52 protein-coding genes (2 of these 52 cut by a window edge) are annotated in these 57671 nt (G+C 74.4%); 17 read left to right on the top strand and 35 right to left on the bottom strand.

What is annotated here, in order from left to right:
• On the top strand, positions 1–1291 hold the 3' portion of the coding sequence (locus LPU61_RS00760; protein WP_043961936.1) for a hypothetical protein. Its footprint begins 533 nt before the window's first position; only the last 1291 of its 1824 coding nucleotides appear in the window; its start codon lies beyond the left edge, outside the window; its stop codon occupies positions 1289–1291.
• Positions 1292–1298: 7 nt separating this feature from the next.
• Here LPU61_RS00760 and LPU61_RS00755 read toward each other — a convergent pair whose 3' ends face one another.
• The 12 genes from LPU61_RS00755 to LPU61_RS00700 form a co-directional block, all read right to left on the bottom strand.
• Complete coding sequence (locus LPU61_RS00755) at positions 1299–2615, bottom strand: NAD(P)/FAD-dependent oxidoreductase (protein WP_229403768.1); 1317 nt, start codon at positions 2613–2615, stop codon at positions 1299–1301.
• Between the two features lie 102 nt (positions 2616–2717).
• Positions 2718–3287 carry a hypothetical protein gene (locus LPU61_RS00750; RefSeq protein WP_043963967.1) on the bottom strand — a complete coding sequence of 190 codons (570 nt, stop codon included), beginning with the start codon at positions 3285–3287 and terminating at the stop codon, positions 2718–2720.
• 61 nt (positions 3288–3348) lie between these two features.
• Positions 3349–4722: a DUF58 domain-containing protein gene (locus tag LPU61_RS00745; RefSeq protein WP_043963966.1), complete on the bottom strand. Its 1374-nt coding sequence runs from the start codon at positions 4720–4722 to the stop codon at positions 3349–3351.
• Positions 4719–5726, bottom strand: a complete 1008-nt coding sequence (locus tag LPU61_RS00740) for a MoxR family ATPase (protein WP_043961934.1) — start codon at positions 5724–5726, stop codon at positions 4719–4721. The genes LPU61_RS00745 and LPU61_RS00740 overlap by 4 nt, the downstream gene beginning before the upstream one ends.
• Complete coding sequence (locus tag LPU61_RS00735; protein WP_043961933.1) at positions 5726–6307, bottom strand: hypothetical protein; 582 nt, start codon at positions 6305–6307, stop codon at positions 5726–5728. The genes LPU61_RS00740 and LPU61_RS00735 overlap by 1 nt, the downstream gene beginning before the upstream one ends.
• Positions 6304–7101, bottom strand: coding sequence for a DUF4129 domain-containing protein (locus LPU61_RS00730; protein WP_043961932.1), 798 nt, complete (start codon positions 7099–7101; stop codon positions 6304–6306). The genes LPU61_RS00735 and LPU61_RS00730 overlap by 4 nt, the downstream gene beginning before the upstream one ends.
• 19 nt (positions 7102–7120) lie before the next feature.
• Positions 7121–7834, bottom strand: coding sequence for a uracil-DNA glycosylase (locus tag LPU61_RS00725; RefSeq protein ID WP_305071828.1), 714 nt, complete (start codon positions 7832–7834; stop codon positions 7121–7123).
• Between the two features lie 61 nt (positions 7835–7895).
• Entirely contained in the window at positions 7896–8582 is a 687-nt protein-coding gene (locus LPU61_RS00720) for a dienelactone hydrolase family protein (protein ID WP_043961930.1), read from the bottom strand.
• Between the two features lie 143 nt (positions 8583–8725).
• Entirely contained in the window at positions 8726–9400 is a 675-nt protein-coding gene (locus LPU61_RS00715) for a hypothetical protein (protein WP_229403767.1), read from the bottom strand.
• Positions 9401–9719: 319 nt separating this feature from the next.
• The gene (locus LPU61_RS31555; RefSeq protein WP_374199551.1) at positions 9720–10850 is read right to left on the bottom strand and encodes a hypothetical protein; all 1131 of its coding nucleotides are present in this window, start codon (positions 10848–10850) and stop codon (positions 9720–9722) included.
• On the bottom strand, positions 10847–11179 hold the full coding sequence (locus LPU61_RS00705) for a PadR family transcriptional regulator (protein ID WP_036374274.1): 333 nt from the start codon (positions 11177–11179) through the stop codon (positions 10847–10849). Before LPU61_RS00705 ends, LPU61_RS31555 begins: the two co-directional genes overlap by 4 nt.
• Before the next feature lie 33 nt (positions 11180–11212).
• The gene (locus tag LPU61_RS00700; protein ID WP_043961928.1) at positions 11213–11515 is read right to left on the bottom strand and encodes a hypothetical protein; all 303 of its coding nucleotides are present in this window, start codon (positions 11513–11515) and stop codon (positions 11213–11215) included.
• 67 nt (positions 11516–11582) lie between these two features.
• On the opposite strand from LPU61_RS00700, the gene LPU61_RS00695 reads away from it, so the two are divergent.
• Both LPU61_RS00695 and LPU61_RS00690 read left to right on the top strand, forming a co-directional pair.
• Positions 11583–11771, top strand: a complete 189-nt coding sequence (locus LPU61_RS00695) for a hypothetical protein (protein ID WP_043961927.1) — start codon at positions 11583–11585, stop codon at positions 11769–11771.
• A 231-nt stretch (positions 11772–12002) separates the two neighbouring features.
• Positions 12003–13814 (top strand): DUF1996 domain-containing protein, encoded by a 1812-nt coding sequence (locus tag LPU61_RS00690; RefSeq protein ID WP_229403766.1) that lies wholly within the window; start codon positions 12003–12005, stop codon positions 13812–13814.
• Between the two features lie 49 nt (positions 13815–13863).
• Here LPU61_RS00690 and LPU61_RS00685 read toward each other — a convergent pair whose 3' ends face one another.
• From LPU61_RS00685 to eno, 6 genes are all read right to left on the bottom strand, one after another.
• Positions 13864–14793, bottom strand: a complete 930-nt coding sequence (locus tag LPU61_RS00685; RefSeq protein ID WP_043961925.1) for a Ppx/GppA phosphatase family protein — start codon at positions 14791–14793, stop codon at positions 13864–13866.
• 22 nt (positions 14794–14815) lie between these two features.
• Positions 14816–16201, bottom strand: a complete 1386-nt coding sequence (locus tag LPU61_RS00680; RefSeq protein WP_229403765.1) for a hypothetical protein — start codon at positions 16199–16201, stop codon at positions 14816–14818.
• A gap of 75 nt (positions 16202–16276) precedes the next feature.
• A complete protein-coding gene (locus tag LPU61_RS00675) occupies positions 16277–16783 on the bottom strand; it encodes an amino-acid N-acetyltransferase (protein ID WP_043961923.1) in 507 nt (168 codons plus the stop codon).
• 1 nt (position 16784) lies between these two features.
• Positions 16785–17342, bottom strand: a complete 558-nt coding sequence (locus LPU61_RS00670; RefSeq protein WP_043963962.1) for a DUF501 domain-containing protein — start codon at positions 17340–17342, stop codon at positions 16785–16787.
• A gap of 54 nt (positions 17343–17396) precedes the next feature.
• Positions 17397–18029 (bottom strand): septum formation initiator family protein, encoded by a 633-nt coding sequence (locus tag LPU61_RS00665; RefSeq protein ID WP_043963959.1) that lies wholly within the window; start codon positions 18027–18029, stop codon positions 17397–17399.
• 34 nt (positions 18030–18063) lie between these two features.
• Positions 18064–19347 carry a phosphopyruvate hydratase gene (gene eno / locus LPU61_RS00660; protein ID WP_043961922.1) on the bottom strand — a complete coding sequence of 428 codons (1284 nt, stop codon included), beginning with the start codon at positions 19345–19347 and terminating at the stop codon, positions 18064–18066.
• Positions 19348–19561: 214 nt separating this feature from the next.
• Between eno and LPU61_RS00655 the strand changes: the two genes are divergently transcribed.
• The 3 genes from LPU61_RS00655 (at position 19562) to LPU61_RS00645 (ending at position 23944) form a co-directional block, all read left to right on the top strand.
• Positions 19562–20254, top strand: a complete 693-nt coding sequence (locus LPU61_RS00655; protein ID WP_229403764.1) for a hypothetical protein — start codon at positions 19562–19564, stop codon at positions 20252–20254.
• Positions 20251–21093 (top strand): NAD(+) diphosphatase, encoded by an 843-nt coding sequence (locus LPU61_RS00650; RefSeq protein WP_043961921.1) that lies wholly within the window; start codon positions 20251–20253, stop codon positions 21091–21093. The genes LPU61_RS00655 and LPU61_RS00650 overlap by 4 nt, the downstream gene beginning before the upstream one ends.
• 112 nt (positions 21094–21205) lie before the next feature.
• Positions 21206–23944: an HAD-IC family P-type ATPase gene (locus LPU61_RS00645; protein ID WP_229403763.1), complete on the top strand. Its 2739-nt coding sequence runs from the start codon at positions 21206–21208 to the stop codon at positions 23942–23944.
• Here the strand turns inward: LPU61_RS00645 and LPU61_RS00640 are convergent.
• From LPU61_RS00640 to mfd, 4 genes are all read right to left on the bottom strand, one after another.
• The gene (locus tag LPU61_RS00640) at positions 23931–25553 is read right to left on the bottom strand and encodes a DUF885 domain-containing protein (RefSeq protein ID WP_229403762.1); all 1623 of its coding nucleotides are present in this window, start codon (positions 25551–25553) and stop codon (positions 23931–23933) included. The genes LPU61_RS00645 and LPU61_RS00640 overlap by 14 nt on opposite strands.
• Positions 25554–25660: 107 nt before the next feature.
• Entirely contained in the window at positions 25661–26650 is a 990-nt protein-coding gene (locus LPU61_RS00635) for a nucleoside triphosphate pyrophosphohydrolase (protein WP_229403761.1), read from the bottom strand.
• Positions 26647–27450: a hypothetical protein gene (locus tag LPU61_RS00630; RefSeq protein ID WP_043961917.1), complete on the bottom strand. Its 804-nt coding sequence runs from the start codon at positions 27448–27450 to the stop codon at positions 26647–26649. Before LPU61_RS00630 ends, LPU61_RS00635 begins: the two co-directional genes overlap by 4 nt.
• 95 nt (positions 27451–27545) lie before the next feature.
• Complete coding sequence (gene mfd / locus LPU61_RS00625; RefSeq protein ID WP_229404544.1) at positions 27546–31226, bottom strand: transcription-repair coupling factor; 3681 nt, start codon at positions 31224–31226, stop codon at positions 27546–27548.
• 131 nt (positions 31227–31357) lie between these two features.
• On the opposite strand from mfd, the gene LPU61_RS00620 reads away from it, so the two are divergent.
• A complete protein-coding gene (locus LPU61_RS00620) occupies positions 31358–32038 on the top strand; it encodes a cyclase family protein (protein ID WP_229403760.1) in 681 nt (226 codons plus the stop codon).
• A 263-nt stretch (positions 32039–32301) separates the two neighbouring features.
• On the opposite strand, the gene LPU61_RS00615 is transcribed toward LPU61_RS00620, so the two are convergent.
• Positions 32302–32610 (bottom strand): hypothetical protein, encoded by a 309-nt coding sequence (locus tag LPU61_RS00615; RefSeq protein ID WP_144420171.1) that lies wholly within the window; start codon positions 32608–32610, stop codon positions 32302–32304.
• Between the two features lie 99 nt (positions 32611–32709).
• On the opposite strand from LPU61_RS00615, the gene LPU61_RS00610 reads away from it, so the two are divergent.
• A complete protein-coding gene (locus tag LPU61_RS00610; protein ID WP_043961914.1) occupies positions 32710–32937 on the top strand; it encodes a winged helix-turn-helix domain-containing protein in 228 nt (75 codons plus the stop codon).
• Here LPU61_RS00610 and LPU61_RS00605 read toward each other — a convergent pair.
• A complete protein-coding gene (locus LPU61_RS00605) occupies positions 32931–33971 on the bottom strand; it encodes a S66 peptidase family protein (RefSeq protein WP_043961913.1) in 1041 nt (346 codons plus the stop codon). The two genes, LPU61_RS00610 and LPU61_RS00605, sit on opposite strands and share 7 nt — an antisense overlap.
• 98 nt (positions 33972–34069) lie before the next feature.
• On the opposite strand from LPU61_RS00605, the gene LPU61_RS00600 reads away from it, so the two are divergent.
• Positions 34070–35131, top strand: coding sequence for a hypothetical protein (locus LPU61_RS00600; RefSeq protein ID WP_229403759.1), 1062 nt, complete (start codon positions 34070–34072; stop codon positions 35129–35131).
• A 123-nt stretch (positions 35132–35254) separates the two neighbouring features.
• The gene (ppc, locus tag LPU61_RS00595; protein ID WP_043961911.1) at positions 35255–38041 is read left to right on the top strand and encodes a phosphoenolpyruvate carboxylase; all 2787 of its coding nucleotides are present in this window, start codon (positions 35255–35257) and stop codon (positions 38039–38041) included.
• 109 nt (positions 38042–38150) lie between these two features.
• On the opposite strand, the gene LPU61_RS00590 is transcribed toward ppc, so the two are convergent.
• The gene (locus LPU61_RS00590) at positions 38151–38951 is read right to left on the bottom strand and encodes a hypothetical protein (protein ID WP_043961910.1); all 801 of its coding nucleotides are present in this window, start codon (positions 38949–38951) and stop codon (positions 38151–38153) included.
• A gap of 54 nt (positions 38952–39005) precedes the next feature.
• On the opposite strand from LPU61_RS00590, the gene LPU61_RS00585 reads away from it, so the two are divergent.
• Together LPU61_RS00585 and LPU61_RS00580 are read left to right on the top strand one after the other, a co-directional pair.
• Positions 39006–40202, top strand: a complete 1197-nt coding sequence (locus LPU61_RS00585; RefSeq protein WP_043961909.1) for a DNA recombination protein RmuC — start codon at positions 39006–39008, stop codon at positions 40200–40202.
• Positions 40203–40367: 165 nt separating this feature from the next.
• The gene (locus LPU61_RS00580; protein ID WP_043961908.1) at positions 40368–43670 is read left to right on the top strand and encodes a S8 family serine peptidase; all 3303 of its coding nucleotides are present in this window, start codon (positions 40368–40370) and stop codon (positions 43668–43670) included.
• Between the two features lie 101 nt (positions 43671–43771).
• On the opposite strand, the gene LPU61_RS00575 is transcribed toward LPU61_RS00580, so the two are convergent.
• The gene (locus LPU61_RS00575) at positions 43772–44209 is read right to left on the bottom strand and encodes a hypothetical protein (RefSeq protein WP_043961907.1); all 438 of its coding nucleotides are present in this window, start codon (positions 44207–44209) and stop codon (positions 43772–43774) included.
• 55 nt (positions 44210–44264) lie between these two features.
• On the bottom strand, positions 44265–45257 hold the full coding sequence (locus tag LPU61_RS00570) for a 4-hydroxy-3-methylbut-2-enyl diphosphate reductase (RefSeq protein WP_229403758.1): 993 nt from the start codon (positions 45255–45257) through the stop codon (positions 44265–44267).
• 76 nt (positions 45258–45333) lie between these two features.
• Between LPU61_RS00570 and xseA the strand changes: the two genes are divergently transcribed.
• Complete coding sequence (gene xseA, locus LPU61_RS00565; protein ID WP_043961905.1) at positions 45334–46554, top strand: exodeoxyribonuclease VII large subunit; 1221 nt, start codon at positions 45334–45336, stop codon at positions 46552–46554.
• Positions 46555–46596: 42 nt separating this feature from the next.
• Positions 46597–46818: an exodeoxyribonuclease VII small subunit gene (locus tag LPU61_RS00560; protein ID WP_043961904.1), complete on the top strand. Its 222-nt coding sequence runs from the start codon at positions 46597–46599 to the stop codon at positions 46816–46818.
• Between the two features lie 47 nt (positions 46819–46865).
• On the opposite strand, the gene LPU61_RS00555 is transcribed toward LPU61_RS00560, so the two are convergent.
• From LPU61_RS00555 to LPU61_RS00545, 3 genes are all read right to left on the bottom strand, one after another.
• Complete coding sequence (locus LPU61_RS00555) at positions 46866–47723, bottom strand: hypothetical protein (RefSeq protein ID WP_043961903.1); 858 nt, start codon at positions 47721–47723, stop codon at positions 46866–46868.
• Between the two features lie 158 nt (positions 47724–47881).
• Positions 47882–48703, bottom strand: coding sequence for a hypothetical protein (locus LPU61_RS00550; RefSeq protein WP_063838552.1), 822 nt, complete (start codon positions 48701–48703; stop codon positions 47882–47884).
• 542 nt (positions 48704–49245) lie between these two features.
• Positions 49246–49902 (bottom strand): DUF4245 domain-containing protein, encoded by a 657-nt coding sequence (locus tag LPU61_RS00545; RefSeq protein ID WP_043963951.1) that lies wholly within the window; start codon positions 49900–49902, stop codon positions 49246–49248.
• Between the two features lie 172 nt (positions 49903–50074).
• On the opposite strand from LPU61_RS00545, the gene glpX reads away from it, so the two are divergent.
• The gene (gene glpX, locus LPU61_RS00540; RefSeq protein ID WP_043961901.1) at positions 50075–51106 is read left to right on the top strand and encodes a class II fructose-bisphosphatase; all 1032 of its coding nucleotides are present in this window, start codon (positions 50075–50077) and stop codon (positions 51104–51106) included.
• A 14-nt stretch (positions 51107–51120) separates the two neighbouring features.
• Positions 51121–52074 carry a DMT family transporter gene (locus tag LPU61_RS00535; protein WP_229404543.1) on the top strand — a complete coding sequence of 318 codons (954 nt, stop codon included), beginning with the start codon at positions 51121–51123 and terminating at the stop codon, positions 52072–52074.
• 24 nt (positions 52075–52098) lie between these two features.
• On the opposite strand, the gene LPU61_RS00530 is transcribed toward LPU61_RS00535, so the two are convergent.
• The gene (locus tag LPU61_RS00530) at positions 52099–53043 is read right to left on the bottom strand and encodes an NAD-dependent epimerase/dehydratase family protein (RefSeq protein WP_043961900.1); all 945 of its coding nucleotides are present in this window, start codon (positions 53041–53043) and stop codon (positions 52099–52101) included.
• A 144-nt stretch (positions 53044–53187) separates the two neighbouring features.
• Here LPU61_RS00530 and LPU61_RS00525 point away from each other — a divergent pair, with 144 nt between their 5' ends.
• Positions 53188–53880, top strand: coding sequence for a TetR/AcrR family transcriptional regulator (locus tag LPU61_RS00525; RefSeq protein WP_043961899.1), 693 nt, complete (start codon positions 53188–53190; stop codon positions 53878–53880).
• A gap of 11 nt (positions 53881–53891) precedes the next feature.
• Here the strand turns inward: LPU61_RS00525 and LPU61_RS00520 are convergent, their stop codons facing one another.
• The 4 genes from LPU61_RS00520 to LPU61_RS00505 form a co-directional block, all read right to left on the bottom strand.
• A complete protein-coding gene (locus tag LPU61_RS00520) occupies positions 53892–54860 on the bottom strand; it encodes an NAD(P)/FAD-dependent oxidoreductase (RefSeq protein WP_229404542.1) in 969 nt (322 codons plus the stop codon).
• 168 nt (positions 54861–55028) lie between these two features.
• A complete protein-coding gene (locus LPU61_RS00515) occupies positions 55029–55685 on the bottom strand; it encodes a rhomboid family intramembrane serine protease (protein WP_043961897.1) in 657 nt (218 codons plus the stop codon).
• Positions 55686–55823: 138 nt separating this feature from the next.
• Positions 55824–56525: a lytic transglycosylase domain-containing protein gene (locus LPU61_RS00510; protein ID WP_077936149.1), complete on the bottom strand. Its 702-nt coding sequence runs from the start codon at positions 56523–56525 to the stop codon at positions 55824–55826.
• Between the two features lie 285 nt (positions 56526–56810).
• Positions 56811–57671 carry the 3' portion of a PhoH family protein gene (locus LPU61_RS00505; protein ID WP_043961895.1) on the bottom strand. The gene runs 549 nt beyond the window's last position, so only the last 861 of its 1410 coding nucleotides appear in the window; the start codon falls outside the window, past its right edge; its stop codon occupies positions 56811–56813.

The raw sequence follows: 57671 nt of genomic DNA, 5'->3' as shown, positions 1-57671 counted from the left end.
CGTCTCGCAGACCAACAGCCACCTGCACATGACCGCCCAGTGGCTGGTGCCGGTGATCGTCTGGCTGGTGGTCCGGCTGCTGCGCGCGGCCGACCCGCTGGGCGGGCCGGACCGCCGCCGCATGCTCACCTCCGCCGTCGGCCTCGCCGTCGTGGTCAGCGTCCAGGTGTTCGTCGGCGAGGAGGTGCTCTTCCTCTGCGCGCTGACGCTGCTGGTGATGGCCGTCGCGTACGCGCTGGCCGACCGGGCGCTGCTGCGCCGGGCGCTGCCCGGCTTCGCCGGTGGGATGCTGGTCGCCGCCGGGCTCGCCCTGCTCGTGCTGGGATACCCGCTGTGGTTCCAGTTCGCCGGCCCGCAGGGCGTCGCCGACGGCATGTTCAGCCCGCACTACTTCTCGGCCGACCTGGTCAGCTGGTGGACGCTCTCCCCGCTGTCGGCGGCCGGCAGCGACGAGGCGGCCCGGCTCACCACCGGCCCGGCCGAATACAACACCTTCCTCGGCTGGCCCCTGCTCGTGGTCACCCTCGGCTGCGCGGTCTGGCTGGGCCGCCGCCCACTGGTGCTCGCCTGCGCGGCCGGGGCGCTGGTCATGGGCGCCCTGTCGCTCGGCCCGGACGTGGTCGTCCGCGGCGACCGGACCAGCATCCCCGGCCCGTACGCCCTGCTGGCGGGCCTGCCCGTGGTGGACGGGGCGCTGCCGATGCGGTTCGCCCTGGCGGTGCTGCCGCTGGCCGGCACCCTGCTGGTGCTGGCCGTGGACCGGGCGCTACGCGGCACCGGCCGGGCCCGCCGGCTGGTCCCGGCGGCGGTCGGGCTCGCGCTGCTGCCGGTCCTGCCGGCCCCCCTGCCCACGGCCGAGCGGCCGGCGCTGCCGGAGTTCATCTCGGCCGGCCACTGGCGGGAGTGCGTCCGCCCCGGCGGGGTGCTGGTGCCGGTGCCGCTGCCCACGCCGAAGGAGCCGTGGCCGATGCGCTGGGCCACGGCCGCCGACGCCGCGTTCGGCATGCCCGAGGGCTTCTTCATCGCCCCGTACGGCAAGGGCGGCACGGCCGCCATGGGCACCTGGAAGCGCCCCACGTCGTACCTGCTCAGCGAGGTGGCGAAGCGGGGCGGCCGGCCGGCGATCGGCGACCGGGAGCGGCGACAGGCGGCCCGGGACGCCGACCGCTGGGGCGCGTCCTGCTTCGCGGTGGCCGACGGCACCCGCCACGCCGACGACCTGCGGGCGACCCTGGACCAGCTCTACGGCCCGGCCGAGCGGGTCGCCGACGCCTGGATCTGGCGGGTCTGAGCCTTCCTCACCTCGGCTGGGACGCCTCGGCGAACTCCTCGCGCGGGTCGTGCAGCTGACCGAGCGCGACCACCTCACGCTTGAGGAAGAACGCCAGCGACCAGTCGACCACGACCCGGACCTTGCGGTTGAACGACGGGATCCGCGACATGTGGTACGTCCGGTGCATGAACCACGCCGGCCAGCCGGTCATCTTGATGCCGTACACCTGGGCGACGCCCTTGTGCAGGCCGAGGCTGGCCACGCTGCCCGCGTGCTTGTGCTTGTAGTCCACCGGCTCACGGCCACGGATCACGTTGGCGATGTTGTCGGCCATCCGGGCGGCCTGGCGCACCGCGTGCTGGGCGCTGGGCGAGCAGAAGTTGCCCGGCTCCTTGGTCAGGTCCGGCACCGCCGCGCAGTCGCCGGCGCTCCACGCGCCCTCGACCACCCGGTCGCCGTCGACGACCTGGAGGGTCGGCAGGCAGGTGACGCGGCGGCGCTCGTCGCGCGGGAAGTCGGTGGCGTCCAGCATCGGCGACGGCTTGACGCCGGCCGTCCAGACGATCGTGTCGGAGCGGAAGCTGTCGCCGTCGGAGAGCTTCACCACCCCGTCGACGCAGGACTCCAGGCGGGTGTCCAGCCGGATGTCCATGTTCCGCTTGAGCAGCTGCTGCACCGTGTACGCGCCCATGTCCCGGTCGACCTCGGGCAGCACCCGCTGGGTCGCCTCGACGAGCACCCAGCGCATGTCCTCCGGCTCCAGCTCCGGGTAGTAGCGCAGCGCGTCGCGGGCCATGTCCTCCATCTCGGCCAGCGCCTCGATGCCCGCGTACCCGCCGCCGACGAAGGTGAACGTCAGGGCGCTGCGGCGCACCTGCGCGTCCTGCGTGGCCGCCGCCACGTCGAGCCGGTCCAGCACGTGGTTGCGCAGGTAGATGGCCTCGCCGATGGTCTTGAAGCCGATGCCGTGCTCGTGCAGGCCGGGGATCGGCAGCGTGCGGGAGACCGAGCCGGGGGCCACCACGACGTGGTCGTAGGGGATCTCCCGGGTCGGGCCGCTGATCGGCTGCACGGTGGCGACCTTGCGGTCGTGCTCGATCCGGGTGACCGTGCCGGCCACCACCTTGCACCGCCGCAACTCCCGCCGCAGCGGCACCACGGAGTGCCGGGGGGAGATGTTGCCGGCCGCCGCCTCCGGAAGGAACGGCTGGTACGTCATGTGCGGCTGCGGGTCGACGACGACGACCTCCGCCTCACGCGAGGAGAGCTTCTTCGACAGGCGAAGGGCGGCGTAGAGACCGACGTGCCCGGCACCGACGACAAGGATCCGCTTCGGATTCACGCCTACCATCTTTCCCCGGCCGGCTCCGCTAACCCCTTTCGAGACCCCCCTTTGTGACGGAGCACAACACCTGTGACCTGCACAACGTGCATTCCCGTTCCGTCATTTGCGACGCAGCAGCCACCCCAGCAACGCGGCCACCGCCACCGCCACCAGCAACCCGACGACCGTCACGCCGAGGTGCCCCCGGTCGGGCCCGGCGTCGGCGACCTGGACGAGGAGCACCCCCAGCACCGCCGAGGCGAGCAGCACCCCGCCGGCCCGGGTGAGCCAGCGCACGACCAGCTCCGGGTCCACCACCGCGTCGTACGGCAGCAGCGCCGCCAGCGCCGCCAGCGAGTGGGCGAGGTAGAGGGCAGCCGCCACGGCGAGCAGCCGCCACAACGCGACCGGGCGGCCGTATCCCTCGGTGGCCAGCAGCCAGCCGCCGACCGCGACGAGGGCGGCGAACGTCGGCCAGATCCGGCGCGGCCCGATCGCCGGCAGCAGCGCCACCAGCACGAGGGCGGCCAGCGGGCGGCCGGTGAGGACCTGCGCCGGGTACGCCAGCAGCAGCCCCGCCAGCGTCGCGCCGAAGATCCCGGCGCGCACCAGCAGCGGGGCCGCGCTGACCCGGTTGACCGCCGAGCGGGCCGCCCGGGCGCGTTCGGTCACCACCTCGACCGGGTTCACCGGCACCGCCTCTCGTCACCCGTCGGCCGGGCTGTCCCGTTCACCGGCCGGGCTGTCCCGCTCACCGGCCGCCCACCCTCGGGGCGGTGGCGAGCCGGGCCACGTCGCGCAGCACCTGGTCGAGGCTGCCCGCGCCCGCCCAGCGGACCACCGGCACGCCGTGCTCGCGGAGCTGGCCGATCATCGTGTCCCGGTCGATCCGCCACAGCCGGAACGCCACCTCGGACCAGCCCTGCCGGCCCGGCGGCGGCAGGTCGTCCGGGAGCGTGTCCACCGCCACCACGAACCGCCCGGAACGGGCCATCCGGGCCAGCATCTGGGCGGACCGCTCGTCCAGCAGCGGGGTGAGCACCACCACCAGCGCGTCCGAGGAGAGGATCTGCGGCCCGAAGACCTGGTCGTACGGCTCGTGCGGCGACGCCTCGGCGCGCACGTCGAGCAGCCACTCCAGCAGCGTGAGGTATTGCCGGCGGCCGGTGGCGGGGCGCAGCCGACGGGCCGCCGGGCCGTACTCCAGCAGCGCCACCCGGTCGCCCCGGTGCAGGTAGTGCTCGCCGATCGCGGCGGCGGCCCGCACGGTGGTGTCCAGCACCGACGCGGCCCCGCCGACGCCACCGGAGCGGCCCGCCTCGGCGAGCACATCGAGCAGGACGACCACCTCGGCGTCCCGGTCCGACAGGGTGGCGGCCACGTGCAGCTGCCGGGCCCGCAGCGACACCCGCCAGTCGACGCGGCGCAGCCGGTCGCCGGGGCCGAAGACCCGCACCCCGGCCAGCTCGCCGCCCTCGCCGGGCCGGCGGGAGTGGTGCGCGCCGACCAGGCCGGCGGCGCGGGGCATCGCCTCCACCGCCTCGAACGGCTCCGTCTTCGGGTACACCCGGAACCGGACCGGCTCGGTGATCGCCGCCCGGGAGACCAGCATCCCCCCGGCGGCGGCGACCCGCGCCCCGGCCGGGCCGATCGGATGCCGGCCCCAGCGCCGGGCCTTCCCGGCCAGCTCCAGGTCGACGGCCGTGCCCGTGTCGACGACGGTCACGAAGGGCCGGTCCACGCCGCTGCGGGACAGGTCGACCCGGGCCCCGCCGAAGCCGGCCCGCTCCACCAGCAGCCACGGCGAGACGCGGGTGCGCACCACCGCCACGTCGTAGCCGACCGTGTCCGGGTTGCCGACGCTGACCGTGCCGGTGAACTCGCCGCCCTCGACGAGGTGCCCGTCGTCCGCGGTGATCCACAGCTGCGGGCCCGCCGTGGGCCGGCGGCGCAGCGCGTACGCGGTGCCGAGCGCGAACGGCGCGGCCAGCACGACCAGGTCGACCCGGCCGAGCAGCACCCCGGCGATCAGCAGCAGGCCCGCCAGCAGCACCGCCCGGCCCAGCGCCCGGGTGGGCGCCCAGCCCGCCGCCTGCGGCCCCTCGGGGGTGGACACGGCCGTCAGCGCCCCGGCCGGCCGGCCGCGTAGCTCGGCAGCGCGCCGCTGGCCGGGGCCGGGGTCTGGTCGAGCACCTCCCCGACCACGAAGGACGGGTCGACGCGGCGCAGCCACATCTCCGGGCGCAGCGTGATCCGGTGCGCCAGGGCCGGTGCGGCCACCTCCTTGACGTCCTCGGGCACCACGTAGTCCCGGCCGGCGAAGACCGCCCGCGCGCGGGCCAGCAGCAGCAGCGCCAGCGAGCCGCGCGGCGACGCCCCGACCAGCACCGACGGGTGCTCCCGCGTGGCCGCGGTGAGCGCCACGATGTAGCGGCCGATGGAGTCCTCCACCACCACGTTCTCCAGGGCGACCTGCATGGCCCGCAGGGTGGCGGCGTCGACGACCGGGGCGATCTCGGCCTCCTCGCGGCGGCGGCCCATCCGCCGGCGCAGCACCTCCCACTCCTCCTCGCCGTCCGGGTAGCCGAACGACACCCGCAGCAGGAACCGGTCGAGCTGCGCCTCCGGCAGCGGGTACGTCCCCTCGTACTCGATCGGGTTGGCGGTGGCCAGCACGTGGAACGGCTCGTCGAGCCGGTATGTGACGCCCTCCACCGAGACCTGCTTCTCCTGCATCGCCTCCAGCAGCGCCGACTGGGTCTTCGGCGGCGTCCGGTTGATCTCGTCGGCGAGCAGCAGGTTGGTGAAGACCGGGCCGGCGCGGAAGGAGAAGTCGCCGCTGCGCTGGTCGTAGAGGAAGGAGCCGGTCACGTCGGCGGGAAGCAGGTCGGGGGTGAACTGGAGCCGGCGGAAGTCCAGCCCGAGCGCCTGGGCGAAGGAGCGGGCGGTCAGCGTCTTGCCCAGGCCGGGCAGGTCCTCCAGCAGCACGTGGCCGCCGGCCAGGATGCCGGCGAGGACCAGCTCCAGGGCCTCCCGCTTGCCCACCACGACCGAGCCGACCGCGTCCAGCACCGCCCGGGCCAGGCGGCCGACCTCGGCGGCGGGCACGGTCCGGTCCACGTCCTTCATCAGATCTTCTCCAGTTCGGCGACGATCGCCGCGAGGTCGCGCGGCGACGGGGTGCGGCGGGGCGGGGTGTCCAGGAACGTCGAGAGCCGGTCGCCCAGCAGGGCGCGGGCCCGCGCCGGGTCGGACTCGCGGGTCACGCCGTGCCGCTGGCGCAGCCGCTCGTCGGCCAGCTCGCCGAGGCGGGGCAGGATCCGCTCGGCGAACCGCTGGGGGTTGCCCGACGACCAGTCCAGCGGCCGTTCCCAGCCGTTGATCGCGGCGCGCAGCGCGTCCCGGGCGGCCCAGTGGTAGTGGCCGTCCTCCTCGCCCGCCGGGATGCGGGCCCCCGACCGGGGCGGTGGCGGCGGGGCGAGCGCGGCGGTGACCCGACGCACGGCGAACAGGGCGAGGACCCCGGCGACGACCACCCACAGCGAGAGCTGCAACCCGACGGCCCGCAGGCCGGCTACCACCACGGCGGTCAGCGCCCCGGCGATTGCGAGGGCCTTCAGCGCGCCGCCGACCCGGCCGCCCCGGGCGGCCCGCTCCTGCGCGGGCTCCTCCTCGGCGGAGCCGAGCAGGTCGTCGATGCTGGTGCTCACGCCGGCCCCCCGGCGGCGGTGCCGGCTCCCGTGGCAGTGCCCGCTCCGGCGGCCCCGGCCGCGACGGTCGTCCCGGCCGCTATCGCCGTCAGCTCGCCGCGCAGCCGGCGCAGCGCGGCGCGGGCCTGGTCGCGGGTGCGCTCGTCGACCGGGCGGGTCGCGTACCGGGCCTCCCGGTAGACGTGGGCGAACTCGGCCAGCACGTCGGCGCTGACGATCGCCGGCACCCCCGCGTCGGGGTCGCCGCGCAGCAGGCGGGTCACCAGGTCGGTGGGCGTGTCGCCGGTGTGCCGGGCCACCCCCGCCGCGTCGGCGGCCTCCTCCAGCCGCACCCAACAGGCGATCACGGCCGTGCGCGGGTCGACGTCGGCGTCGTCCAGCTCGACCAGGCCGGCGTCGAGCGCGGCCACCACCTCGCGGGCGGTGCCCTCGGCGGTACGCCGCGCCCGGTCGGCCGGCAGGGCCCGCGAGGTGCGGCGGGCCACCCCGCGCAGCAGCGTCCAGCCCACGTAGCCGAGGGCGACCGCGATCGCCAGACCGAGCAGCACCATCGCGACGGTGCCCAGCCACTCGGGGATGTGCGCGCGGGTGGCCTCCCCGGCGTCGCGCGGCTCCACCGGGATCGACGGCGGCGGCTGCGCCGTCGGGTACTCCGGCACGTACGGGATGTTGTCGGCGGCGGGCGGGATGCGGCTCGCGCCGAGCGACGAGTGTCCGGCGGCCACCGCGGCGGCGGCGAGCAGGGCCGTCACCGCGACGATCGGCCACCACCTGCGCAGCACGCTGAGGTCCATCGGCACCGCCCCACGCCCGTCAGTCCACTCCGGCCAGTTGCTTCGCCCGGGCGAACACGTCGTCCAGCATCCCCGGTGTCAGCCGCCCGGTGAACGTGTTCTGCTGGCTGACGTGGTAACACCCCAGCAGCGCCGGTGCGGCCGTGCCGGACCAGTGTGCCCCATGGCCGAACGCCGGTCGCGGGCTGGGCGGGCGCACGCCGTACACCTCGCGGAGCGCCGGCCACCACGCGGCCCACGCGAACGCACCCAGCGCGACCACGACACGCAGGGTGGGCCGGATCAGCGCGACCTCCCGGTGCAGCCACGGCGCGCAGGTGTCCCGCTCCGCCGGGGTCGGCTTGTTGTCCGGCGGCGCGCAGCGCACGGCGGCGAAGATCCGGGTGTCGCGCAGCGCGAGGCCGTCGTCGGCGGCGACGCTCGTCGGCTGGTTGGCCAGGCCGGCGCGGTGCAGGGCGGCGAAGAGCACGTCGCCGGAGCGGTCGCCCGTGAAGATGCGCCCGGTGCGGTTGCCGCCGTGCGCGGCGGGGGCCAGGCCGAGGATGCCGATCCGGGCGTCGGCGATGCCGAAGCCGGGCACCGGCCGCCCCCAGTAGGTCTGGTCGCGGAAGGCCGCCCGCCTCGTGCGGGCGACCTCCTCCCGCCAGGCGACGAGGCGCGGGCACGCGAAGCAGTCGCTGACCGCGCCGTCGAGGTCGACCAGGTCGGTCGCCCGCGCGGCGCGGGCGACCACCTCGTCGGGGGTACGGGCCTCAGCGCCGGGGGCACGGCCCTCAGCGCCGGGGGTGCGGGCCTCAGCCAAGCTTCGCCCGGAACAGCTCGAGGGTGCGGGCCCAGGCGCTGGCCGAGGCCCGCTGGTCGAACGCCTCCGGCCGGTCGTCGTTGAAGAACGCGTGCCGGCTGCCCGGGTAGTCGTAGAGGGTGCAGGTGCCGCCGGCCGCCTCGATCGCGGCACGGGCCGTCTGCACGCCCGGTGCGGCCGAGGTGCCGTCCTCCTCGGAGCAGTGGATGATCGCCGACTTGCCCGCGTAGTCGGCCCACTCGGGGCGCATCTTCTCCCACGGCAGCATCGGATAGAAGCCGGCCGTGGCGACGATCCGCTCCGACAGCGTCGCCGACCACAGGGCCAGGCTGCCGCCCGCGCAGAAGCCGACGCAGCCGACCTTGCCCGCCACCTCGGGCCGCCCCGCCAGGTATTCCGCCGCGCCGGCGATGTCCTTCGCCGCCTCGTCCATCTGCAGGCCCATCAGCAGCCGCCGGGCCTCGTCCGGCTCGCCGGTCGACTCGCCGTGGTAGAAGTCCGGGGCGAGCGCCACGAAACCGGCCTCGGCGAAGCGGTCCGCCACCGACCGGATGTGGGGCACGAGACCCCACCACTCCTGAATGACGATGACCGCCGGGTTGGCCGCACCGCCGGAGGGTATCGCGAGATACCCCTCGCTCGTCCCCCCGTTGCTGGCGAAGCTCACCATCTCGCCCATCGGCCCGTCCTCCTCGCGGTCAGTCATCGTTGGCTGGTCGCAGGGTGTTCCTACGTGCCGTGAGCCTGCCACGCCGCGACCGCCGCCGGAAGACGCCTGAGCAGTGGCGTTCACCTCCTGTTTCGCTGCCGGTGACTCCTGGGTCAGGCCGCCTTGCGGGTGAGGCAGAGCAGGTAGCCGGTGCTGCCCGGCTTGATGTTGTAGAAGAAGTAACCCGCCTGCCCGGGCTGGAGGAACGGCTCGCACGCCTCGCCCGTGCGCGCCTGCGCCTCGGTCTGCCCGTCGAGACGACCGACCACCGTGTACACCGCCTCCGTCGACGTGCAGGCCACCACCTCCGCGCCGCGGGCGTCCTTGCGCTCGCCCTCGGCCACGTCCGGCAGCTCGGCGAGGCAGTCGCCGGCCTTCGCCTTCGCGGTCGCGTCCTCGTCCAGGGCGGCGGCCACGGCACCGCCGAGCCCGAACTTCAGCGCCGCCACCACCCCGACGGCGAGCAGCGCGGCGACCACGCCGACCACCTTGCGGGCCACGGACCGCCTCGGCTCCGACGGCCCGCCCCCGTCCCCGTCCTCGCCCGGCCCGTCCTGCTGCCCCGCCGCCGCGCCCGCGCCCTGCCCGGCACCGCCCGGCTCGTCCTTGCTTCCGGCCTGCGCACTCTCGGCCCCAGCCTGGTCGGGTTCGGCCCGGTCGGGCTCGGCCCGCTCGGTCACGGCCTGCTCAGGCTCGGGCTGTTCGGGGTCCCGGGCCGCGGGCTGGTCGGCGGGGTGCGGCGCGTCCTCGGGCGGCGCGGCGGGGTGCGGGGCGACCGGCTCTGGCACGGGAGTTCCTTCCGAGGGGATGGACGAGCAGACGACACCGTAGCGACCAAGATCGGAGAACGTGGTCCCGCATGACTCGTCCGTTCAGCCATTTGTAAGGAAGGGCACCCTGTTAACGCTTTCTGTATAGGAAGGGCCCCTTCCTAACGCCCCGCACGCCGCCGAAGCACCCACCCGAACGCACGTACGTACGTACGCGGGCGCCCGCGCCGGTTCCCCCGCACCCGAGGGCACGGGGGAACCGGTGGATCTTGGACGCTTCGTGTTCGTTGTGAGCGGAAAGTGTCCAAGAATGGGAGCTGTCGACGCTGGCGGGCGGTCAGCGTGAGGGCGTCGAGGTGGGTGCGGCGGTCGGCAGCGGCCCGAGCGTGGCCTCGCCGGGCGGGGCTGGTGCCGGGGCCCGCCCGGCCGGCTCACCGGGCGGAACCGGGGCGGACTGCCCCGTCGTCGCGCCGCCGGTCGGCGTCGGGGCAGGCAGCACGGGCGTCGCGCCGTCGGTCGGCGTCGGGGCAGGCAGCACGGGCGCCGCGCCGTCGGACGGCGTCGCGCCGCCGGTCGGCGTGGGCAGCGGCGGGCCGGCGGGTGCCGGGCGCGCCCCGACCGGTCCGGCCTGGAACGGGGCGTTCTCCGGGCAGTACGGGTAGACGGGCAGCGCCCGCCCCGACTCGGGCAGCCCCGCGCGCTCGCACTCCGGGTAGCCGATCCGGATCGGGTTGCCGTTCTGGTCGAACAGCCGGGCGTTCTCGACGAGGCGACCCTCGCTGTCGTAGACGAAGACGTCGCCGATGTACGGCGCGTCCACCGAGGTGGACTCGTAGCCGGACTCGTTCCAGCCCAGCCGGTCGTCCGCGTCGACGAAGCCGACGAACGCGAAGACGGCCAGGATCGCCGTGCCGGCCCACAGTGCGATCCGGGGCCAGCGGGTCAGCGCGGCGGTGCGCCTGCCCAGCCACACCGAGGCGACCACGCAGACGCCGAGCAGCAGCAGCGCCGCGAGCGTGCTCCCGCCCAGCCTGGGCAGCAGTCCGAACGGCACACCCGTCGTGACGACGGTGATCAGCATGGCCGCCAGGTAGCCACGCAGCACCCACCAGGCGGGGCGGAGCAGGCGCAGGTACTCGCTCGCCGAGGCGTACCCGAGGATCGGGCCGACCCGGACGTCGGCCGCGCGCAGCCGGGCGCGGACCTGGGCCACGGCGGCGGCCGCCCGCTGGTCCAGGTTGCGCGCGGCGGCCGGACCCCCCGCGCCGGCCGCCGTGCGCAGTTCCATGGCGTACGCCTCGGGCGCGCCCAGCCGGTCGACCAGCGACCCGTCTCCCTCGGCGGCGACCTCGGCGAGGTGCTCCGGAAGGTCTTCGGTCAACTCGTCGCGGACCTGGGGCGGCAGGTCCGCCAGGGCGGCCCGGACCCGGGTCACGTAGTCCGCGATCTCCTGCTCCATGACAGTCACGCTGCCATCCCCCGATCGTCGAGCAGAGTGTCCATGGTGGTGGCGAACGAGCGCCAGAGCTTGCCGGAGCGGGTCAGCTGGTCCCGGCCGGCGGCGTTGAGCGAGTAGTACTTGCGGTGCGGGCCGGACTCGCTCGGCACGACGTACGTGGTCAGCAGGCCGGCGGCGAAGAGTCGCCGCAGCGTGCCGTAGACGGAGGCGTCGCCGACCTCGTCCAGGCCGGCCTCGCGGAGGCGGCGCAGGATGTCGTAGCCGTAGCCGTCCTCCTCCCGGAGCACGGCGAGGACCGCGAGATCCAGCACGCCTTTCAGGAGCTGCGTGGTATCCACGCATCGCACACTACTGTGCAGTGCGAAGTACCGTCAAACGACGCCCCGGGCCTCGGCCGTCCAGGCCAGGAAGCGCTCGAACAACTCCTGGGGAGTCGGGGCCGGATTCGGGTTGAGCCGAACCAGGTCGCCGGTCGCCTCGAACAACTGCCCCGCCAGGTAGACCGACAGCCCGACCCGGTCGCGGCGGTACTCCATGAGCAGCAGCAGCCGGGCCGGCTGACACGGCCAGGGCGCGGCGCACACCCGGCACAGCCAGAGCGGACGCATCGGGGTGTGCGGCCGGACGGCCCGCCCCTGCCGGTCGTGCACGGACGAGCGATTGGAAGTCGACATACCCAATACAGTGACCGACTCGTTGACCCGGGTCAAGGAGTCGGGTCACCTCTCTACCGTCCGTTTCATGGAGCTGGTGGGCGCGCATGAGATCCGGATCATGCTGGGCGGCATCAGCAAGCAGCGGGTCTACGTGATCACCAGCCACCGGAACTTCCCCGAACCGGTGGCGGACCTGATGCAGGGCAAGGTGTGGTTGAAGGCCGACGTGCAGGCGTGGATCAAGCAGCACCGGCCCGATCTCGCGTCGGACTGAACGACCCCCAGCCCAGCGGCGGAAGGCTGCGGCCAAGGTCGCGCTCGAACACGGATCGAGTGGCATCCGGCGCGCGCGAGGCCACTCGATCCCGGATCGAGCACGGTCTTGAAGCTTTTCTTACCTGTCGATTACGCGTTCCGGCCCGGCCGATCGGGACGAGCCGGACGGGCCGTACCCCGGGGCGGACGGCACTTCACGGCGAAGTGTCCGGCACGACGGAGGAACCCGATGGCGGGCAGTAGAAAGCGGAAGAGAGTCCGAGGCAGCCGGGTGGTGGCGGTGGTGGCGGCCGTCGGGGCGGTCGGCGCGCTCACGGTCACGTTCGTCTCCGGAGGCGGCCGGGGCAGCGCCTCGGCGGAGGCCAACCTCAACGACTTCGTCCCCATCGAGCGGGTCGCCGCCAACGTGCCGACACCGCGGCTGGGCCCTGACGCGTCCAAGGGCGTCTTCACCGTGGACTGCGGGACCAACCGCAACGGCAAGTTCAGCCCGGACAATCCGGTCGCCCAGCCCGGGATCCGTAACGGGGCGGAGCACCTGCACGACTTCGTCGGCAACCTGGCGATCGACGCCAACACCCCCGACGCGGTGCTGGCCGCGTCCGGGACCACCTGCCGCAACGGGGACCGCTCGTCGTACTTCTGGCCCGTCGTGCGGATCGACAAGTCGGTGCGGGCCAACCTGGACACCCAGGCGCTGGGCGCGGTGCAACCGGCGGCCTCCTGCCCCCGGGTCGCCGACCGGCTGCCGGCGGTGCCCGCGTCCGCCCGCGACAGCGTACGGCGTGACCTGGCCGCCCTCGACCGGCAGCTCGCCTCGGCCAACGCCCGGCTGGCCGCCAGCCGGGGCCGGATCGACCAGCGCCTCAACCAGTCCGTGATCGGCGCCCTGCGCGCCGAACGGGCAGAGACGATCAAGCGGATCTCCCGGACGATGAGCGGTGCCGGCAGCCGTCCCCGTGGCCTGGTGTCGCTCGTGGACTGCGAGGTCAGCTACGACGGCCTGCACGCCACGCACCGCGCGGTGCCGGTGACGGCCAGCGGCGCGAGCCCCGGCGTGCGCTGCCCGAGCGTCCGCGACAAGCTGCCCGGGGTGCCGGCGTCGGCCCTCGACGAGGTCAACCGCAACCTCGACCTGCTCGACCAGCAGATCGCGGAGGCGAACGAGCGGCTGGTCACCACGAAGGGTCAGGGCGGCCCGAACTTCGCGCTGAACGCGATCGTGGGACCGTTGCAGTCCAAGCGCGTCGCCACCCTCGACCGGATCGCCATCGCGATCGGCCGCACCGCGCCCCGGCCGCAGGGGCTGGAGGCGCTCGCCGCCTGCACGCTCGACGAGCGCCCCGTGGGCGGCCAGCCCGGCGGCAACAACGGCGGCAACGGGAACAACGGCGGCAACAACGGCAACGGCGGGAACGGGAACAACGGCGGGAACGGCAGCGGCAACAACAACGGCGGGGACAGGCCGCTGCCGGAGCCGCAGGGGCCGAACCTGGAGCTGCCGAACAACACCGGCCGGATCGTGCAGCCGTCGAAGGTGCTGATCGAGTACCGGGGCAACCCGGGCGCGAAGGTCACGGCGATGCCGAGGTTCCTGCGGGCGCTGACCGGCGACGCCAAGCCCACCAGCCGGGGCCCGGCCAACGCCCGCGCCACCTGGACCTGTTCGGGCTTCGCCGACCGGCTGTCCGACCGCTACCCGATCTGCCCCGACGGCAGCCAGGTCATGCGGGTGCAGGACTTCCCCGGCTGCTGGGACGGCCGGAACACCGACAGCGAGAACCACCGGGCCCACCTGGCCTTCGCCGACCCGACGACCGGGGCCTGCCCGCAGGGTTTCGTGGCGATCCCGCAGCTGCGGATCAGCATCTCCTACGACATCCCGCGCGCCGTGCAGCTCCGGGGCCAGTACGCGCTGGACTCGTTCCCGGAGGAGAACCACAACCCGTTCTCGGACCACAACGACTTCGTCAACATCAACTCCGAGAAGCAGATGCGCAGGATCGCGGCCTGCCTGAACGAGGGGCGTCGGTGCTCCTGACCGGATGACCGTCCGGGCGGGCCGGGCGTCAGCCCGGCCCGCCGGCCCGTTACTGCAGGCTCCAGGCGATGCCGTCGAGGATGTCGTGCTCGCTCGCCACCACCGTCGACATGCCCGCCCGCTCCATGATCGTGCGGAGCACCAGGGCGCCCGCGCCGATCACGTCGGCCCGGCCCGGGTGCATCACCGGGATCGCCAGCCGCTGTTCGCGGGTCTTCGCCAGCAGGTCGGCGGTCACCTCCGCCACCGCGCCGTACGACACCCGGGCGTGGTGGATGCGCTCCGGCTCGTACTCCGTGAGGCCCTCGGCGATGGCCACGACGGTGGTGACCGACCCGGCGAGCCCGACCAAAGTGGCGGCCTGCCGGCCCGGCACGGCCTCCAGCGCGCGGTCCACCGCGACGGTGATGTCGGCCTGCGCGGCGGCGATCTGGTCGAGGCCGGGCGGGTCGCCGAGCAGGTGCCGCTCGGTCATCCGGACGCAGCCGATGTCCATCGAGATCGCGGCCTCGACGCCGCCGGCCCGGGTGCCGACCACGAACTCGGTGGACCCGCCGCCGATGTCGATGACCAGGTACGGCTCCAGGGCGTCGGCGGGCAGGCCGCGCACCGCGCCGGTGAAGGAGAGCCGGGCCTCCTCGTCGCCGGTGACCACCTCGGGCGCGACGCCGAGGGTGCGCTCCACCATCGCCCGGAAGTCCCCGGCGTTGGAGGCGTCCCGGGACGCCGAGGTGGCGCACATCCGCACCCGGTCGACGCCGAGCGTGTCGATCTCGGCGGCGTACGAGGCCAGGGCCACCCGGGTCCGCTCGATCGCCTCGGGGGCGAGCCGACCCGTCTTGTCGACGCCCTGGCCGAGGCGGACGATCTCCATCCGGCGGCTCAGGTCGACCAGCGGCGCGTCCGGCCCGGCGGACGGGTCGGGCAGGTCGGCGACCAGGAGTCGGATCGAGTTCGTCCCGCAGTCGATGGCGGCCACACGCGTCGTCACGGCAGCAACCCTACGGCAGCGGCCCCGCCGCGCCACCCGCGACGGGGCCACGGGGGTCCCCGGCGGGCCGCCCCGGGAGAGAGCCGTGGCGGGAGCGGCGGAACAGCTCGGGCAGCCAGCCGAGCGCGCCGACCAGCAGCAGCGCCGCCAGCAGGGGCAGCCGCCACCACCAGCGCACGGTGGCCGGGGGCGGGTCCGGCTGGTCGGCCACCCAGGGGCGGGCGGTCTTCGACCAGGCGAGGAACGCGTCGCCGACCGGCAGGACGCCGAACGCGTACCGGCGGGTGGTCGGGGTGTCGACGGGCAGGCCGACGAGGTCGCCGTAGTTGGCCAGCGCGCCGGCGAGCGCGGCGTCGCCCTGGGACTGGGCCGCGCCGAGGGTGACCACGGTCGCCGACAGGCTCACCCCGAGCAGCAGCGGCCCGGAGTCCACGTCGGCCGGCCCGGCCAGGCCGTCCGGGTATTCGCGCACGGCCGGGCCGAGCCCCAGCGGGGACGCCACGAACCGGTCCCGGAAGGTCAGGTACTGCGCGCGGGCGAACGCCGGGTCGACGTCCACCAGGAACCGTTGGATGACGCTCTGGGAGGTGGCGCGGGCCACCTCGGCCGGCGCCCCGGTGACCGGGTCGACCCGGTGCGGCAGCAGGCCGGTGCGCGGGTCGAGGCGCTGCCGCACGCCGTCCAGCCAGCGGGCCACCGTGCCGGCGAACCGGGGCGGCGGCGGGGCACCGGGCGGGGCCTCGGTGGACGGCGCGCCGGGCGATGGCGCACCGGGCCGCACCGGATCGGGCGGCGGCGCGCCGGAGGGCAGCAGCGCGTCGTGCAGCCGCAGCGAGGCCACCGCCACGGTCGAGTCGACCGGCCACGCCTGCCCCGGGTACGCGGCCAGGTACGGCGTGCCGGCCGCGTCGAACGCCGCCCCGATCGCGGCGGACGCCTCGGCGAACCGGGCCACCTCCGCCGGGTCCCGCCGGTCGGCGGGTTGCAGGGCGAGGATGCCGCCGCGCAGCCAGTTCGTCCAGCCCTGCCAGAAGATCCCGTACGCGGGGGTGAGGCCGGGGTCGAACGGGGCGGTGCCGGCGGGCGACTCCAGCCGGGCCAGCGCCCAGCGGGCCTCCCGCAGCTCGCCGGCCCGCCGCCCGGCCGGCTCGCGCAGGCCCAACTCGACGCGGGCCAGCCCGTACAGGGCGTGGGCGAAGAAGTATCCCTCCGGGAACAGCGCCTGGGCGTCCTCGCCCGCGCCGTCGTCGAGGGCGGCGCGCAGGAAGGCGAGCTGCCGGGCCACCCCGGGCGGCTCCCCGTCCGGGCCGGCGGTGGCCGGGACGACGAGGCGGGCGACCCCGAGGAGGGCGGCGGCGGTCAGCAGCACCGCGCACACGCGACGGACGATCCCCATCCCGCCAGCGTGCCCCACGTGATCAAGGCCGGCGGCGGCCCCGACGTGATCAAGGCCGGCGGACCGCACGAGGCGTCAGAGGCGCAGCAGCATCCGGGTGTTGCCGAGGGTGTTGGGCTTGACCCGTTCCAGGTCCAGGAACTCGGCGACACCCTCGTCGTACGAGCGCAGGAGCTGCTCGTACACCGGCTGCGGCACCGGTGCGCCGTCGATCTCGCGGAAGCCGAACGAGCCGAAGAACCGCGTCTCGAAGGTCAGCACGAAGATGCGGGCCACCCCGATCTCCCGGGCCGCGTCGATCAGCTCGCCGACGATGCGGTGCCCGATCCGCCGCCCCCGGTACGCCGGGTCGACGGCCACGGTGCGGATCTCGGCCAGGTCCTCCCACATCACGTGCAGCGCGCCGCAGCCGACGACGGTGTCGGCGTCTGCCGCGACCCGGAACTCCTGCACGTCCTCGTAGAGGGTGACCGTGGCCTTGCTGAGCAGCCGCCGGTCGTCGGTGTAGGTGTCGACGAGCCGCCGGATGCCGCGCACGTCGGAGGTGCGGGCGCGGCGGACGAGAACGGTGTCGGTGGTCATCTCACCCCGCCGCCGGGACGTCCACGCACGGCCCGGCCGCCCACCACTTCTCCACCAGCGCGAGGGTCTCGTCGCCGAACGGGTTGACCCCCGGGCCCGCGCCGAGCGCGTGGCCGAGGTGCACGTGCAGGCACTTGACCCTGCCGGGCATGCCGCCGGCCGACACGCCGTCGATCTCCGGCACGTGCCCGATCGCCTCGCGGCGGGCCAGGTAGTCCTCGTGCGCCGCCCGGTAGCGGGCGGCCAGCTCCGGGTCGGCGGCCAGCCGCTCGGCCATCTCCTTCATCAGCCCGGCCGACTCCAGCCGGCTGCACGCGGCCGTCGCCCGGGGGCAGGTCAGGTAGAACAACGTCGGGAAGGGCGTGCCGTCGGCCAGGCGCGGGGTCGTCTCCACCACGTCGGGCAGGCCGCAGGGGCAGCGGTGGGCCACCGCCCGGGTGCCGCGCGGCGTGCGCCCGAGCTGGGCGGCCACCGCGGCCAGGTCGGCCTCGGTGGCCGGCTCCCGCTTCGGCGGGGGTACGGAGTCCGCCGCCGGGTCGGGCGGGGGTACGACAGTCACGGTGCCCATCTTTCGTCGGTGCGCGGGAACGTCTGCGTGCGGGAAGTGGCACGCTCACTGGCCCGGGCGGTCGGCGTTCGCAGCCCGCACGCTCGACCACAGGGTGTCGTACCAGGGATCGGGGGTCACCGGCCGGGCGGGGGCCTTCCCGCCGCCCGCGTCCCGGGCCGCGCCCGCCGGGTCGTTGAGCACGATCACCGGGACCTCGCCCGGGTAGACCATGTAGAACCGCTCCCGGGCCTGGATGCGGATGTACTCGTCGTCGCGCCACTTGGCCGCCTCGGCGGCGCGCTCGGCGATGAGCTGCCGCTGGGCGGCCTGGGCCGCCTCCATCCGCTCGATGTCCGCCTGCTGGTCGAGATAGACCCGGACCGGATAGGTGTACGCGAGGGCGAGCGCGATGAGCACCGCGAACAGCACGGTGGCCCGGCCGGTGAAGCGTCGGGGGTGGGGTGCGGAGAGCCGCTTGACCGTGCCACCGGCGGCGGTGCGCCGCGCGGCGGCGGGACGGTTCGCGGAGCGTACCGACTCGGTGGCGCGTGCCGAGCCGGGTGACCGGCCGGCGGCGCGTGCCTCCACGCGGACGCCGTCGCGGACCGACGCCCGGGCGCGGGCCCCGCCCGGCCGGCCGGACTGACCCGGCCGGCGGACGGGACGCTGACCACCCGGTGTGCGGCGCTGCTGCATCGTCACACCCCTCCCCCGAGGCCCAATGGGTGTCTCAGGCCGAACGGTAACGCGGGAACGCGCCCGCACCGGCGTACCGCGCCGCGTCGGCCAGCTCCTCCTCGATGCGCAGGAGCTGGTTGTACTTGGCCACCCGGTCCGAGCGGGCCGGGGCGCCGGTCTTGATCTGGCCGCAGCCGGTGGCCACCGCCAGGTCGGCGATGGTGGTGTCCTCGGTCTCACCGGAGCGGTGGCTCATCATGCACTTGAAGCCGGCCCGGTGGGCCAGCTCGACCGCGTCGAGGGTCTCGGTCAGCGAGCCGATCTGGTTGACCTTCACCAGCACGGCGTTGGCGGCCTTCTCGGCGATGCCCCGGGCGATGCGCTGCGGGTTGGTGACGAACAGGTCGTCGCCGACGATCTGGATCCGGTCGCCGATCGCCGCGGTCAGGGTGGCCCAGCCGCTCCAGTCGTCCTCGGCCAGCGGGTCCTCGATGGACACGATCGGGTAGTCGCCGACGAGCTTGGTGTAGTAGTTGCTCATCTCCTCGGCGGACTTCGCCGCGCCCTCGAACGTGTAGGTGCCGTCGTCGAAGAACTCGGTGGCGGCCACGTCCAGGGCGAAGACGATGTCGGTGCCGAGCCGGTAGCCGGCCTTGTCGACCGCCTCGGCGATCAGGTCCAGCGCGGCGGCGTTGGTGGGCAGGTTGGGGGCGAAGCCGCCCTCGTCGCCGAGGCCGGTGGAGAGGCCCTTCTTCTTCAGCACCGACTTGAGCGCGTGGTAGACCTCCGCGCCGGAGCGCAGCGCGTCGCGGAAGGTGGGCGCGCCGATCGGCGCGATCATGAACTCCTGGACGTCGACGTTGGAGTCGGCGTGCGCGCCACCGTTGAGGATGTTCATCATCGGCACCGGGAGCAGGTGCGCGTTGGGGCCGCCCAGGTAGCGGAACAGGCTCAGCTCGGCGCTGCCGGCGGCGGCCTTGGCCACGGCCAGGGACACGCCGAGGATGGCGTTCGCGCCCAGCTCGCCCTTGTTGTCCGAGCCGTCGATGTCGATCATCTTCTGGTCGATCAGCCGCTGCTCGCTGGCCTCGTAGCCGATGAGCTGGTCGACGATCTTGTCCTCGATGTTGGCGACGGCCTTCTCGACACCCTTGCCCAGGTAGCGGTCCTTGTCACCGTCGCGCAGCTCGACCGCCTCGAACGCGCCGGTGGAGGCGCCGGACGGCACCGCGGCGCGGGCGATCGTGCCGTCGTCGAGCCCGACCTCGACCTCGACCGTGGGGTTGCCCCGCGAGTCGAGAATCTCCCGGGCGACGATTCCCTCGATGGTTGCCACTGAGTCGCTCCTCGTTTGTGTGGTTCCGGTCCGGTATGGGCCGCGACGGTGCGGCTGAGGCAGGTGTTGAACGCAGCGTATCGGGCGACGGCGCGACGCACCGCGTCGCCCGGCGCTTCCGGCGGGACGGTGCGGGTCGGACATTCCCGGATTCTCGGCCCTCAACCGGCAACGGGTTTGCGCGACGTGGACCCGATCGACAAGGCTGGTGGCCATGCCCGCCGCCTCGACCACGTTCCGCGCGCTCGCTCTGTCGGTCATCGCGTCACTCTCGGTCACCGGCTGTCAGGCCCTCGACGACGCCGGTCAGGCGGTCGGGCGGTCGGACCTGGTCAACGACTTCGCCGCCCGGCTGGACCGGGCGCTCGAACTCACCTACTCGGCCGAGTACCAGCTCCCCGGCGGCCGGAGGGCCACCATCGCCCAGGCGCAGGACCCGGCCCGGTCGGCGTACACCTGGCCGGGCGGGAAGTTGACCGTCACCGCCGACGCCACCGCCCGCTGCGAGACCGGCACCGCGAAGGCCGTCTGCACGCTGCTCGCCCCGCCCCCGCCGAACGCGCGGCCGTCGGTCGAGCTGTTCACCGAGGCGAAGCGGCGCGGCCTGGTCACCCCGCCGGTGGTGGTCGGGCTGCTCACCGAGGCCGCGCTCGACCCGCAGGCCGTCATCAAGGAGACCGATACCACCCTCGCCGGGCACCACGCCGCCTGCGTGGAGGTCAAGCGCTCGGCCGGCGACTTCACCGCCTGCATGACCACCGAGGGCGTGCTCGGCAGCTTCACCGGCGAGGTGGACGGCACCCCGATGGAACTGGCGCTCGACCGCTACACCGACACGGTCGACGGGGCGAGCTTCGAGCTGCCGGCCGGCGCGGGCGTCGTGGACCGCCGCACCGCCGACTCGTGACGGAACACCCCGCGGGCGCGTTCGTGGCGGGGGCACCGCACGACGGCCCGCCGCAGCCCGGTGACCTCGCCCTCGTGGTCTCCGGGCGGAAGCTGCTGACCGGCCCCGACGGCCACTTCCCCCGCGTCGGCGAGCTGCCCGCCGGCACCGGCTGGGTCCCCCTCGGCACGCTCGACGGCGTGCCCGCCTGGGGCGCGGACGCGACCGACGACCAGCCGCCGGAGGGCAGGTGGCGCAGCTGGCGGTCGCTGGCCGCCGCGCTGCCCGCCCCGCTGGCGGACCTGGCCGGCCGGGCGCTTGCCGTGCTCACCTTCCGCCGCACCCACCGCTGGTGCGGGGCGTGCCGGGCCGAGCTGGCCGACGTGCCGGGCGAGCAGTCCCGCCGCTGCCCCGGCTGCGACCTGTACGTGCCGATCCGGCTCTCCGCCGCCGTCCTGGTCGCCATCACCCGCCCCGGGCCGACCGGCGGCCCCGACGAACTGCTGCTGGTCCGGCACGCGTCCGGGCCGACGGCGCTGTGGGCGCTGGTCGCCGGGTTCGTGGAGGCCGGCGAGTCGCTGGAGGACGCCGCGCGCCGGGAGGTCGGCGAGGAGGTGGGGCTGGGCCTCGGGCGGCTCACCTACTTCGGCAGCCAGCCGTGGGCGCTGTCCGGGCCGGGCGTGCTGCTGGCCGGGTTCACCGCGACCGCCGCCGACACCACCGCCGAGCCGGTCGTCGACGGTCGGGAGCTGACCGAGGCCCGCTGGTTCCCGCTCGACCGGCTGCCGGCGGAACTGCCGCCCGCGTACTCCATCTCCCGCTGGCTCGTCGACCACGTCGCCGCCCGCCCGGCGGGCTGACCGCCCCGGCACCGGGGGCCGTCCGGCCCTGACCGCGCCGGCCCGTCCCGACGGATGCTGACCCGGGCGGCCCGCCCACGGTGTGCAATGGCGGGAGGACGAGGTGGGGGCGGTGGCGGTGCACGCGACCGGAGCGGCACGGGACGAGGGGTGGCTCGCGGCGACCGACGCGGCGGCGCTGACCGTCGCCGACGCCCTCGCCGCCCTCGGCGGCGACCCGCAGGGCCTGACCCCCGACGAGGTACGCCGACGGCGCGACCGGGTCGGCCCGAACGCGGTACGCACCCACCGGGTGTCCGCCGTCGCCGTGCTGGCCCGCCAGTTCCGCTCGGCGCTGCTCGGCCTGCTGCTGGCCGCCGCGACGGTCTCGTTCTTCGTCGGCGAGCGCACCGACGCCGTGGTGATCGGGGTGATCCTCGCGGTCAGCGTCGGCCTCGGCTTCGCCAACGAGTACCGCGCGGAGCGGGCCGGCGCGGCCCTGCACGACCGGGTCCGGCATGTCGCGTCGGTGGTGCGCGCCGGCCGGGTGGAAACGGTGGACGTCGTCGACCTGGTCCCCGGCGACGTGGTGCGGATCGGGCTGGGCCAGGTCGTCCCGGCCGACCTGCGGCTGATCGAGGCCCACCGGCTGGAGTGCGACGAGTCGGCGCTCACCGGCGAGTCCACCGCCGCCGTCAAGGACACCGCGCCGGTGCCCCCCGGCACGCCGCCGGACGACCTCGCCTCCTGCGCGCTGATGGGCACCGTGGTGCGGGCCAGCTCGGGCGTCGGCCTGGTCGTCGCCACCGCCGGGCACACCGCGTTCGGCCGGATCGCCGTCGGGCTGGGCACCCGGCACGGCGAGACCGAGTTCCAGCAGGGGCTGCGCCGGTTCTCGCTGCTGCTGGCCCGGGTGGCGGGCGTGCTCACCGCGCTCATCTTCGTGATCAACCTGGTGCTGCACCGGCCGGTCATCGACGCCGTGCTGTTCAGCCTGGCCATCGCCGTCGGCATCACCCCGCAACTGCTGCCCGCGATCGTCACCGCCAGCCTGGCCGCCGGCACCCGCGCGCTGGCCGCCCGGCGGGTGCTGGTCAAGCGCCTGGTCTGCGTGGAGGACCTGGGCAACGTCGAGGTGCTGTTCACCGACAAGACCGGCACGCTGACCGACGGGCGGCTCACCCTCGCCGAGGCGCTCGGCCCGGACGGCCGCCCCGCCGACCCGCCCGACGCCGCCGCCCCGGACGCCGCCCGGCCGCCCGACGCCGCCGGCCCGCCGGACGCCGCCGGCCCCGGGCCGCTGCTCGCCGGGCTGCTGGCCAACGAGGCCGGGCCGGACGGCGCGGACGGCAACCCGCTGGACCGGGCGCTCTGGCAGGCCCCGGCCGCCGCCGCCCAGCCCGTCGACGCGTACCGGCGGGTGGCGGTGCTCCCCTTCGACCACAAGCGCCGCCGGGTCAGCGTCCTCGTCGACGGGCCGCACGGGCGGCTCCTCGTAACCAAGGGCGCGGCCGAGGAGCTGCTGGCGCTCTGTGTGGACGTACCGCAGCAGGCGCGGGACGCCCTCGACGCGCGACTGGCCGACGGCGGCCGGGTGGTCGCGGTGGCCAGCCGGCCCGCGCCCGACCTGGCCGGGCTCGACCCGGCCGACGAGCGGGACCTGCGCCTCGCCGGCCTGCTGGTGCTGCGCGACCCGCCAAAGGCCGACGCGGCGGGCGCGGTGCGCCGGCTCGCCGCCCTCGGCGTCACCGTCAAGGTGATCACCGGCGATCACCCGGCCGTCGCGGTGCGGGTCTGCGAGCAGCTCGGGCTCCCCGTGACCGGGGTGCTCACCGGGACGGACCTGGCCCGGCTGGACGACGCGGCGCTGCCGGCGGCGATCGAGCGGGCCAGCGTGTTCGCCCGGGTCTCGCCGGAGGACAAGGCCCGGCTGGTGCGGGCCCAGCGCACCGCCGGCCGGGACGTGGCGTTCCTCGGCGACGGCGTCAACGACGCGCTCGCCCTGCACGCCGCCGACGTCGGCATCTCCGTCGACACCGGCACCGACGTGGCCCGCGACGCCGCCGACGTGCTGCTGCTCGACAAGGACCTCGACGTGCTCGCCGACGGGGTCACCGAGGGCCGGCGGATCTTCGCCAACACCATCAAGTACGTGCTGATGGGCACGTCCAGCAACTTCGGCAACATGTTCAGCGCGGCCGGGGCGTCGGCCTTCCTGCCGTTCCTGCCGATGCTGCCCGGGCAGATCCTGCTCAACAACCTGATCTACGACCTGAGCCAGATCGCCATCCCCACCGACCGGGTGGACGCCGACCAGCTCGCCCGCCCCGCCCACTGGGACGTGCGGGAGATCCGCCGGTTCATGCTGACCTTCGGGCCGCTCAGCTCGCTGTTCGACTTCCTGGCGTTCGCCCTGCTGCTCGGGGTGCTGCACGCCGGGCCGACGGAGTTCCGCACCGGCTGGTTCGTCGAGTCGCTGGCCACCCAGACCCTCGTCGTCTTCGCCATCCGCACCCGGGCCAGCCCGTTCTGGCGCAGCCGGCCCAGCCGGCCGCTGCTGGTCGCCGCGCTGGCCGCCGTGGCGGTCGCCTGGCTCATCCCGTACCTGCCGGTCGCCGGGCCGCTCGGGTTCAGCCCGCTGCCGCCGCTGTTCGTGCCGGTGGTGGCGGCGCTGACCGTGGCGTACCTGGGGCTGGTGGAGCTGGCGAAACGGACCCTGTTCGCCTCCTCGGACCTGCTCCGCCCGCCCGACCGGGCCCCCGGCCCTGCCGGCCCGCCCGGACTGCCCACGCCGCCCGGCCCGCGCCGCTCGGCAGAGGCGACCCGACGGCGACGCACCCACCGGCGGGCGGGTCGCTTCACCACCCGCTGAGCAGGGTGCGGAGGTGGCGTGGGGGCGGGCAGTCGTGGGCGAGCATCGCGTCGTGCCACTCGCGCACCGACACGCCGGCCGGGCGCAGGGCGGCGATCTCCGCGACCTCGCTGTAGCCCACGAAGTAGGTGGAGAGCTGCGTCGAGGTGAGCAGCGCCCGCCGCCACTTGCCGGCCGCCTCGCCCTCCTCCTGGAAGCCCCGGCCCGTCATCAGCGCCATCGCCTCGGCCTCGGACAGGTCGTCGCAGTGCACGAGCTGGTCGAGCAGGGCGTTGATGGTCATCCGCAGCTGCATCTTGAGCTGCTGCAGCCGCACCGGCAGCCCGCCGTAGCCGAGGCCGGCCATCAGCTCCTCGGTGTAGACCGCCCAGCCCTCGACGAACGGGCCGGACCTGGCCAGCGCCCGCACCCGGGTCGGGCCGACGTGCCGGCGGGCGTGGGCGAGCTGGAGGAAGTGCCCCGGCATCGCCTCGTGCACCGTCAGGTTGCGGATCATGTGGTCGTTGTATTCCCGGTAGAACGACTCGACCCGGGCCGCCGGCCAGTCGGCCGGGGTCGGCGCGATGCAGTAGAACGTCGGCACGGGCGCGATCTCCAGCGGGCCGGGCGAGTCGCAGTAGGCCACCGCCACGCCCCGGGCGAACTCCGGCATCTCCTGGATCACGCACGGGTCGTCGACCAACGTCACCAGGTCGTGCGCCCGGACGAAGTCCGTCGCCTCGTCGAGGGTGACCGAGGCCAGATCCACGATCGTGTGGTCGTCGGGGTGCTCGGCAGCCAGCAGGTCGAGCGCCCGGCGCACGGTCTCGTCGTCGGCCGGGCCGCCGACCAGCTCGACGGCCGCCTCGCGCAGCTCGGCGGTGACCCGGTCGAGGTTGGCCCAGGCGCGACGCTGCACCTCGGCGGCGCCCAGCTCGGTGTCGAGCGTGTGCCACAGCCGGGCCTCCCAGCGCCGCCGGCCCAGCCTCGGGTCCCGCCCCGGGCCGGCGTCGGCGGCCAGCCCGGCGCGCAGCCACGCCACGAACTCGTCCAGCGCGGCGATCGCGGCCGTGGCGGCGGGCTCCACCCGGTCGTGCAGCCCCGGCTCCTCGGCGAGCAGCCGGGGCACCTCGTCACGGACCAGGGCCGCCGCGCCGGTGAACTGCCCCACCGCCGTCTCGGCATGCACCCGGGGCACGTCCCGCAGCGTCGCGCGCGCGGTCGCCAGCGCGTCCGGTACGGCGGCGAGCCGCCCCGCCAGGCTGGTCAGCCGCACGTCGGCCGGGGCGAACGGCCGGGCGAGCAGGGCGTGCAGCAGCGGGGCCGGGTTGTGCCGCAGCGGGTCCCACTCGTGGCTGCGGATCTCGTCGGACTCGAACAGCTCCCGGTCGACCAGGGCGGTGAGCAGCGCGTGGTCGACGCTCTCGTCGGTGTCGAGGGAGTCGGGGTCGATCTCGGAGAGCACGTCTGCCGCGTCCCTCAGCATCGCCTGGTCGGCGGCGACCGCCTCGGCGGAGAGGTCGGGCAGGCGGTCGTCGTAGCGGTGGTCCCCGGCGGAGGTGGCCAACCCGGGCCGGCTCTCCAGCAACGCCTCGACGATCCGCTCGGCGAGCGGCACGAACGCTTCCATGGCCCGAACCCTACCGACCACCCCCGACACCCGCTCCCCGACGAGATCTTGGTGCGGAACGGCCCCGCTGGGGGCACTTTCCTACCAAGATTCGCGAGCGGGCCGGGTCAGGGGTGGGTGGTGGTGCGCTCGGCGGCGCGGATCGCATCGGCGTACGCCAGGGTGGCGCGGCGCAGCGCCGCCTCCGGGTCCAGGTCGGCGGCCCGGGCCGCCGCCACCGCGGCCAGCAGCTCCGCGCCGAGCCGTGCCTCCGCGCCGAGCCTTGCCTCCGCGTCGGCCGCCGGCAACGGGACCGTCAGGCCCGCGCGCCCGGCCCGGTCGAGGATCTTGGCGGCCAGGGCGAGGGCGGGCAGGCTCGGCGCGATGCCGTCGAGCACGGAGTCGCGGGCCTTCTCCGCCCGCTTGATCCGCTCCCAGTTGGCGGTGATCTCGTCGAGCGTCGTGGCCCCGTCGTCGGCGAAGACGTGCGGGTTGCGCCGGATCATCTTGTCCACCAGGCCGCCGGCCACGTCGTCGACGGTCCACCGTGCGCCGTCGGGCAGCTCCTCGGCCATCCGCGCGTGCAGCAGCACCTGAAGCAGCACGTCACCCAGCTCCTCGCGCAGCGCGTCGGTGTCGTCCGCGCCGATCGCGTCGTACGCCTCGTAGCACTCCTCGATCAGGTAGCCGGCGAGGCTGCGGTGCGTCTGCGCCCGCTTCCACGGGTCGCCGCCCGGCGAGGCCAGCCGGTCCATCACCTCGACCGCGTCGAGCAGCCGGGCGCCCGGCGGGTCCCACGAGCCGTACATCAGCTCCAGCTCGGCCAGGCCCGGCTCGCGGGCCAGCCGCAGGCCCAGCTCCCGGGCCAGCGCCTCGTCGCCGGCCGGCCCGGCCAACCAGACGACCGCGCCGTGCGCCGCCGCCGCGTGCAGCAGCGCCGGCACCGCCGGGCCGTCGGGCACGGTCACCTCGGCGCCCGCCGCGCGCACGGCCGCCGTCAGCTCGCTCTCCGCGCCGGCCAGCACCGGGTTGCCGCGTACGACGTCCCAGGCCGCCGCCGTCAGCAGCCCGACCGGGAGCCGGGGCGAGGTGACCAGCAGGACGACCCGGGCGGTCATCCCTGGGGCGCGGCCGGGGCGCTCGGCTCCGCCGGGGCCTGCGGGGTGGAGATGTCGGTCACCGGGCCGTTCTGGTTGATGTACGGCAGCGAGTAGAAGACCAGCGACTGGCCGGTGCTGACCACCGACGGGACGCCGACCGGCCGGAACCGGGGGTTGATCGACGCGCCCGCCTTCTCGGCCTCCTGCTGGAGGGCGTTGCTGAGCGCGGTGGCGGCCCGCACGAAGCCGCCCTGGCTGCCGGGGCCGCCGCTCTCCCCGAACGCCTGCCGGACCTGCGCCACGGTCATCCCCGGCTGGATCGCCCCGGTCTTGGCGATGGCCTGGTAGACCGCCATGACCGCCTCGTCGCTCACCTCGGCCGTGGGCAGCTTCGCGCCGAGCGCGCCGGAGATGTCCACCCACTCGCCCCAGAGCTGGACGTACTCGGTGGAGGCCGGCATCTGGAGCTGCTGCTCCAGCTGCTCCGGCTTGACCTCGTCGGCCACCGTGACGCCCTGCTCGGCCACCACCCGCTTGCCCAGCTCGATGCTGACCAGCAGGTTGAGCACGTCCTGCCGGGTGACCGAGGAGCGCAGCTGCTCCGGCGACGGGGTGGCCCCGCCCTGCCCGGCCTGCGCCCGGATCGCGTCGGCGTACTTGGCCTGGGCTTCGTCGTAGATCTCGTCCACCCGGTCGACGGAGTACTTCGCGTCGCCGACGTACGCGGCGACGTCCGGCGCGGCCTTCCCGCACGCGGCGAGGGAGAGGACACCGAGGGCCGCGACACTGGCGGCGGCGATGAGACGGCGAGCACGCATGACCGTCACTCTCTCATGCGCCCCCACCGGCCGTGACGCCGCCCACCACGCAGTGCCGCCCCGGCCCCGCCGCCCGGCCCTGCCCCCGCCCCCGCTCACCGGGCGCCCGCCCCGGCCGGCTGGGCCACCGGGGCCGGGTCGCCCAGCACGTCGGAGAGAAGCTGGGCGCACCACTCCAGCAGCGCCTGGTCGCGCAGCGGCTCGCCGCCGATCCGGCGGGTGCTCGGCCGGGGCACGCTGACCTGGTCGAGCGCCGACTTGTAGACCGAGTCGGGGTGGTAGCGCTTGAGCCGCAGCTGCTTGGAGTCGGGCAACGGCAGCGGGCCGAACCGGAGGTGCTTGCCCTGCATGCTCACGTCGGTGAGGCCGTAGCGGCGGGCCAGCAGCCGGAACCGGGCGACCGCCACCAGGTTCTGCACCGGGGCGGGCGGCTCGCCGTAGCGGTCCGTCATCTCGGCGACGACCTCGCGCAGCCGGTCGGCGTCGCGGGCCTCGGCGAGCTTGCGGTACATCTCCAGGCGCAACCGCTCCACGCCGACGTAGTCGTGCGGCAGGTGCGCGTCCACCGGGAGGTCGATCTTGACGTCGGTCTCCTCCTCGGGGCGCTCGCCCTTGAACGCCTGCACCGCCTCGCCGACCATCCGGACGTACAGGTCGAAGCCGACGCCCTCGATGTGGCCGGACTGCTCGCCGCCGAGCAGGTTGCCCGCGCCCCGGATCTCCAGGTCCTTCATCGCCACGTACATGCCCGCGCCCAGCTCGGTGTGCTGGGCGATGGTGGCCAGCCGCTCGTGGGCGTGCTCGGTGAGCGGCTTCTCCGGCGGATAGAGGAAGTACGCGTACGCCCGCTCGCGGCCCCGGCCCACCCGGCCCCGGATCTGGTGCAGCTGGGCCAGGCCGAGCAGGTCGGCCCGCTCCACGATCAGCGTGTTGGCGTTGGGGATGTCGATGCCCGACTCCACGATCGTGGTGCAGACCAGGACGTCGAACTCCTTCTCCCAGAAGCCGACCATGACCTTCTCCAGGGCCTCCTCGCCCATCTGGCCGTGCGCCACCGCGACCCGGGCCTCCGGCACCAGCTCCCGGATCCTCCGCGCCGCCTTCTCGATCGACTCGACCCGGTTGTGCAGGTAGAACACCTGCCCGTCGCGGAGCAGCTCGCGGTGGATGGACGCGGCCACCTGCCGCTCGTCGTGCGCGCCGACGAAGGTGAGCACCGGGTGCCGCTCCTCCGGCGGGGTGGCGATCGTCGACATCTCCCGGATGCCGGTGATCGCCATCTCCAGGGTGCGCGGGATCGGGGTGGCCGACATGCTCAGCACGTCCACGGAGGCGCGCAGCGTCTTCAGGTGCTCCTTGTGCTCGACGCCGAAGCGCTGCTCCTCGTCGACGATGACCAGGCCGAGGGACTTGAACCGGGTCGCCGTCTGGAGCAGCCGGTGGGTGCCGATGACGATGTCGACGGTGCCGTCGGCGACCATCTCCAGCGTCCGCTCGGACTCCTTCGGGGTCTGGAAGCGGGAGAGCTGCCGGATCTGCACGGGGAACTGGCTCATCCGCTCGGCGAACGTGTTGTAGTGCTGCTGCACGAGCAGGGTGGTGGGCACCAGCACGGCCACCTGCTTGCCGTCCTGCACCGCCTTGAACGCCGCCCGCACCGCGATCTCGGTCTTGCCGTACCCGACGTCGCCGCAGATCAGCCGGTCCATCGGGACGGTCTGCTCCATGTCCCGCTTGACCTCCTCGATGGCGGCCAGCTGGTCCGGCGTCTCCTGCCAGGGGAACGCGTCCTCCAGCTCCCGCTGCCACGGGGAGTCCGGGGCGAACGCGTGCCCCTTGGACGCTTTCCGGGCGGCGTAGAGCTGGATGAGCTGCGCCGCGATCTCCTTGACCGCCTTGCGGGCCCGCGCCTTGGACTTCTGCCAGTCCGCGCCGCCCATCTTGTGCAGGGTGGGCTGCTCGCCGCCGACGTAGCGGGAGAGCTGGTCGAGCTGGTCGGTGGGGACGAACAGCCGGTCACCGGGCTGGCCGCGCTTGCTCGCCGCGTACTCGATGACCAGGTATTCGCGGCTCGCGCCGTTGACGGTGCGCTGCACCAGCTCGACGTACCGGCCGATGCCGTGCTGCTCGTGCACCACGTGGTCGCCGGCCTTCAGCTCCAGCGGGTCGATGGTGTTGCGCCGCCGGCTCGGCATCTTGCGCATGTCCCGCGTCGAGGTGCCCCGGCCGCCGGTGACGTCGTTGCCGGTGAGCAGCACGAACTTCGCCGCCTCGGCGACGAAGCCGCCGGTCAGGCCGCCGCAGGTGACCAGCACCTCGCCGGGGGCGGGCGCGGCCGGCACCTGCTCGACGAACCGGGCGCCGAGGCCGGCGTCGCGGATCACCTCGACGGCCCGCTGGGCGGGGCCGTGGCCCTCGAAGACCAGCGCGACCGACCAGCCGTCGCCGGCCCAGCGCTTGAGGTCCTCGGCCACCCGGTCGGTCTCGCCGTGGTAGAGCGGGGCCGGCTGGGCGGCCAGGGTCACCGCGATCGCGTCGTCGGGCGTGACGTCGACCTCGGTCGGCGCGTCCTCCCAGGGCTGCCGGGCGGGGGCCGCCGCGTCGGCGTCGGCCAGCCCGAACGGGGCGAGGGTCCACCAGGGCCGGCGCAGGGCGCGGGCGTGCGCGCGTACGTCGGCCAGGGTCTTGAAGGCGGCGGCCCCGAGGTCGACCGGGGCCTGGCCCCCGACGGCCGCCGCGGCCCAGCTCGCCTGGAGGAACTCCTCGGAGGTACGCACCAGGTCGTGCGCCCGGGTGCGGATGCGCTCCGGGTCGCAGAGCAGCACGTGGGTGCCGGCCGGCATGCAGTCGAGCAGCAGCTCCAGGCTCTCGCCGCCGAGCAGCGCCGGGGTCAGCGACTCCATCCCCTCCACGGGGATACCCTCGGCCAGCTTGTCGAGGATCTCGGCCAACTCGGGGTGCTCGGTCGCCAGGGCGGCGGCCCGCCGCCGCACGGCCGGGGTGAGCAGCAGTTCCCGGCAGGGCGGGGCCCACAGCAGCCCGGCGGCCTCGATGGTGCGCTGGTCGGCCACGGCGAAGGTGCGGATCTCCTCCACCTCGTCGCCCCAGAACTCGACCCGGGAGGGATGCTCGTCGGTGGGCGGGAAGACGTCGAGGATGCCGCCGCGCACCGCGAACTCGCCGCGCTTGGTGACCAGGTCGACCCGGGCGTACGCCATGTCGGTGAGCCGCCGGGCGACCTCCTCCAGGTCGGCCTCGTCGCCGGCGGCCAGCCGCACCGGCTCCAGGTCGCCGAGGCCCTTGAGCTGCGGCTGGAGCAGCGACCGCACCGGCGCGACGACCACCCGCAGCGGCCCGGTGCGCCCGTGCGCGTCGGCGGCGTCGGGGTGGGCGAGCCGGCGCAGCACGGCCAGCCGGCGGCCGACGGTGTCGGAGCGGGGCGAGAGCCGCTCGTGCGGCAGCGTCTCCCAGGACGGGAAGACGGCGACCTGCTCGGGCGGCAGCAGCCCGCCCAGCGCCGAGGCCAGGTCGTCGGCCTCCCGGCTGGTCGCGGTAACCGCGAGCACGGGCCGCCCCGCGCCCCCGGCGGGCTCGGCGGCGGCTCCCCGACCGGCGGCTCCCGGGTCGGCGGCGACGGCGGCCACGGCGAACGGCCGCAGCGCCGCCGGGGCGGTGAGGTCCAGCCCGTCGACCTGCGCGGCACCGGAACGGGCCAGGTCACGCGCCCGGGCCAGCCCGGGGTCGGCCAGGGCGGCGGCGAAGAGTCCGGTGAGCAATCTGATCACTTCCCAGTGGCACGGTGACGGCACACGGCGGAGCCCCCGCGCCCGGCGGGGACGGGGGGTCGACAGCACCCCAGCCTATCCCCGCTTGACCGGCGACCCGGGCACGTGGTCGAGTCCGGGGCATGACGGGACGGCGACGGCTGGTCGAGTTGAGCCACGTGATCAGCGACGGCATGACCACGCTGCCCGGCTGGCCGGCGCCCCGGGTCACCGAGTGGCTGACCCGGGAGGCGTCCCGGGCGAACTACGCCCCGGGCACGGAGTTCCAGGTCGGGCGGATCGAGATGATCGCCAACACCGGCACGTACGTGGACACGCCCGCGCACCGGTGGGCCGACGGGGCCGACCTCACCGGCGTCGGGCTGGACCGCCTCGCCGACCTGCCGGGGATCGTGGTCCGGGTGCCCGCCGGCACCCGCGCGGTGGATCGCCCGCTGCTCGCCCCGCACGAGGTGGCGGGGCGGGCGGTGCTGCTGCACACCGGCTGGTCCACGCACTTCGGCACCGACCGGTACGCCTCCCCCGACGCGCCCTACCTGACCGGGGACGGCGCGGCGTGGCTGGTCGAGGCCGGGGCGGCCCTCGTCGGCATCGACTCGATCAACATCGACGACATGAGCCCGGCGGCCCGGGGCGAGCGGCCGGCGCACAGCGGCCTGCTGGCGGCCGGCGTCCCGATCGTGGAGCACCTGACCGGCCTGGACGCGCTGCCGCCGACCGGCTTCCGGTTCACGGCCGCCCCGCCGATGGTGGCGGGAATGGGCACGTTCCCGGTCCGCGCCTTCGCCGTCCTCACTGAATAGAACGTCGTCGCCTGGCCTCGCCGCACGCGGGCGCGGCCCGGCCTCGCCCCACCGGGCGCGGACCGGGAGATCTTGGTGCCAAACGGCCCCTCCAGGGGCCGAAACTCACCAAGATCTGCCCGATCTCTCCCCGTCAGCGACGTCGCCACGCCGCCATCTGGCACCAGCGCGTCGCCAACGGAGACCTTGGACACTTACGGCTCCCGGGGAACCGGAACCGTCCAAGATTCACGTGGTTCCCGACGCCGCTGGCGGGTCGCCGGTCAGGCGGCCCGCGTCGCCTCCGAGTCGAGGCCGGCCAGCAGCCGGCCGGACAGGTCGACCAGGGACCGGGACTGGGCCAGGTCGATCGGCCAGCGCTCGACGTCCGCCCCGGCCGAGAGTTCGAGCAGCAGGCCGGACGGCGGGGTGGGGCCGACGTCCATCCGCCACAGGCCGAGCCGCACCTTAATGACCTCGTCGCCACGAACCGCGGCGTCGACCAGGCCGGACAGGTGCAGGCCGCTCGACACGGCACAGTCGGGGCCGCGCAGACACCAGGACGAATGGGCGAAGTTCGGTAGGTTACGCATGGGCCGGGGTCCTTCCCGGTCAAGGCCCGGGACTGGAGTGCCACCTCCACCCCGGGCCGCTCTTCATCCGCCGGGCGAACCTGCCACGGAAGTAAGCCCATGCCTGCGTACACCAAGAAACAGCGACTCATCGACGCCCTGACCAGCCGGATCGAGTCGGGCGATAACCCACCGGGAGCCAAGCTGCCCTCCGGCACGGAGCTGTGCGCCGAGTTCGACGTCTCCCGCCAGGTGGTCCGGTCGGCCGTCGACTGGTTGAAGGCGCGCGGACTGGTCGAGGGCGCCCCGGGCGCGGGCGTCTTCGTGCGGGAGCCGGACGGTCAGTAGCGCACGCTGATCCGCCCCTCGACGGCGTCGACGACGACCTCGCCCCCGTACGGGACGATCTGCTGCGGGTCGGTGTGGCCGAGGTCGACGTCGAAGACGACCACCGCGTCCGGGGCGTACTCGGCGAGCGCCCGGGTCACCGCCGCCCGCTGCGCGTCGGCGTACGCCCGGCGCTGCTCAGGCGTGTGCGGGCGGTCGAAGTCCCACGCCTTGGCCCGGCCGACGAGCACCGCCGGGAAGCCCGCGAGCAGCCCCCGCTCCCCCAGGTTGCGCAGGATCCGGTACACCTCGGTCGCCGACGGCAGCTCCTCCGAGGTCTCGACGATCAGCACCTCGCCCGCGTGGTCGGCGACCCCGCCGACCCGGTCGGTGGCCAGCAGCCAGTGCAGGATCTCCAGGTTGCCGCCCCAGGTCCGGCCCCGCACGACCCGCGCCGGCCCCTGCCAGTGCCAGCCGCCGCCTGGGAACATGGGCGGCTCGGCGGCGAGGGTGGCCGGGTCGCGCCAGTCGTTCGGCTGGTCGCCCCACTCGGGGGCCGGCGCGAGGTCGTACCAGCCGGGGGTGAACAGGGCGGCGCGCAGCGAGTCGGCGGTCACCGGGTGCAGCGCGCCGGGCCGGCCGAGGTGCACCAGCACGGACCCGCCGTGGTACGCGACGATCCCGAGCCGGTGGAGGTGGTTGAGCAGGTTGGTGTTGTCCGAGTAGCCGAAGTAGGGCTTCGGGTTGGCCCGCAGCACGGCGTCGTCCAGGTGCGGGGTGACCGTGATCAGGTCGTCCCCGCCGACCGTGGCGAGCACGGCGGTGACCGTCTGGTCGGCGAAGGCGGCGCTGACGTCCCGGGCCCGGTCGCGCGGGTCCGCGCCCAGTGCTCGGGTGGTCGGGTACTCGACCGGTTCCAGGCCGAACTCCTCGCGCAGCCGGCGCAGGCCCAGCTCGTACACGTGGGGGAAGACCGCCGGCAGCCCGGCGGAGGGTGACACGACCGCGACCCGGTCGCCGGGCCGGGGCTTCGGCGGATAACGCAGCGACTCCATGATCGGACGCTACCGGCCGCCACCACCGCTTTTCGGCCTCGCGACGGCGGGGATGGCGAACCACCGCAATCCGCGCATCTTGCCCCTAGGCTGGCCGTGTGGACGAGGAGCCGGACATCCCGGTGCGCGCGTGGCTGCCCCGCACCGCCGCGCTGCTGCTCGGCACCCTGGCCCTGGCGACGGGGTTCATCGCCGCCTACGTGGGGGCGCTGCACGACCCGACCCCGCGCGACGTGCCGGTCGGGGTGGTCCTCGGCGACCAGCGCGCCCAGGCGGTCATGGCCGCCGTGCGCCGCGAGACCGACAAGATCGAACCCATCGAGTACGACGATCCGGCCGCCGCCGACGACGGGCTCACCGGCCGCGAGGTGTACGGCGTGCTCACCTCCACCCCGGAGGGCGGGCTGCTCCTCACCACCGCCAGCGCCGCCGCGCCGGCCGCCACCGAGGTGGTCGACCAGGTGTTCGCCGAGGCCGCCCGGCGGGGCGACCTGCCGCTGACGGTCACCGACGAGGTGCCGGTGGAGCAGAGCGACCCGCGCGGTCTCGTCCCGTTCTACCTCGCGGTCGGGTACGTCCTCGGCGGTTACCTCGCCGCCACCGCGCTGGGCCTGCGCACCGGCACCGCGCCCCGCAGCCTCGCCCGCGCCGGGCTGCGCATCGCCGCGTTCGCGGCGTACGCGGTGGTGCTCGGCGTGGCGGGCGCGCTCGTCGTCGGCCCGGTGCTGGACGTCTGGCACCACGACGTGCCGGCGGTGGCGGCGGTCGGTGCGCTGGCTGTCTTCGCCGCCGCCATGATCGCCTCCGCCGTGCAGGGCTGGCTCGGGCTGCTCGGCACCGGGCTCGTCATCCTGCTGCTGGTGGTGCTCGGCAACCCCGGCTCCGGCGGCATCTACGCCCCCGAGTTCCTGCCCACCTGGCTGCGCGGGATGCACCGGTGGAACGTGCCTGGGCTCACCACCGACCTGATCAAGTCGGCGGTGTACTTCGACCGCCGGTCGATGGGCTGGCCGCTGGCCGGGCTCGCCCTGTGGGTGGCGGTCGGCGTCGTGGGATTGCTCACGGCCACCCTGGTCCGGGGCCGGCGCGCTGCCGCCCGCCACCCGGCCGACACGCCTCCCACCAGCGACGATGCGCCCCCGCGGACCGAGCGCGGTTAGCAGGGGCACCCTGTACGACAGAAAGCGATAACAAGGGGCCCTTCCTTTCGAAGGGGGCGGCGCGGATACGATCCAGGGAGTCGGACAGCGCTGTCCTTCGTCCCCGGCGTAAGGAGCGCACCCGTGACCGACCAGCACGACCACGACGGCCCGGACGCCGCACTGCGGGCCGACATCCGCCGCCTCGGCACGCTGCTCGGGCAGACCCTCGCCCGGCAGGAGGGCCGCCCGCTGCTCGACCTGGTCGAGGAGATCCGGGCCCAGGTCCGTTCCGACGCCCCGGCCGCCGCGCAGCGCCTCGGTGGGCTCGATGTGACCACCGGCACGAAGCTCGCCCGTGCCTTCTCCACCTACTTCCACCTGGCCAACATCACCGAGCAGGTGCACCGGGCCCGCGACCTGCGCCGCCGCCGGGCGGTCCAGGGCGGCTGGCTGGACCAGGCGGCCAAGATGATCGCCGAGCGCGGGGTGCCCGCCGAGGAGATCGCGGCGGCGGCCCGCCGGCTCGCCGTACGCCCGGTCTTCACCGCCCACCCGACCGAGGCGGCCCGCCGGTCGATCCTGTCGAAGCTGCGCGCCGTCGCCGACGAGCTGGACGCCGAGACCGCCAACGCGATCCTCTACGGGGCCAGCGACGAAGGGCCGGCCAACCGCCGCCTGGCCGAGCTGCTGGACCTGATGTGGCAGACCGACGAGCTGCGGCTCGACCGGCCGGACCCGACCGACGAGGCCCGCAACGCCATCTACTACCTGCGTGATCTCTACGCCGAGGCCGCCCCGCAGGTGCTCGACGACCTCGCCGACACGCTGCGCACCCTCGGCGTGGAGACGTCCCCGACGGCCCGCCCGCTGACGTTCGGCACCTGGATCGGCGGCGACCGCGACGGCAACCCGTTCGTCACCCCGCAGGTCACCGGCGAGGTGCTGCGCATCCAGCACGAGCACGGCATCGCGGCCACCGAGGCGGCGATGGAGCACCTCATCAACGAGGTGTCCGTGTCCCGCCGGCTGCGCGGGGTGTCGCTGGACCTGTCGGCCAGCCTCGCCGCCGACCTGGACGCGCTGCCCGAGGTGGCCCCCCGGTTCCGCCGGGTCAACGCCGAGGAGCCCTACCGGCTGAAGGCCCGGTGCGTGAAGGCGAAGCTGGCCAACACCCGGGAGCGGCTGCGCCGGGGCACCCCGCACGTGCCGGGGCGCGACTACCAGGGCGCGGCGGAGCTGATCGCCGACCTGGAGCTGCTGCGCGCCTCGCTGGCCCGCAACGCCGGCCAGCTCACCGCCGTGGGCCGGCTCGCCTCCACCATCCGCACGGTGTCCGCGTTCGGCCTGCACCTGGCGACGATGGACGTGCGGGAGCACGCCGAGAAGCACCACGAGGTGCTCACCCAGCTCTACGCGGCCGTCGGCGAGGTGTCCGACTACCCGTCGCTGACCCGCCTGGAGCGCACCAAGCTGCTCGCCGACGAGCTGACCGGCCGCCGGCCCCTGTCGACGCTGGACACGCCGCTGACCGAGAGCGCGCGCAAGACGTTCGACGTGTTCTCCACCATCCGCGACGCGCAGGACCGGTTCGGCTCCGAGGTCATCGAGTCGTACATCATCTCGATGACCCTCGGCGTCGACGACGTGCTCGCGGCGGTCGTGCTGGCCCGCGAGGCCGGGCTGGTCGACGTGCACAGCGGCCGGGCCCGGATCGGCTTCGTGCCGCTGCTGGAGACCCCCGCCGAGCTGAACGCCGGCGGCGAGCTGCTGGACGAGCTGCTGTCGCTGCCGGCCTACCGGTCGCTGGTGGCGGCCCGGGGCGACGTGCAGGAGGTGATGCTGGGCTACTCCGACTCCAACAAGGAGGCGGGCATCACCACCAGCCAGTGGTCCATCCACCGGGCGCAGCGGGCGCTGCGGGACGTGGCCGCCCGGCACGGCGTGCACCTGCGGCTGTTCCACGGCCGGGGCGGCACCGTCGGGCGCGGCGGCGGCCCCACCCACGAGGCGATCCTGGCCCAGCCGTACGGCACCCTCGACGGCGCGATCAAGGTCACCGAGCAGGGCGAGGTCATCTCCGACAAGTACACGCTGCCGGCGCTGGCCCGGGAGAACCTGGAGCTGACCATGGCCGCCGTGCTCCAGGCGACCCTGCTGCACACCGCGCCCCGGCAGCCGGCCGAACAGCTGGAGCGCTGGGACGCGTCGATGGACGTGATCTCCGACGCGGCGTTCCGGTCGTACCGGTCGCTGGTGGAGGACCCGGACCTGCCGGCGTACTTCTGGGCGTCCACCCCCACCGAGCTGCTCGGCGCGCTGAACATCGGCTCCCGCCCGGCGAAGCGGCCCAACACCGGGGCCGGCCTGTCCGGCCTGCGGGCCATCCCGTGGGTGTTCGGCTGGACGCAGACCCGGCAGATCGTCCCCGGCTGGTTCGGGGTCGGCTCGGGGCTGGCGGCGGCGCGCGAGGCCGGCCTGGAGGACGTGCTGGCCGAGATGCACCGCAACTGGCACTTCTTCCGCACGTTCCTGTCGAACGTCGAGATGATGCTGACCAAGACCGACCTCAGCATCGCCCGCCGGTACGTGGAGACCCTCGTGCCGAAGAAGCTGCACCCGATCTTCGAGAAGATCGAGCAGGAGTACGAGCTGACCAAGCGGGAGGTGCTGGCGGTCACCGCCTCGCCGGCCCTGCTGGAGAACTCGCCGGTGCTCCAGCGCACCCTCGCGGTGCGCGACACCTACCTGGAGCCGCTGCACCACCTCCAGGTGGCGCTGCTGCGGCAGTACCGCGACTCCGGCGCGGCGGGCCGGGCGGTGGCCACGGCCCCGGGCGGGCGGCGGGCCCCGAGCGACGGTACGGCGCTGGAGCGGGCGCTGCTCACCACTGTCAACGGCATCGCCGCCGGCATGCGCAACACCGGCTGAGGTGTAAGGAAGGGCCCCCTGTCAACGCATTCCGCATAGCAGGGGGCCCTCTTCAACGCCCGCCGGCAGGCGGGGCCGGTCCCTCGGGAGCGGGCAGCCGGGAGCGGCGTCAGAAGTCGCCGCCACCGAAATCGCCGCCACCGAAGTCACCACCGCCGAAGTCGCCGCCGCCCGAGAAGTCGCCGGCGGTGCCGTAGTCGCCGCCGCCGAAGTCGCCCGCGGTGGCGTAGTCGCCGCCGCCGAAGTCACCCCCGAAGTCCGCGCCGTCGCCGAAGCCCTCCTGGTAGCCGGCCTCGTAGCCGGGGTCGGCGAACGCCGGGGAGAAGAGCGCGTCGGCGATCAGCATGCCGCCGAGCACGCCCGCGCCCGCGCCGAGCGCCGTCTTCCACCACGGGGTCGAGTACCAGCCGGCCGGCACGGGGCGGCCCTGGTAGCGGCCGCCGGGGTAGTAGTAGGGCGTGCCCTGGCCGGGCTGCGGGCCGGCCCGGAACGTCTGCCCCTGCACGTTGACCTCGCGCTCGCGGGTGAGCTGGCCGGTGCCCTCGGCGGAGGCCAGCGGCGGCAGCTCGGGACCGGGGTCGATGCCGAGCGCGATACGGGCCGCGCGGGCGTACGCCAGCCCTTCGAGGGCGGTCTCCCGGGCCAGCCGGTACTGGTGGACGGTGCGGGCCTGCTCCAGCTGGCTGCCCGCCGCGTTGTACCGCTCTCCGGCGTCGACGAGGGCCTGGCGCACGGCCGGGGAGTCGCCGTGCAGGTTCATCACCTGGCCGCCGAGGCGCTCGTACCAGCGCTGGGCGTCGGCGCGCACGTCGGCCAGGCTGCGCGCCTCGCGGGCCGCGCTCTCCCGGCGCCACCAGACGAAACCGCCGACGAGCAGCGCCACGAGGATGACCGCGAGCAGAATTTCCATGCCTTGAAAAGTACCCGGGGCGCGCCCGTCGTACGCGTTTGGCAAGCTCTGGTGATGAGCTTCTCGACGCTGGCCGTGGTGGTGCTCTGTCTCGGCGTGGGCGGCGCGCTGGGCTGGTTCGCGGCCCGGTCCCGGTCGGCGGCCGACCTCGCCCGGCTGGAGGCCACCCTGGCCGCGACCCGGGAGGGCGAGGGGCGGCTGGAGCAGTCGATGCGGGCGCTGAGCTACGAGGCGACCGCGCAGTCGCAGGAGGCGGTGGCGCGGGCGGTGGCGCCGCTGCACGAGACGCTGCGCCGCTACGAGTCCCGGGTCGCCGAGCTGGAGCACGCGCGGGTCGACGCGTACGCCGAGCTGCGCGAGCAGGTGCGGGCGATGGGCGCGGTCTCCGGCGAGCTGCGCACCGAGACCAAGCAGCTCGTGGCGGCCCTGCGCGCGCCGCAGGTGCGGGGGCGCTGGGGCGAGCACCAGCTGCGCAGGATCGTCGAGGCCGCCGGCCTGCTGGAGCACTGCGACTTCAACGAGCAGGTCACCGCCGCGACGGACCACCAGGGGGTACGCCCCGACCTGGTGGTCCGGCTGCACGGTGGCCGCTCCGTGGTGGTGGACGCGAAGGCGCCCTTCGACGCGTACCTGACGGCGATGGAGGCCCGCGACGAGCGGGGGCGGGACACCCACCTCGACGCGCATGCGCGGCACCTGCGGGCGCACGTCGACGCGCTGGCGGCGAAGACGTACTGGGCGGCGTTCGACCAGACCCCGGAGTTCGTGGTGCTGTTCGTGCCGGCCGACCCGTTCCTCGACGTGGCGTTGCAGCGCGACCCGACGCTGCTGGAGCACGCGTTCGCCCGCAACGTGGTGCTGGCCACCCCGGCGACCCTGGTGGCGCTGCTGCGCACGGTGGCGTACTCGTGGCGGCAGGAGGCGCTGGCCCGCAACGCGGTGGCGGTGCACTCGCTGGCCCGCGAGCTGTACGGGCGGCTGTCCACGCTGGGCGACCACGTGGGCAAGCTGGGGGCGTCGCTGGGCGGGGCGGTGACCGCGTACAACAGGGCGGTCGGCTCGCTGGAGGCGCGGGTGCTGGTCAGCGCCCGCAAGCTCGCCGAGCTGGGCGTGTCGGACCGGGAGCTGACCGCGCCGCCGCAGGTGGAGGTGGCCCCCCGCCAGCCGCAGGCCCCCGAGCTGCTCGGCGGGGCCGACGGGCCTGACCTGCGGCTCGACCGCCTGACCGGGCCGTCCCCAGTGGACCCGTAGACCCGACCTCGATAGCAGCACACATGTGACAATGCGCGCCTATGCATGTCACGAAGTGGTCACAACGTACCGGCCGGTAGTGACACCAGCCACAGCCAGCACAAAGGATTTCGCTCACGCGCGCCCTGTGACTTCAGGGCCCTGTTCTCTGGAGGAAAAGAGAACGTGAGCAGACCCCGAAACCTGAGCCGGCGCACCTCCGCCGGGCTCTTCGCGTCGGTCGTGGCCGCCGGCGCCATGACCGGCGTCGGTGGCGCCGCGACCGCGAGCGCCGCCCCCGCCACCGACACGGAGGCTCCGCAGGCCACCGCCGTGGAGACGCTGGGCGCACACGACGCCAAGCTGCTGAGCGAGGCCGAGGCGAAGCACGCCAAGACCGTCACCCTGATCGTCGCCACCGACAAGGGCGAGGCGAAGGACGTCGCGGACGCGGTGCGGCAGCTCGGCGGCACGGTGAGCCGGCGCTTCGACTCCATCGGCTACGTCCTGGCGAAGGTCCCCACCGCGAAGGTGCTCAAGGCCGCCACGCTCCCCGGCGTCGCCGCGGTCGACCTCGACGAGACCATCCAGCTCCCCGACCCGGCCCCGGAGGCCGCGCCGGCCGGCGCGAAGGTCGCCGCGCAGGGCGAGACCCTGGCCGGGCCGGGCGCCGACACCGGCGCGGTGAACCCGTACATGCCGACCAACGAGACCGGGGCGGAGGCGTTCAAGGCCGCGCACCCGGCGTGGGACGGCCGCGGCGTCACCATCGGCATCATGGACTCCGGTGTGGACCTCGACCACCCGGCGCTCCAGACCACCACCACCGGCGAGCGCAAGATCGTGGACTGGGTGACCGCCACGGACCCGCTGGAGGACGCCACCTGGCGCGCGATGATCACCGAGGTCTCCGGCCCGAGCTTCACCGCGGGCGGCGCGACGTGGACGGCCCCAGCCGGCAGCTACCGGTTCAACACGTTCCGCGAGTCGATCACGGCGGGCAGCGACCCGGCCGGTGACGTCAACCGCGACGGCGACACCACCGACACCTTCGGCATCCTCTACGACGCCACGACCCACGACATCCGGGTCGACGCCAACGGCAACCGGGACTTCACCGACGACCCGGTGATGCGCCCGTACAAGGAGAAGTTCCAGGTCGGGCGCTTCGGCACGGACAATCCGGCCACCGCGGTCCGCGAGCAGATCCCGTTCGTCGTCGAATACCGCGAGGACGTCGACACGACGCCGGTCGGCGGCCCCGGCCTGGTCGACTACGTCAACATCGGCATCGTCGAGTCGACCCACGGCACGCACGTCGCCGGCATCACCGCCGCCAACGACATGCTGGGCAACAGCGCGTTCGACGGGGCGGCCCCCGGCGCGAAGCTGGTCTCGGCCCGCGCCTGCTCCTGGGGCGGCGGCTGCACCGCCGCGGCGCTCACCACCGGCATGGCCGACCTGGTGATCAACCGCAGGGTCGACGTGGTCAACATGTCGATCGGCGGCCTGCCGGCGCTCAACGACGGCTCGAACGCCCGCTCCCAGCTCTACAACGAGCTGATCAACACGTACGGCGTGCAGCTGTTCATCTCGGCCGGCAACTCCGGCCCCGGGCTGAACACCGTCGGCGACCCGTCGGTGGCCGACAACGTGGTCAGCGTCGCGGCGAGCATCAGCAAGGACACCTGGCTGGGCAACTACGGCTCGGTCGTGGCCAAGGACAACGCCCTGTTCAACTTCTCCTCGCGCGGCCCGCGTGAGGACGGCGGCTTCAAGCCGAACATCGCGGCCCCCGGCTCGGCGATCTCCACCGCGCCGACCTGGCAGGCCGGCAACCCCGTCCCCGAGGCCGGCTACCCGCTGCCGCCGGGCTACCAGATGCTCAACGGCACCTCGATGGCGTCCCCGCAGGCCGCCGGCGCCGCCGCGCTGCTGCTGTCGGCCGCCAAGGCGACCGACAAGGGGGTCACCCCGGCCGCGCTGCGCCGGGCCGTCTACACCTCGGCCAAGCCCATCGCGGGCGTCGCGACGTACGCGCAGGGCTACGGCATGTTCGACGTGCCGGGCGCGTGGGCGCTGCTGGACAAGGGCGTGCAGACCCGGTCGTACGTCTCCGACGCGCCCGTCTGCACCGAGCTGTCGGCGAACCTGACCCGCTACGACAAGGCCACCGGCACCTTCGTGCCGAACCCGCACCGGGGCACCGGCGTCTACAACCGCTGCGCCGTGGCGCAGGGCGGGCAGCCGCTGAAGAAGTCCAAGACGTACGAGGTCAAGGTCACCCGCACCAGCGGCCCGAACAAGAGCCTGCTGCACACCGTGACGCTGCGCGGCAACGACGGCACCTTCAGCGCGCAGAAGCAGGTGTGGCTGCCGCTGAACAAGACCCTCACGATCCCCGTGAAGGCCAAGCCGACGACCCCCGGGGCGCACGGCGCGCTCCTGGTGATCGACGACCCGGCCACCTCGGTGGTCGACTTCGAGGTCTCCACCGTCGTGGTGGCCGCCACCGACGTGGCGAAGCCGGCCTACTCCTTCTCGGCCGAGGGCTCGGTCGAGCGGAACAGCTCCACCTCGTACTTCGTGACGGTCCCGCCGGGCGCGGGCGCGATCCAGGTCAACCTGTCCGGCATCGCCACCGGCTCGCAGACCCGGTTCATCGCGTTCAACCCGTACGGCGTGCCGGTGGAGAGCACCGCGAGCACCGCCTGCTACACCAACTTCTCCAACGCCGCCGCCTGCAAGCCGCAGGAGCGGGACTACCAGAACCCGATCGCCGGGGTCTGGGAGTTCGAGGTGGAGTCGCGGCGCACCTCGCCCGCGCTGGACAACCCGTACCAGCTCCAGGTGCGGGTCCAGGGCGTCGCCGTCTCGCCGGCCGTGGTCGAGCTGCCGTCGGTCACCGCCGGCGCACCGACCGAGGTCACCTGGGGCCTGACCAACACCTTCGGCCCGGTCTCGGTGACCGGTCAGGGTGGCCCGCTGGCCAGCGTGCACGCCGAGCGGCCGACGATCGCCGAGGGCGCGCAGCAGGAGTACCTGGTCGAGGTGCCGGCCGGCGCGGCCAGCTTCACGGCCCGCATCGGCAACACGGCCGACCTGGGGGCCGACCTGGACCTGTTCGTCTTCCGGGGCACCACCGAGGTCGGCCGCTCGGCCGACGGCGACTCGGAGGAGGCGGTGACGCTGACCAACCCGCCGGCCGGCACCTACCGCGTCCTGGTCGACGGGTACGCCGTCGACGGGCCGGGCACCAGCACCGCCTACGACTACCGGGACTCGTTCTCGGCGGCGTCGCTGGGCACGCTGACCGCTCCGGCCACCCCGCTCTCCCTGGCCAACGGCGCCACCGCCGCCCTCACCGGCACGGTGACCGCCCAGTCCGCCCCGGCCGCCGGTCGGGCGCTCTACGGCGACCTGGCCGTCACCACCACCGAGGGCGCGGTCGTCGGCCGCGGCTCGGTCGCGATCGGCGCGGTCAACTGATCCGCGCCGCCTGACCACCCTCCGCCTCACCACAGGAGCCCGTCCCCGCCCCCGCGGGGGCGGGCTCCTGTCGGTACCGGGCCAGGGGCCCGGCTCGCGGGTCAGGAACGGCGGGCGGACTCCACGACGAACGGGATCCCCTGCTGGCACGTGCTGAGCAGGTCGGGCTTGGCCCGGCCGGTGACCTCGACCTTGGCGCCCGCGGTGAGCACGTCGGCGGGGCCGCCGATGAGCTGGTAGCCGTCCAGCAGGCGGCAGCCGGGCTCCACGCCCGCCTCCACGGTGCCGGTGAGCGTGGTGGCCCCGACGCCCGGCGGGACGCTGGGGCGGCCCGGCTTCGGCGGGAGGCTCGGGCGGCCCGGGGGCACCGAACCGGACGGGGCGGACGGGTCGACCGGGTCGGCGCTGGGCGCGTCGGTCACCGCGGCTCCTCCGGAGGGGCTGGGGGCGGCGCTGCCGTCACCGGTGCCCTGGCCGCCGCAGGCGCTCAGGGCCGCGCAGGTGACCAACGCGGCGACGATGGTCCGAGGAGTCTTCATACCGATCAGACGCTTCCCGCCGCTGATCCGTTCCCGCCCTGGCGGCCCGGCCCGGTCAGGCGCGGGCCGAGGCGGCGGCGGCCTTCATGTCGCGCTTGAGCTCCTGCGGCAGCGAGAAGGTCAGCCGCTCGTTGGCGGTGACCACCTCGTCGACGTCGGTGAAGCCCCGCGCGGCGAGGTGCGCCAGGACCTCCTGGACCAGCTCGTCGGGGACGCTGGCCCCGGAGGTCAGGCCCACCGTGCGGGCCCCCTCCAGCCAGGAGTCGTCGATCTCGTGGGCAAAGTCGACGAGGTGGCCGGCGCGGGCCCCGGCGTCCAGGGCGACCTCGACCAGCCGGACCGAGTTCGAGGAGTTGCGCGAGCCGACGACGAGCACCACGTCGCAGTCGGGGGCGATCTCCTTCACCACGTGCTGGCGGTTGGAGGTGGCGTAGCAGATGTCGTCGCTGGGCGGCGACTGCAGCAGCGGCAGCCGGGACTTGAGCCGGGCCACGGTCTCCAGCGTCTCGTCGACCGACAGCGTCGTCTGGGAGAGCCACACCACCTTGCTCGGGTCCCGCACGGTGACCTTGTCGGCGTCGTCCGGGCCGTCGACGAGCTGGATGTGCGCGGGGGCCTCACCGGCGGTGCCGATGACCTCCTCGTGCCCCTCGTGGCCGATCAGCAGGATGTCGTAGTCCTCGGCGGCGAACCGCTTGGCCTCCTGGTGCACCTTCGTCACCAGCGGGCACGTGGCGTCGATCGCCTTGAGCGAGCGGGCCTTCGCCTGCTCGTAGACCTCCGGGGCGACGCCGTGGGCGGAGAAGATCACGGTGGCCCCCTTGGGCACCTCCTCGTTCTCCTCCACGAAGATCGCGCCCTTGGCCTCCAGGGTCTGCACCACGTGCTTGTTGTGCACGATCTGCTTGCGCACGTAGATCGGGGCGCCGTAGAGCTTGAGCGCCTCCTCGACGGTCTGCACCGCCCGGTCGACGCCCGCGCAGTAGCCGCGGGGCTTGGCCAGGAGCACGCGCTTGCCGGTCCGGGGAGTCGTCTCAGCCTGAGTCACCCGCCCATCGTACTGCCGCACCGACAGGCGGCACCGGCTGCGCGGGCCGCCCTCCCGGCGTCCGTAGGGTGGGGGCGTGAGTGCGGATGAGAGCGGGCGCAGCAGCTCCGACGAGCCGTGGCCGGTGCGGGTCGTCAGCCAGAAGGTGGGCGCGTGGATCGCCCGGCTCGGCTGGGTGTGGGTCGACGGGCAGGTGGCGCAGATCAGCCGCCGACCCGGGGCCAGCACGGTGTTCCTCACCCTGCGCGACCCGTCGGCCGACCTGAGCCTCACGGTCACCACCAACCGGGACGTCCTCGACGCCGGGGCCCCCGAGCTGCGCGAGGGCGCCCGGGTGGTGCTGCACGCCAAGCCCGAGTTCTACGCCGCCCGGGGCACGCTGAGCCTGCGCGCCGACGAGATCCGCCAGGTGGGCCTCGGCGAGCTGCTGGCCCGGCTGGAGAAGCTCAAGAAGCTGCTGGCCGCCGAGGGGCTGTTCGACCGGGCCCGCAAGCGCCGGCTGCCGTTCCTGCCGGGCCGGATCGGGCTGATCACCGGCCGCGCCTCGGCCGCCGAGCGGGACGTGCTGACCAACGCCCGGCGGCGCTGGCCGGCGGTCGAGTTCCGCACGGTCAACGTGGCCGTGCAGGGGCCGGGCGCGGTGCCGCAGATCGTCGACGCGCTGAAGGCGCTCGACGCCGACCCGACCGTCGACGTGATCGTCATCGCCCGGGGCGGCGGCGGCATCGAGGACCTGCTGCCGTTCTCCGACGAGGCGCTGTGCCGGGCGGTCTTCGCCTGCCGTACGCCGGTGGTCAGCGCCATCGGCCACGAGACGGACGCGCCGCTGGTCGACTACGTCGCCGACGTGCGGGCCTCCACCCCGACGGACGCCGCGAAGCGGGTCGTGCCCGACCTGGCCGAGGAGCTGCGCCTGATCCGGCAGGCCCGGCAGCGGGTCGAACGCGCGGTCCGCAACCTGGTCGACCGGGAGGCGCACCGCCTCGACGGGCTGCGGTCCCGGCCGGTGCTGGCCCGGCCGCAGGTGATGGTGGAGCAGCGGGCCGCCGACGTGACCGCGCTGCGCCAGCGGGCGGGGCGCACCCTGCACCACCGGCTCGGCGCGGCCCAGGACGAACTGCGGCACACCCTGGCCCGGCTGCGCGCCCTGTCCCCCGCCGCGACCCTGGAGCGGGGCTACGCGATCGTCCAGCGCGCCGACGGCCACGTGGTGCGGGCAGCCGGAGAGGTGGGCCGGGGCGATGCGCTGCGCGTCCGCCTCGCCGAAGGCGAGCTGGCCGCCACGGTCGACGGCTGAGCCGCGCGTGACCGCGGGGCGGGATGTGCTGGGATGGGACGGATGACTGACGAGAAGAACGCCGGGCCGGACGAGCGGCTCAGCTACGAGCAGGCCCGCGCCGAGCTGGCCACGGTGGTGGAACGGCTGGAGACGGGCGGCACCTCGCTGGAGGAGTCGCTGGCGTTGTGGGAGCGCGGCGAGAAGCTGGCCGAGGTCTGCCAGCACTGGCTCGACGGCGCGCGGGCCCGCATCGATGCGGCCCGGCGGCAGCCGGACGCCTGAGGCGGACGTGGCTGCGGGGCGGCGCTACCGCCGCCCCGGCACACCCGTCAGTTGAACAGGTTGTACAGCTCCTTCGGGGCCTCGACGACCTGGTCGGCCGGCGGGCGCTGGGCGGCGGTCGCCGCGCCGTAGTCGGCGTACGTGATCCGGATGTCCTGGGCCTTGTTCTGCCCGGACGCCGGGATCTGCACGACCAGCTCGCTGAGCCGGCCCTGCGGGTCCAGCTTCGCGGTGAACGGCACGGACTGGGCCTGCTGCCCGAGCGCCTTGATCAGCTCGGCGTTCAGCGAGCCGGCCTCGGCGGCCTTCGTCACGTCGATGGTGCCCGCGTACGCGCCCTCACCGGTCTGCCGCACCTCGGTGACGCCCTGGGTCAGCACCTCGCTGCCGGCCGGGTCGACCTTCTCGAAGTCGAAGCCCAGGTTGCGGTTGCCCTTGATCCGGCTCTGGTCGAGGTGCTGGTACTTGCCGAGGTTGAGGCCCTGCACACCGGGCAGCTTGGCCGCCTGGCCGCCGAGGTCGAGCTTGACCCAGCTGTCGGGCTTGAGGTGCACCAGGTCGAGCTTCATCGAGACGTCCGAGGAGGCGTCGCCGATGCTCAGCTTGATCTGGGCGCTCTGGCTAGGCTGGTGCACCTGCCCCTCGGCGGTGGTGCCGACGCCGGTCATGGTGAACCGGAAGTTGCCGTTGCGGATCTCGTTCGTGGAGTTGAGCAGGGCCTGCTTGGCGTCGCCCGTGCCGGGCGAGGCGCTGCCGGGCGAGGCGCTGCCTGCTGCCGCGCTGCCGGAGACCGTGGGGGACGCGGAGGCCCCCGCCTCGCCGGTCCCGGTGCTGTTGCAGGCGGCCAGACCAGGAGTGAGCAGCGTCGCGGCGAAGACCGCCGCGCTGAAGCGTCGAATGGTCACGTGAACCTCTCCAAGTGGGTCGTCCGGCCCGCGTGGGCGCCGGAGGGAACGCCTACTTCTGTTCCCTGTTGCCGGGTTCCGCAATCCCCGCGCGGTTCATCCGACCCACCGTCCGCAGGTGGAAGGGTGGCGGACGCCGCCCTCCCACCTGCCCCGGATCAGTTCTTGAACATCTCGTAGAGCTGGTCGGAGGCCTCGACGACCTTGTCCGCCGGCGGCTGCTGCACGGCGGTGGCCGCACCGTAGTCGGCGTACGTGACCTTCAGGTCCTGCGCCTTGGCCGAGCCGGCGGCCGGCACCTTGACGAGGAACTCCGTGAGCCGCCCCTGCGCGTCGAGCTTCGCGGTGAACGGCACGGCGCTGGCCTTGTCCGCCATGCCCTTGACGATGTCGGCGTCGAGGACGTCCGAATCGGTGACCTTGGTCGCGTCGAGGGTGCCCTCGTACGTGCCCTCGCCCGTCTTCTTGACGTCGGTGATCGCCTTGGTCAGCGCCTCGCTGCCGGCCGGGTCGACGTCGGCGAAGTCGAACTGGAGATCCTTGGCGTCCTTGATCTTCGAGCGGTCGAGGTGCTGGTACTTGCCCTTGCGCTCCTTGGCCCCGGGGATCGCGTCGGCCATCGGGCCGGAGATGTCCAGCTTCACCCAGCTGTCGGTGTCGATGAAGACGAAGTGCATGTCCATCGAGAAGTCCTCGGTGGCGGCGTCGCCACCGGTCATCTTCATCTCGGCGCTCTTCGACGGCATGTGCACCGTGCCGCTGCCGTTGAACTCGCCGCCGGTGATGGCGAAGGTGAAGTTGCCCTTGCTGAGCTCCTTGGTGGAGGCGAGCAGCGCCTCCTTGGGGTCGGCGGGCGCGGCCGGGGCGGCGGACGCCCCACCGGCAGCCGGCTCGGCGGCCGTCGAGTTGTTGCAGGCGGTCAGGGCGGGGACGAAAAGGGCGGCGGCGAGGACGCCGACGCTCCACCGTCGAATGATCACGTCGTTCTCTTTCCGAAAGGCTGCCCGGCCGTATCGCGCGGCCGGGGTCGAGCCGGGGCAGCCTAACGGAAAGGTCGGACGCTCGCCGTCCCCCGCCAGCCCCGGCCCCCACCCCGACTTGGCCACTCTCCGTGACGCCTGCGCCGTGGTCCAGGGCGAGCGGCCGGGCTGACTCCCCGTAGCGCCCCGCCGCCCCCACCAGACACCGCACGCCCCCTTTGCTCTGCACCCACGCACGCAACACCTATGCGAACTGGCCAAACGCGCGACGGGCGGAGCGAAGGAGACGGCAGCAGCGTCGCGCTGCGTGCCCGTTGCGTATTCGGGTGCAGAGCAAAGGGGTGCACGGGGCAGGTGCGTCGCCGAGCGGCGAGAGTCACGCTGTGTGATGTGCGTTCGATGGTGGCGCGGACCAGGTCGAGCCGAGAGGGCCGCTGCCGTGGACCGAAGCGGCACGGCACGGCGGACCAAGAGGGCCGTAGGCCGCGGGCCGCGGACGGGTGCGGCACGGCGCACGGTGCAGCGCGGCGCGGTGGCGCTGGCTAGCGAATTGCGTCGGCGAGCCGGCGCAGCTCGTTCTCCCGGGCGTCCCCGACGACGATCACGGTGCGGCCCGGTTCGAGCAGCACCAGGGCCTGCTCGTTGCCCCGGGCGGTGTACCGCTGCCAGTTGCGCCCGCCCACCTCGGTGGGGCCCTGGGGCTGCCCCTCGGCCGTCAGCTCGGCCGGGAGCAGCCGCTCCGGCGGCACGTTGCTCTGCACCAGCTGGGCGCCCCGTCCCTCCGGCGTCAGATAGCCGATCCGCAGGCTGGATCCGCCCTCGACGGTGCGGTAGCTGGCGCTGACCGTCCGCCAGTCGGAGTCGAGCCCGGCCGGCTGGCTCACCGGGAACGCGTTGGCCGCCCGGGCCTGCTCCACGGCGGGGGCCGGGTCGACGGTGCTCGGCTGGTCACCGCCGAGGAATCCCCGGTAGAAGGCGAGCAGCAGGGCGATCGGGACGAGCAGCACCAGCAGGGAGATCGCCATGTCCTTCGGCGACCGCTCGGACCGGGCCTTCTCCCGACCCGGCGGGCCCGGCGGCAACGGGCTCGGCGTCGACGGCATCGACGGAGTCGGCTCGGCGGGGCTGTGCTCGGCGGGCTGGGCGGGATCCACCCGGCCATTGTTCCAGCCCCGGGTCGCCCCGCCACGAACCGCCACCACGCGAGTGACCGGGGTGATACGTCCCACCGCCCGGTTGCCGGGAAGCTGGCCACCAGCGCCCCGGCCCGGCGATAGGTTGACCAACGTGTGAGGATCAGCGACAAAGCCGGCGGCGGCGACGGCCGCATGCCGCCGGTCCACCCCGCAACGTCGCGAGGAGGAGGCCGTCATGACGAGCACGAGGACGCGTACCCCCCAGGATCTCGACCGCAACCTTGCCCTCGACCTGGTCCGGGTCACCGAGGCCGCGGCGATGGCCGCCGGCCGGTGGGTCGGGCGGGGCGACAAGGAGGGCGGCGACGGGGCGGCCGTCGACGCCATGCGCAAGCTGATCAACTCGATCCCGATGCGGGGCGTCGTGGTGATCGGCGAGGGCGAGAAGGACAACGCGCCGATGCTCTTCAACGGCGAGGAGGTCGGCGACGGCACGGGCCCCGAGGTCGACGTCGCGGTCGACCCGATCGACGGCACCACCCTGATGAGCAAGGGCATGCCCAACGCGCTGGCCGTCCTCGCGGTGGCCGAGCGGGGGGCGATGTTCGACCCGAGCGCCGTGTTCTACATGGAGAAGCTGGCCGTCGGCCAGGAGTACGCCGACGTGGTCGACATCAACGCCGGGGTCGCCGAGAACCTGCGCCGGATCGCCAAGGTCAAGGGCACCGACGTGTCCGAGGTCACCGTCTGCGTGCTGGACCGGTCCCGCCACGACGACCTGGTCACCCAGATCCGCCGCACGGGGGCGGGCATCCGGTTCATCTCCGACGGTGACATCGCGGGCGCGATCGCCGCCGCCCGGGGCGAGTCGGACGTCGACGTGCTGATGGGCATCGGCGGCACCCCGGAGGGGATCACCGCCGCCTGCGCCCTGAAGTGCATGGGCGGCGTCATGCAGGCCAAGCTCTGGCCGCGCGACGCGCAGGAGCGGGAGAAGGCCCTGGCCGCCGGGCACGACCTGGACCGCGTGCTGTTCACCGACGACCTGGTCACCGGCGACAACTGTTTCTTCGTGGCGACCGGGGTCACCTCCGGCGACCTGCTGCGGGGCGTGAGCTACCGGGCCGGCGGGGCGTACACCCAGTCGATCGTCATGCGCTCGAAGAGCGGCACGATCCGGGTGATCGACTCCTACCACCGGCTGGAGAAGCTGGCGCTGTACTCGGCCGTCGACTTCGACGGCCGGCCCCTCGCCGAGCAGGAGTGACCGCCACCGGGACGATGTCCCCGCCGACCCTGCCGGTCGCCCGCCGGATCACGGCCGTCGGGCTGGCCACCGCCTCCGGGGTCACGGTGGCCGTGCAGTCCCGGATCAACGGTGAGCTGGGCGTACGCCTGGCCGACGGGATCGCCGCCGCGGTGGTCTCGTTCGGCCTGGGCCTGCTGGTGCTGCTGGTGCTGGTGCCGGCCACCCCGAGCGGGCGGCGGGGCCTGGCCACGCTGCGGGCGGCGCTCGCGGGCGGCTCGCTGCGGCCGTGGGAGTGCCTCGGCGGTGCCTGCGGGGCGCTCTTCGTGGCCGCCCAGGGGCTGACCATCGGCGCGCTCGGCGTGGCGGTGTTCACCGTGGCGGCGGTCGCCGGGCAGTCCGGCAGCAGCCTGCTCGTCGACCGGGCGGGGCTCGGCCCCGCCGGCCGGCAGGCGGTCACGCCGAATCGTCTGGTGGGCGCGGCGCTGACCGTGCTGGCCGTGCTGCTGGCGGTCGGCGACCGGCTCGGCGACCCGGCCACGCTGGGCCTGGCGCTGCTGCCGCTGCTGGCCGGGGTGGGCCTCGCGTGGCAGCAGGCGGTGAACGGGCGGGTCCGGGTGGCCTCCGGCAGCGTCCTGGCCGCGACGCTGGTCAACTTCGCGGTCGGCACCGGGGTGCTGCTCGCCGCGTTCGTGGTGGACGTGGCCGTCCGGGGCGGCCCGGGCGGTGGCCTGCCGACCGAGCCGTGGCTCTACCTGGGCGGCCCGGTCGGCATCGTCTTCATCGCGGTCGCCGCCGCCGTCGTGCGGTTCACCGGGGTGCTGCTGCTCGGCCTGGCCACCATCGCCGGGCAGGTCGTCGGCGCGGCCCTGCTGGACGTGGTGCTGCCGACCACGGCGTCGCACCCGGGGGTGAACACGCTGCTGGGTGCCGCGCTCACCCTGTTCGCCGCGCTGCTCGCCGCCTTCGGGCCCCCGGCCCGTCGGTAGCTCCCCCCGACCGCAGCTCCCCGCTCACCGCAGCGGGCGACGGGGGCCAGGGGCGGCGCGCAGGGCCGCGACGGTCTGCGCGAGCGCGCTGCCCAGCGGAGTCGGCTCGACGCCGAGGGTCTCGGTGGCCGCGGTCGAGTCCATCAGGAAGGGCCGGTCGAACTGGTACGCCGTCTCGCGTAGCTCCCGCGCGAACGGGTTGGCCAGCCCGCCCAGCCACAGCGCCGGGTACGGCAGCCGGGCGAGCCTCGGGGCGGGGGCGCCGACCAGGGCGGCGGCCCGCACGGCCAGCTCGCGGGCGGAGACGGCGGGCGGGCTGGGCACGTGCCAGGCCCGGCCCCAGGCGCGTTCGTCGGCGGCGGCCCGCACGAGGGTACGCGCGACGTCGTCGACGTACGTCCAGGTGTGCGGGGCGTCGAAGTCGACGGGCAGCACCGCCCGGCGTCCGTCGAGCACCCGGGGCAGCAGCATCATCGGCAGCGACAGCGCGCCGACGCCGAGGTAGTCGGAGCCGCGCACCTCGGTCACCCGGACCCGCCCCGCCCGGTGGGCGGCGACCGCCTCGGCCCACATCCGGTTGCGGACCTGCCCCTTCGTGCCGCCCGCCACCGTCGGGGTGTCCTCGGTCATCGGTCCGTCGACCGGCCCGTACCCGTAGAGGTTGCCGACCGTGGCGAGCACGGCCCCGGCGCGCCCGGCGGCGGTGAGCAGCGCGGCGGCCAGCGGCGGCCAGTCCGTCGGCCAGCGGTGGTAGGCCGGGTTGGCGCAGTTGTAGAGCGCGACCGCGCCGTCGGCGAGGGCGGCGAGCCGGTCCGGGTCGGCGGCGTCGGCGGCGACCCGCTCGACGGCCGGGTGTTCCGGGCCGGTGCCGCGCCGGGTGACCACCCGGACCCGCTCGCCGGCGGCTGCCAGGAGGTGGGCGGTGGCGGTGCCGACGGGTCCGGCGCCGACGATCACATGCAGCGACATCACAGGTCACCCTTCGAATCGGGGGTACGAAACGAGAGCAGTGCTCTCGATCTGGTGCACCCAGCATGACGCCCGGACGGGAGCACCGTCAAGAGCAGTGCTCTCTTATTTGATCTGCGCTCTCCGGCGTGGCAGAGTGGGGGCATGCCCGCTCCCTCGATCCGCGCCCGCGTACGCGCCGAGATGCTCGACGAGATCAAGGCCGTCGCCCGCCGCCATCTCGCCACCGACGGCGCCAACCTCAGCCTGCGCGCGGTCGCCCGGGACATGGGGATGGTCTCCTCGGCCCTCTACCGCTACTTCCCGAGCCGCGACGACCTGCTCACCGCGCTGATCGTCGAGGCGTACGACGCGCTGGGGGCGGCCGTGGAGGCGGCCGACGCGGGCGCGGACCGGCTCGACCCGCGCGGGCGCTGGCAGGCCGCCTGCCGGGCGGCCCGGGACTGGGCCCTGGCCCGTCCCGCCGAGTACGCCCTGCTCTACGGCAGCCCGGTCCCCGGTTACGCCGCCCCGGCCGACACGCTCGGGCCGGCGATGCGTCCACCGGCCGTGCTGGTCGGCATCGTCCGCGACGGGCTGGCCGCCGGCCGCATCGCCGCCCCCGACCCCGGCGAGCTGCCCGAGCCGCTGCGGGCGGACCTCGCGGAGATCGCCGCCGCCCTCGCCCCGGGGCTGCCCGAGGCGCTGCTCGCCCGCTGCATGGCCGGCTGGACGCAGCTCTTCGGGCTGATCAGCTTCGAGCTGTTCGGCCGGATCGACCGCACCCTGCCGCACCGCGCCGAGTATTTCGCGCACCAGACCGGCCTGATGGCCGACCTCATCGGCCTCCCCCGCTGACGGGGGCGTGATCAGGGGGCGTCGGAGGAGTGGCCCGGGAAGAGGTGGGCGGAGGGGTCGATGGCGACGGCGGCGTTGTTGACCGCCGTCGCGGCCTCCCCGAAGCCCGTGGCGATGAGCCGCACCTTGCCCGGGTATTCGGTGATGTCCCCGGCGGCGAAGACCCGGGGCAGGTTCGTCGCCATCGCGCTGTCCACCAGGATGTGCCGGCGGTCCAGCCGCAGCCCCCACTCGGCGATCGGGCCGAGGTCGGCGGTGAAACCGAGGGCGGCCACCACCGTGTCCACGGGCAACGTCTCGGGCGCCGCCCCCTTCACGGTGATCTCCGCGCCGGTCACCGAGCTGTCGCCGTGCAGCCGGGTGACCTCGGCGTTGACGACGATCCGCACGGACGACCGCTGCACCCGGGCGACGGTGGCGGCGTGGGCGCGGAACCGCTCCCGCCGGTGCACCAGGGTCACCGAGCGGGCCAGCGGCTCCAGCGCCAGCGCCCAGTCGAACGCGGAGTCGCCGCCGCCGACGATCAGCACGTCCCGGTCGGCCAGGGCGGCCGGCTCCGGCACGAAGTAGACGATCCCCGTGCCGGTGAAGCTGTCGGCGACCGGCAGCGGGCGCGGGGTGAAGCTGCCCAGGCCGCCGGTGACGACCACCGCCCCGCAGGTGAGCTGCTCGCCACCGGCGAGGCCGAGCACCGGCTGCCCGTCGGTGTGCGACAGCTTCTCGGCCCGGGTGCCGAGCAAATATCTCGGCTGGAAGGGCGCGGCCTGGGCGACCAGGTTGGCCACCAGGTCCCGCCCCTTGACGGCCGGGAACCCGGCCACGTCGAGGATCAGCTTCTCCGGGTACATGGCGGTGATCTGGCCGCCGGCCTCGGGAAGCGCGTCGACCACGGCGACGGAGAGCCCCCGGAACCCGGCGTAGTACGCGGCGAAGAGCCCCGTCGGCCCCGCACCGATCACTGCGACATCGACCTCGGGCATGGCGTACCGTCGCTTTCCGCTCACGGATCAACGCGTGCTGATGCCGACGGTAGGCGCGCGTCGGGTCCGGATCAAGCACCGTCCCACGTCGGGCGCGGGCCGGGCGCGGCCCGACGCCGGGTGAGAAGGGTGCCCTTCTCCACCGCAGGCGTCAACAGGGGCCCTTCCTTACGCCCGCAGCGTCGGGGAGCCCAGGTCGTACGGGTCGTCCTCGACCCGGCGGCGCCGGAAGAGGATCGCGGCGACCACGCCGCCGACCAGCCCGAACAGGTGGCCCTGCCAGGAGATCCGCTCGTCGGTGGGGAGGATGCCGAGCAGCTGCCAGCCGTAGAGCAGGCCGACCAGCAGCACGACGGCGAAGTTCCACCAGCTCCGCTCGACCACGCCGCGGGTGAGCAGGACGCCCAGGTAGCCGAAGATGACGCCGCTGGCCCCGACGACGACCGAGTTGGGTGAGCCGGTGAACCACACGCCCAGCCCGCTGACCAGCACGATGACCAGGGTGGACCACATGAACCGGCGGAAGCCGGCGGCGAGCACGAAGGTGCCGAGCAGGATCAGCGGCACGCTGTTGCTGTAGAGGTGGTTGAAGTCGGCGTGCAGGAACGGCGAGAAGAGCACCCCGTCGAGCCCGTCGATGTGCCGCGGGATGATGCCGCCGGCCAGGTCGAGGTCGATGCCGAGGCCGACGTCGAGGGCCTCCACCAGGAAGAGCACCGGCACGACGGCGCACATGGCGACGAAGGCGCGGCCGATCGAGGCGTAGAAGGCCTCGGTGCCGAAGCGTCGCGGGTCGCCGCCCGGGGGGCCGTCGTGCAGGGTCATGCCCAAACAGCTATCAGCAATCCCGCCCGGCCGCCACCCGGGCGGCGGGGCCGTCGGGGGAAACGACGACGGCGGGGTGGGCGTCGGAAACGCGCCCGCCCCGCCGTCGCGGTGCTCGGGAATGCGGTGCTCAGCGGATCAGTACCAGCCCTCGCTCTGCGACTGGCTCCACGCCGAGCACGGCGAGCTGTAGCGGCCCTTGATGTAGCCGAGGCCCCACTTGATCTGGGTGGCCGGGTTGGTCTCCCAGTCGTCGCCGACCGAGGCCATCTTGCTGCCCGGCACGGCCTGCGGGATGCCGTGCGCGCCGGACGAGGAGTTGTGGGCCTTGGGGTTCCAGCCGCTCTCCTTCGTCCAGAGCTTGTCCAGGCACGGGAACTGGTCGATGCCGAAGCCGGCATCGATCATCAGCGCGCAGCCGATCTTGCGGTTGCCGCCGTACTCGCTGCACGAGGCGGGGATCGGGCCGTCGTACGGCTTGCCCGCCTTGGCGGCGGCCGCCTTCTCGGCGGCCTTCTTCGCCGCCGCCTCGCGCTCGCGCTTGCGGGACGCCGCCTCGGCCTCGCGGGCCCGCTCGGCGGCCTCCTTGGCCGCCGCGGCGGCCCGCTTCTCGGCCTGGTACTCGGCGGCCCGCGTCTCGGCGGAGACGATCCGGTGCTGGGCCTGCCGCTCGCGCTGGTAGTCGAACTCGGCCTGGTCCACCTGCAGGCCGACCTGCGCGGTCAGGCCCTGTTGCTGGGTTTCGCGGTCTTCGCCCAGATAGAAGCCGCCGGCAACGCCCACGGAGAGCAGTGCGACGGCGGCGGTACGGGCACCGAACCGGCTCCACAGCCGACTCACGAAGTGGTCCCTTCGTCGGGGGCAAGGACACGGCGCGACCCTGGCCCGAGGAGGGACCCGGCCCGCGCCGTGAGCGCCCCGACCCTGCCGGTCGCAGCCGACGCACTCGCCCCCGCCGCTCCTCGCCGTCGGGTGCCCGACGGGAACGGACGATCTTGGCGGCGCGTGGACGCTCGATGGACACCATCGCGCACAGTGAGGCTGATGGGAAACCACCAGCCCCAATTGTGACCTGGGCCACAGGCAGAATCACGCTAAAGGGTGACTAGACAGGCATGATCTCGGTCAGAATGGGATCTCCTCCAACAGATCCGTCACCATCGCCGCGATCGGCGACCGCTCGGACCGGTTCAGCGTGACGTGCGCGAACAGGGGATGCCCCTTCAGGGTCTCGATCACCGCGGTCACGCCGTCGTGCCGGCCCACCCGCAGGTTGTCCCGCTGGGCGACGTCGTGGGTGAGCACCACCCGCGACCCCTGCCCGATCCGGGAGAGCACGGTGAGCAGGACGCCCCGCTCCAACGACTGGGCCTCGTCCACGATGACGAAGGCGTCGTGCAGGCTGCGGCCCCGGATGTGGGTGAGCGGCAGGACCTCCAGGATCCCCCGGGCCATGACCTCCTCCAGCACGTTCTCGTGCACCACCGCGCCGAGGGTGTCGAAGACGGCCTGCGCCCAGGGCGACATCTTCTCCGTCTCGGAGCCGGGGAGGTAGCCCAGCTCCTGGCCGCCGACGGCGTACAGCGGGCGGAAGACGACCACCTTCTTGTGCCGGCGGCGCTCCATCACCGCCTCCAGGCCCGCGCACAGCGCCAGCGCCGACTTGCCGGTGCCGGCCCGGCCGCCCAGCGAGACGATCCCGATCGACTCGTCCAGCAGCAGGTCGAGGGCGACCCGCTGCTCGGCCGAGCGGCCGTGCACGCCGAACGCCTCCCGGTCGCCCCGGACCAGCCGGACCGTCTTGTCGGGCAGCACCCGGCCGAGCGCGGAGCCGCGCCCGGAGTGCAGCACCAGACCGGTGTGGCAGGGCAGCCCCGCCGCGCCGTCCAGGTCGAGGGTCTCGCCGGCGTAGAGCGCGGAGATGTCGTCGTCGCCCAGCGCCAGCTCGGCCATCCCCGTCCAGGTCGGGTCGCTGGCCTGGCCGTG

Source organism: Micromonospora sp. NBRC 110038 (assembly GCF_020884815.1).
Taxonomy (GTDB): domain Bacteria; phylum Actinomycetota; class Actinomycetes; order Mycobacteriales; family Micromonosporaceae; genus Micromonospora; species Micromonospora haikouensis.
This window is presented reverse-complemented; position numbering and strand designations above follow the sequence as displayed.

Excerpts from the sequence above, each read along its gene's own strand:
- LPU61_RS00740 (WP_043961934.1), bottom strand. The coding sequence starts at position 5,726 with ATGAAGGACGTGGACCGGACCGTGCCCGCCGCCGAGGTCGGCCGCCTG.
- LPU61_RS00730 (WP_043961932.1), bottom strand. The coding sequence starts at position 7,101 with ATGGACCTCAGCGTGCTGCGCAGGTGGTGGCCGATCGTCGCGGTGACG.
- LPU61_RS00720 (WP_043961930.1), bottom strand. The coding sequence starts at position 8,582 with ATGGGCGAGATGGTGAGCTTCGCCAGCAACGGGGGGACGAGCGAGGGG.
- LPU61_RS00700 (WP_043961928.1), bottom strand. The coding sequence starts at position 11,515 with ATGTCGACTTCCAATCGCTCGTCCGTGCACGACCGGCAGGGGCGGGCC.
- LPU61_RS00695 (WP_043961927.1), top strand. The coding sequence starts at position 11,583 with ATGGAGCTGGTGGGCGCGCATGAGATCCGGATCATGCTGGGCGGCATC.
- LPU61_RS00690 (WP_229403766.1), top strand. The coding sequence starts at position 12,003 with ATGGCGGGCAGTAGAAAGCGGAAGAGAGTCCGAGGCAGCCGGGTGGTG.
- LPU61_RS00680 (WP_229403765.1), bottom strand. The coding sequence starts at position 16,201 with ATGGGGATCGTCCGTCGCGTGTGCGCGGTGCTGCTGACCGCCGCCGCC.
- LPU61_RS00675 (WP_043961923.1), bottom strand. The coding sequence starts at position 16,783 with ATGACCACCGACACCGTTCTCGTCCGCCGCGCCCGCACCTCCGACGTG.
- LPU61_RS00665 (WP_043963959.1), bottom strand. The coding sequence starts at position 18,029 with ATGCAGCAGCGCCGCACACCGGGTGGTCAGCGTCCCGTCCGCCGGCCG.
- LPU61_RS00655 (WP_229403764.1), top strand. The coding sequence starts at position 19,562 with ATGCCCGCCGCCTCGACCACGTTCCGCGCGCTCGCTCTGTCGGTCATC.
- LPU61_RS00640 (WP_229403762.1), bottom strand. The coding sequence starts at position 25,553 with ATGGAAGCGTTCGTGCCGCTCGCCGAGCGGATCGTCGAGGCGTTGCTG.
- LPU61_RS00635 (WP_229403761.1), bottom strand. The coding sequence starts at position 26,650 with ATGACCGCCCGGGTCGTCCTGCTGGTCACCTCGCCCCGGCTCCCGGTC.
- LPU61_RS00630 (WP_043961917.1), bottom strand. The coding sequence starts at position 27,450 with ATGCGTGCTCGCCGTCTCATCGCCGCCGCCAGTGTCGCGGCCCTCGGT.
- LPU61_RS00620 (WP_229403760.1), top strand. The coding sequence starts at position 31,358 with ATGACGGGACGGCGACGGCTGGTCGAGTTGAGCCACGTGATCAGCGAC.
- LPU61_RS00615 (WP_144420171.1), bottom strand. The coding sequence starts at position 32,610 with ATGCGTAACCTACCGAACTTCGCCCATTCGTCCTGGTGTCTGCGCGGC.
- LPU61_RS00610 (WP_043961914.1), top strand. The coding sequence starts at position 32,710 with ATGCCTGCGTACACCAAGAAACAGCGACTCATCGACGCCCTGACCAGC.
- LPU61_RS00605 (WP_043961913.1), bottom strand. The coding sequence starts at position 33,971 with ATGGAGTCGCTGCGTTATCCGCCGAAGCCCCGGCCCGGCGACCGGGTC.
- LPU61_RS00590 (WP_043961910.1), bottom strand. The coding sequence starts at position 38,951 with ATGGAAATTCTGCTCGCGGTCATCCTCGTGGCGCTGCTCGTCGGCGGT.
- LPU61_RS00585 (WP_043961909.1), top strand. The coding sequence starts at position 39,006 with ATGAGCTTCTCGACGCTGGCCGTGGTGGTGCTCTGTCTCGGCGTGGGC.
- LPU61_RS00575 (WP_043961907.1), bottom strand. The coding sequence starts at position 44,209 with ATGAAGACTCCTCGGACCATCGTCGCCGCGTTGGTCACCTGCGCGGCC.
- LPU61_RS00560 (WP_043961904.1), top strand. The coding sequence starts at position 46,597 with ATGACTGACGAGAAGAACGCCGGGCCGGACGAGCGGCTCAGCTACGAG.
- glpX (WP_043961901.1), top strand. The coding sequence starts at position 50,075 with ATGACGAGCACGAGGACGCGTACCCCCCAGGATCTCGACCGCAACCTT.
- LPU61_RS00535 (WP_229404543.1), top strand. The coding sequence starts at position 51,121 with ATGTCCCCGCCGACCCTGCCGGTCGCCCGCCGGATCACGGCCGTCGGG.
- LPU61_RS00530 (WP_043961900.1), bottom strand. The coding sequence starts at position 53,043 with ATGTCGCTGCATGTGATCGTCGGCGCCGGACCCGTCGGCACCGCCACC.
- LPU61_RS00525 (WP_043961899.1), top strand. The coding sequence starts at position 53,188 with ATGCCCGCTCCCTCGATCCGCGCCCGCGTACGCGCCGAGATGCTCGAC.
- LPU61_RS00520 (WP_229404542.1), bottom strand. The coding sequence starts at position 54,860 with ATGCCCGAGGTCGATGTCGCAGTGATCGGTGCGGGGCCGACGGGGCTC.
- LPU61_RS00515 (WP_043961897.1), bottom strand. The coding sequence starts at position 55,685 with ATGACCCTGCACGACGGCCCCCCGGGCGGCGACCCGCGACGCTTCGGC.